Origin of the sequence: Actinomadura kijaniata NBRC 14229, assembly GCF_001552175.1 — a bacterium.
Classification (GTDB): domain Bacteria; phylum Actinomycetota; class Actinomycetes; order Streptosporangiales; family Streptosporangiaceae; genus Spirillospora; species Spirillospora kijaniata.
Genome location: NZ_BCQR01000047.1, coordinates 1 through 57671 on the forward strand (window position 1 = coordinate 1; position 57671 = coordinate 57671).

A 57671-nucleotide genomic window follows, 5' to 3' on the forward strand; every position below is an offset into this window, starting at 1 on the left:
GCCGGGCCGCAGCGGCCGGGCCGCCAAGAACGAACGCCGCCGCCTCGGCAAGCGGGGCGGCGGCGCGCGGCTCCGGTAGCGGCTCCAGCGGCTCCGGCGGCGGGGGTCAGCCCTCGCCCGGCAGCGCCGGCAGCTCGCCGGTCCGCTCGTACGCGCCGAGCATCTCGATGCGACGGGTGTGGCGCGGCTCCTCGGAGTAGGGCGTCTCCAGGAACAGCTCGACGAACCGGGTGGCGGTGTCCAGGTCGTGCTGGCGGGCGCCGATGCTGATCACGTTGGCGTCGTTGTGCTGGCGGGCGAGGGTGGCGGTGTCCTCGTTCCACACCAGCGCGGCGCGCACGCCCTTCACCTTGTTGGCGGCGATGGCCTCGCCGTTGCCGGAGCCGCCGAGCACGATGCCCAGCGAGCCCGGCTCGGCCGCGACCCTCTCGGCCGCCCGCAGCACGAACGGCGGGTAGTCGTCCACGGCGTCGTACTCGAACGCGCCGCAGTCCACGGCCTCGTGGCCGTTGGCCTTCAACCAGGCGACCAGGTGCTCTTTGAGCTCGTATCCGGCATGGTCACATCCAAGAAACACGCGCATGACCAGATTCTCGCAGGTGGCGCCGCCCCTTCCGCCCCCGGGTCAGACCACGGACACCGCCGGGAAGCGGAAGTCCGGGTCGACCTGCTGCTCCAGGTCGCGGCCGGTGGCGCGGTTGGCCCAGCTGCGGGCGTTCTTGACGTGGAACTCCACGGCCTGGCGCTGGAATTTACCCCAGTCCTTGGGGCGGGCGTCGAGCGCGGCGAGCATGGTGTCGAGCGCGGCGGTGTTGGCGTCCTCCAGCACGGCGCCCTGGCGGCCCTGCTCGAACGCACGCACCGCCGCCGACTGCCCGACCCACGTCAGCAGGTCGTCGCCGACGTGCTCGCGCAGGTAGGCGACGTCGTCGTCGCTCTGGACCTTGTTGCCGACCACGGCGATGGCCACGTCGTAGTCGCGGGCGTACTCGGTGTACTGGCGGTAGACGCCGACGCCCTTGCGGGTCGGCTCGGCCACCAGGAACATCAGGTCGAACCGCGTGAACAGCCCCGAGGCGAACGTGTCCGCGCCCGCGGTCATGTCCACCACGACGTACTCGCCGGGCCCGTCGACCAGGTGGTTGAGGTACAGCTCGACCGCGCCGGTCTTGGAGTGGTAGCAGGCCACGCCGAGGTCGTCGTCGTTGAACGGGCCGGTGGCCAGCAGCGTCACCCCGTCGACCTCTTGGCCGAGGGCGTGGATCGGGTCGTCGCCGCGCAGCCGCAGCAGCCGCGAGCCGGAGCCGGGCGGGGTGGTCTTGACCATGGCGTCGGCGGAGGGGACGCGGGGGTTGTCGCCGCGCAGCCAGTCCTTGATCTCGGGCAGGTGGTCGCCCATCGCGGGGATCTTGGCGCAGCGGTCCTCGTCGAGGCCGAGCGCGACCCCCATGTGCTGGTTGATGTCGGCGTCGATGGCCACCACCGGCAGCCCGCGCGCGGCGAGGTGCCGGGTGAACAGCGACGACAGGGTGGTCTTGCCGCTACCGCCCTTGCCGACGAACGCGACCTTCACGAAAGCCCCCATTCGGACATGAAAACCGTTGTCAGTTTCAGTCCGAGAGCCTGCCGGAACGCGGGGGCCGAAGCAAGCAGAATCCCCGAACCCGTCCCGGCGGATCGGTGTCACCTTCTGGGGACGTCCCCCAGACCCCCGCGTCCGATCCGGGCGTCGTCCTCCGCCGGACGTTCGGATCAGCGAAGACGGACCGCCGCGGCGGCCGGGTCGAACCCGAACGGCAGCTCCAGCCGGTGTTCCCGCAGCAGGTCCCCGTCCGCCAGCAGCTCCAGCGTCGGCGCGTCGGCCGCGATCACGCCGCCGGACAGGATCACCGAGCGCGGGCACAGCTCGGCCGCGTACGGCAGGTCGTGGGTGACCATCAGGACCGTCACGTCCAGCGACAGCAGGATCTCGGCCAGCTCGCGGCGGCCCGCCGGGTCGAGGTTGGACGACGGCTCGTCCAGCACGAGGATCTCCGGCTCCATCGCCAGCACGGTCGCGACGGCGACGCGGCGGCGCTGCCCGAAGCTGAGGTGCTGCGGCGGCCGGTCGGCGACGTCGAGCATCCCCACCCGCTCCAGCGCCCCGGTGACGCGGCGGTCCAGCTCCGCGCCGCGGACCCCCAGGTTGGCGGGGCCGAACGCGACGTCCTCGCGCACCGTCGGCATGAAGAGCTGGTCGTCGGGGTCCTGGAAGACGATCCCGACGCGGCGGCGGATCTCCCGCAGGCCCTTGCGGTCCCCGGGGTCGATCCGCAGGCCGCCGACGCTGACGGTGCCGAGGCCGCCGGCCAGGATGCCGTTGAGGTGCAGGACGAGGGTGGTCTTGCCCGCGCCGTTGGGGCCGAGGAGGGCGACGCGCTCGCCGCGTCCGATGGTGAGGTCCACGCCGAACAGCGCCTGCGTGCCGTCGGGGTAGGCGTAGGCGAGGTCCCGCACTTCCAGGGAGGGCGCCGTCTCCGGGGAGGGCGTCGTCGATGTCGTCACGGCGCCATCCAAGCAGCCGTCATCAGCAGCGCCGCCGCCAGCGGCAGGACGGCGGCGGCCGCCCACTGCGCGCGGGAGGCGGCGGTGTCGCGCAGGACCGGCATCCGGCCGTCGTAGCCGCGGCTGAGCATGGCGAGATGGACGCGTTCGCCGCGCTCGTAGGAGCGCAGGAACAGGGCGCTGAGCGAGCGCGCCAGCACCTTCGCGTCCCGCGCGTCGCGCGCGACGAACCCGCGCGAGGCGCGCGCCACCCGCATCCGCTGCGCCTCCCCCACGATCACGTCGGCGTAGCGCAGCATGAACGCGGCGATCTGGGTGAGCAGCGCGGGCATCCGCAGCCGTTCCAGCCCGAGCAGCAGCACGCGCGGCTCGGTGGTGGCGGCCAGCAGGATCGTGGCCGCCGCGCCGAGCGTCGCCTTGGCCAGGATGTTCCACCCGGCCCACAGGCCGTTCTGGCTGACGGCCACGCCCAGCACCTCCACGCGCGGGCCGTGCGCGACGAACGGCAGCAGCACCGCGAACAGCACGAACGGCACCTCGACCACCATCCGCCGCGCCACGAACCCCGGCGGGACGCGCGCGACGGCCGCCACGAGCGCCAGCAGCGCCGCGTAGCCGGCGAACGCCCACATCCGCTCGCGCGGCGTGGCGACCACCGCCAGCGTGAACGCCAGCACCGCGACCAGCTTGCACTGCGGCGGGAGCCGGTGGACGGGCGTGTCGCCGGGCCGGTGGAGCCGGTGGGTGTGACCCGCGCTCATCGCCGGCCGGCGGGGGCGCCCCGGCGGCGCAACACCCAGAACAGGCCGCCGCCGACCGCCAGGGTCAGCCCGACGCCGATCACCCCGGCCAGGCCGCCCGACAGGCGCTCGTCGCCCACGCCCCTGACGCCGTAGTCGCTCAGCGGGGAGTCCTTGAGGGTGTGCTCCTTCTCCTGGGAGATGAAGCCCTTGTCCTCGGCGACCTTGGTCAGGCCGTCGGGGTGGGAGCTGGCGTAGAAGCTGAGCAGGCCCGCCACGACCACGGCGACCAGCAGGAAGACGGCGAAGAAACGCTTGGTGCTCATCGGCTCAGGCTCCGGTGGTCTGGGGCTTGCGGATCTCCAGCGGCCGCCCGGCGTCGCGCAGCCCGTACACCAGGTCGGGCCGCACGGCCGCGACGCCGCCCACGGTCACGGCGGTGATCAGGCCCTCGCCCAGCCCGATCAGCAGGTGGACGCCGACCATCGCGGCGGCCACCGCGCCGAGCGACAGGTCCGTGGTGCCGCCGATCGCGAACAACCCGACGAACACCAGCGCCGAGGCGGGCACCGACAGCGCCGCGCCCAGGAACGAGGCGGCCGTCACCGTGGACCGCCGCGTCGGGAGGACGGCGGTGACCAGGCGGAACACGCCGTACCCGACCAGCACGCCGACCAGCGCCATCAGCGTGACGTTGATGCCGTAGGCGGTGATGCCGCCGTCGGCGAACAGGATCTGCACCAGCAGCACCACCGCGATGCACAGCACCCCGGTGTAGGGCCCGACCAGGACGGCCGCCAGCGCGCCGCCCATCAGATGGCCGCTGGTCCCCGCGCCGATCGGAAAGTTGATCATCTGGGCGGCGAACACGAACGCCGCCACCAGCCCGGCCAGCGGGGCGGTGCGGTCGTCGAGCTCGCGGCGCGCGCCGCGCAGGCACAGGCCGAGGCCCGCCGCGGCGACCACCCCCGCCCCGACCGAGACCGGCGCGTCGAAGAAACCGTCGGGTACATGCACGGGCGTCCACCGTCCTACCTGTTCGCACTGTCGCGACCAGTGTGCGGCGAACGCCCGTTACCTGCAATAGCGTCGCAATAACGCCTTTGTTGCCGTCAGTCGAAGATGGGGTCGCGGGTGCGGGTGCGCTTCAGCTCGAAGAAGCCGTCGGTCCCGGCGACCGCGACGACGCCGTCCCACAGTTTGGCGGCGGCCTCGCCGCGCGGGATCGGGGAGACGACCGGGCCGAAGAACGCGCTGCCCTCGACCTCGATCACCGGGGTGCCGACCTCCTGGCCGACCCGGTCGATGCCGTCCTGGTGCGAGGCGCGCACGGCCTCGTCGTACTCGGTGGACTCGGCGGCCGCGGCCAGCTCCGGGTCCAGCCCGGCGGCCTCCAGCGCCTCCCGGAACGTGGCCACGTCCAGGGGCTTCTTCTCGTGGTGGCGGCGCGTCCCGAGCTCGGTGTAGAGCCCGCCGAGCACCTCGGGGCCGTACTTCTGCTCGGCGGCGACGCACACGCGCACCGCGCCCCAGGCGTCGGCGAGCATGTCGCGGTACTCCTGCGGGATGTCCTTGTCCTCGTTGAGGACGGCGAGGCTCATCACGTGCCAGCGGACCTCGATCGGCCGCAGCTTCTCCACCTCCAGGATCCAGCGGGAGGTGATCCACGCCCAGGGGCATTTGGGGTCGAACCAGAAATCGACCGGAGTGCGGGCTTCATCGGCCACGGGGGTCTCCTCAAACCTGTCGTCGCTTAACAGCCGCAACCGTGGGCACCTCCGTCGGATTCCCGCCGATCCCGACCGACCCGAACGTCGCGCCGAGGGCACCGAAGTCGGCTCTGGTTGATAGACATTGGGGGGACACAGCTTTAGGCGACCAAGGAGTACATGTGGCAGGCAACCTCACGCGCGATGAAGCGCGGGAACGGGCCCGGCTGCTCACCGTCGACTCGTACACGGTGGAACTGGACCTGACCAAGGGCGCGGAGCGGTTCGGCTCCACCACCGTCGTCCGGTTCGGGTGCGCCGAGCCGGGAGCGTCGACCTTCGTCGACCTGCACGGGGGCGTCGTGCACGAGGTGACGCTGAACGGCGACGCGCTCGACCCCTCCTCCTACGACGCCGAGAAGGGACGTCTCCCGCTGCCCTCCCTGGCCGCCGAGAACGAGCTCAAGGTCGTCGCGGACGCCACCTACTCGCGTTCCGGCGAGGGCCTGCACCGGTTCGTGGACCCGGTCGACCAGAGCGTGTACCTGTACACGCAGTTCGAGACGGCTGACGCGCACCGGATGTACACGTGCTTCGACCAGCCGGACCTGAAGGCGACGTTCGAGCTGACCGTCAGGGCTCCCGAGGACTGGCAGGTCATCACGAATGAGCCCGCCGCCGGCGAGGGCGGGGGCGTCTGGCGCTTCGAGCCGACCCCGCGCGTCTCCACCTACATCACCGCGCTGGTCGCCGGTCCGTACCACGTCGTGCGCGACGAGTACCGGCGCGAGGACGGGTCGGTCATCCCGCTCGGCGTGTTCTGCCGGGCGTCGCTGGCCGAGCACCTGGACGCCGACGCGATCATCGACGTGACGCGGCAGGGCTTCGCGTTCTTCGAGAAGGTCTTCGACCAGCGCTACCCGTTCAGCAAGTACGACCAGCTGTTCGTGCCGGAGTTCAACGCGGGCGCGATGGAGAACGCGGGCTGCGTGACGTTCCTGGAGGACTACGTCTTCCGGTCGCGCGTCACCGACGCCGCCTACGAGCGCCGCGCCGAGACCATCCTGCACGAGATGGCGCACATGTGGTTCGGCGACCTGGTCACCATGCGCTGGTGGGACGACCTGTGGCTGAACGAGTCGTTCGCCACCTACATGAGCGTGCTGTGCCAGGCCGAGGCGACCAAGTGGAAGAACGCCTGGACGACGTTCGCCAACGTGGAGAAGGCGTGGGCCTACCGGCAGGACCAGCTGCCGTCCACGCACCCGATCGCCGCCGACATCCCCGACATCCGCGCGGTGGAGGTCAACTTCGACGGCATCACCTACGCCAAGGGCGCCAGCGTCCTCAAGCAGCTGGTCGCCTACGTCGGGCTGGAGAACTTCCTGGAGGGCGTGCGCCGGTACTTCCAGCGGCACGCGTGGGGCAACACGGTGCTGGGCGACCTGCTCGACGCGCTGGAGGAGACCTCCGGGCGCGGCGACCTGGCCCAGTGGTCCAAGGAGTGGCTGGAGACCGCCGAGGTCAACACGCTGCGGCCGGTGTACGAGGTGGACGGCGAGGGGAACTTCACCTCGTTCGTCGTGCAGCAGGAGGCCAAGCGGGACTACCCGACGCTGCGTTCGCACCGGGTGGCGATCGGCCTGTACGACCGGACCGCCGAGGGCGTCGTGCGGCGCCGCCGGGTCGAGCTGGACGTGCGCGGCGCCCGCACCGAGGTGCCCGAGCTGGTCGGCGAGAAGCGGCCGGACCTCGTCCTGGTCAACGACGACGACCTCACCTACGCCAAGATCCGCCTGGACGAGCACTCGCTGCGCACCCTCGTGGAGGGCATCGGCGACATCAGGGAGAGCCTGCCGCGCGCCCTGTGCTGGTCGGCGGCGTGGGACATGACCCGCGACGCCGAGATGGCGACCCGCGACTACGTGAAGCTGGTCATTTCCGGCATTCGCGGTGTCACTGACATCACGGTCACGCAGACGCTGCTCCGGCAGGCCCGCACCGCCGTCCAGCAGTACGCCGACCCCGCCTGGCGCGCCACGGGCCTCGGCCTGATGGCCGACGCGCTGTACGAGCTGGCGCAGGAGGCCCCGGCGGGCTCGGACTTCCAGCTGGCGTACGTGCAGGCGTTCACGGCGACGGCGACCTCCGACGAGCACCTGGGCTATGTCCGGGAGCTGCTGGACGGCGCCAGGGTCCTGGACGGGCTCAAGGTCGACACCGAGCTGCGCTGGGCGCTGCTGCGCCGCCTGGTCGCCACCGGCCGGGCGGGCCAGGCGGAGATCGACGCCGAGCTCCGGCGGGACCCGACCGCCGCGGGCGAGCGGCACGCCGCCGCCTGCTCCGCCGCGATCCCCACCGCCGAGGCCAAGGCCGCCGCCTGGGACCGGATCACCGGCGGCGAGCTGCCCAACGCGGTCTTCCGCGCCACGCTCGGCGGCTTCGTCGAGCCCGACCAGGCCGAGCTGCTGGTCCCCTACGTGGACCGGTACTTCGCGGAGGTCGGCCGGATCTGGAAGGAGTGGTCGAGCGACATGTCCCAGACGTTCGCCGAGGTCGCCTACCCCTTCCTGGTGATCGAGCAGTCCACGATCGACCGCACCGACGCCTACATCCGGGAGCAGGACCCGCCGGCGGCCCTGCGCCGCCTGCTGTCGGAGGGCCGCGACGGCGTGGCCCGGGCCCTGCGGGCCCGCGCCAAGGACACCGCCGCGTCCTGACCCGACACCCGCCCGTGGCCGCCTCCCGAGGGAGGCGGCCACGCCGCGTCCGGCCCGCCCCTCGCGGGCATGCGGAACGTGAGGCACACTGAGAGTAGTCAGCTTTCACAAACGCAAAGCAATCAGTCGGTCACGCTGCGACACTGTCGGGCATGTCGGCTGAAGGCGGTGAGGGGCGGTGCGAACCGCGGTGGCAGCACAACCTGCCGTGTCCCTGTCGGACCGGGCTTACACGATCCACGACGTCATCGAACTCAACACGGGAGGCTGGCCCCGCTTCGAGGTGCTGGACGGAGCACTCCTCGTGAGCCCGGCACCCGGTCTGGACCACCAGAACATCTCCGACAACCTCCGGTACGTTCTAGGAAGGGTCGTTCCCCCGAAAACGGCCATCACCTCCGCCGCCAATCTTCGGCTGCACGACGATCTCACCGCGTTCATCCCGGATCTCGTCGTCACCCATCCTGAGGTCAAGGCACGGGACAGGGCCTTCTACGAGGCGGACGACGCCCTGCTCGTCATCGAGGTCGTGTCTCCGGGCAATCGTCGGCAGGATCGAGTCACCAAGCACGCCGTTTACGCCGAGGCGGGCATCCCCTTCTACTGGAGAGTGGAGACCGTCCCCTTCCGGTCCCAAGGCGACGCCCAACTTCCCGTGGTCCTCGTCCACGCTCTTTCCGGAGACGGTTACCGGGAGCTCGAACGGCTTCCCGCCGGGGAGCCCGGCCGGCTGACCCATCCCTTCACTGTCGAGTTCGACCCGCAGGACATGCTCGACCCGTACTGGTCCATCGAACGTTTCCGGGACTGACCCGGCCCGCCGTCCGGACTTCGCCGGAACGCCGCCGTCGCCGGGATCGTTGCCGGGACGATTGCACGATCATGGTGCGGCGGGTGGAAGGCTTGGTGCGTGGAGACGGCACGGGATGTTCTGACGGAGTTGGCGCGGCGGCACGCGTTCGGGGATCTGGAGGCGCTCGTCGGGGACGGGACGCTGCTCGGGAGGCGGACCGGGGAGGTCGCGGCGCTGTGCGCGTTCGGGCAGCGGGTGCTGGACCTGGACGCCGAGGACTTCGGGATGCCCGAGGCCGTCGGGGACGTGCCCAAGGACCTGCTGGACCGGGCGCGGGCCAGCCGGATGCCGCAGGCGCCCAAGGAGCGGCCCCGGGGCGCGCTGGCCAGCCTGCGGCCCGCCTACGCGCTGCTGCTGGAGGCCATCGCCATCCGGTGGGAGCGGCGGGAGATGGCCGCCCTCGTCGCCGCGCTGCACATCGCCAGCGAGTACCTGCCGATGCTGGCGTGGGAGCCGGTGCTCGGGCACTCGGGGGATCCTGCGCTGCTCGGCAGGGCGGTGACCGGGGCGGGCAGCCGGTTCGGGGTGCCGATCGAGCCGGGCGCCGAACGCATGTGCGACCACACCCGGCCCGAGCGGTCGGCGTGCGAGCGGGCGCTGCGGGTCGCGAACGAGCCCCCGCCCGGCTGGCGCGCCTACCTGGACCGCCAGCACAGCCAGGTCGCCTCCGCCCTCGGGGACTGCGCGGCGCGGTGCCGGACGCCCTGCTCGGTGATGTCGCGGATCCCCGAGCCGGTGCGGCGGGACCTCGTCGACCGGTGCAAGCTCGCCGCCGACTTCACCGACAGCGCGATCGTGCGGCTGCGGCACGCGGCCCCGGTCGGGCACGGGTTCGGGGTGCCGTCGCCGGAGGAGGTGCAGGCGGCGTGGGCGCGGGCCTGCAAGTCGCTGCGGCACCACCCGCTGGGCGACGCCGCGCTGGCGCACGCCGACGACGACCCCTACCCGCTGCCGGGGCTGCCCGCGCTGATCTCCGCGATCGCCGCCACCGAGATCGCGCCGGACGGCCTGCTCAACGAGGTGACCGTCCGGCTCACCAGGGCGCTCGGCTGACCGGGTCCAGGGCGTCCCGCACGCGGGGATCGGTGAACAGGTCGTCCAGCGGCAGCGGCCGCCCCCGCGCGTCGGCCAGCGGGATCCGCCAGTTGGGGTACTCGTCGACGGTGCCGGGCTGGTTCTGGGTGCGGCGCTCCCCCGCCGCGTCGGCCAGGGACACGCCGACCAGGCGGGCGGGCGTGCGCAGCAGGAACGCGTGCAGCGCGGCCGTCACCTCGGCGTCGTGGTCGGTCTGGCCGCGCCGCAGCGCCGCCAGCACCGTCTTCGGCGGGGTCGCCAGCAGCCCCTCCTCGTGCAGGAGGTCCAGCCATTCGCCGAGCTGGCGGCGGTGGTCGGCCAGTTCCTCGTCCAGCGTGCGGGTGTAGAGGCCGAGGCGGTCGCGCAGCTCGATGTGGTCGCCGTGCAGGAACCCGGTGATCGGCGGCATGTCGTGGGTGCCGACCGTCGCCAGCGACAGTTCGCGCCACCGCGACGGGGGTTTCGGACGGCCCTCGCCGTCGCGTTCGAACCACAGCAGCGAGGTGCCGAGGACGCCGCGGGCGGCCAGGTCCTCGCGGACCTCCGCCTCGACGGTCCCCAGGTCCTCCCCCACCACGACCGCGCCGGTGCGGGCCGCCTCCCAGGTGAGACAGGAAAGGAGGACGTCCCGGTCATAACGCACGTAGGTGCCCTCGGCCGGGGAGCCGCCCTCGGGGATCCACCACAGCCGCGACACCTGCATGGCGTGGTCCAGCCGCAGGCCGCCGCCGTGCCGCAGCGCCGCGTTCAGCATCTCCCGGTACGGCAGGTACGCGGCCTCGGCGAGACGGCCGGGGTGCCAGGGCGGCTGCCCCCAGTCCTGGCCCAGCTGGTTGAACTCGTCGGGCGGCGCGCCCACGCTGATGCCCTCGGCGAACAGGGGCCGGTTCATCCACACGTCGGCGCTGCCGTGCGCGACGCCCACCGCCAGGTCGTGCATGATCCCGATGTGCATCCCCGCGGCGCGGGCGGCCGACTGGGCGGCGGTGAGCTGCTCGTCCAGCTGCCACTGGAGCCAGGCGTGGAAGTCGACGCGCTCGGCCAGGCGCTTGGCGGCGGCCGCCACGGCGGGGCCGCGCGCGTCCCGCAGCTCCTCGGGCCAGCGCCGCCAGTCGGGGCCCTGCTCCTCGCTGATCGCGCACCAGGTCGCGAACGCCGTCAGCGCCTCCCCCTCGTGCTCGCGGAACCGCTCGAACGCCCGCTGCCGCGCCGTGCCGCGCGGCCGCCGGTACAGCAGCTCCAGGGCGTGCCGCTTGGCCGTCCACACCGCGTCCCGGTCCAGCACGTCCAGGGTCTCGTCCCGGCCGCGCAGCGGGTTCGCCAGCAGGTCGACGCGTTCGCGGTCCTCGGGCGGCAGCGCCGCGTACTCGGGGACGTCCTCCACCCGCAGGTACAGCGGCGCGCCGAAGCGGCGGCTCGCCGGCGAGTACGGCGACGGCGTGATCGGCGGGGACGGCTCGGCCGCGTGCAGCGGGTTGACCAGCACGAAGCCCGCGCCCATCGCGCGCCCGCCCCAGGTCGCCAGGTCCGCCAGGTCCCGCAGGTCGCCGATCCCCCACGACGCCCGCGACCGCACCGAGTACAGCTGGGTCGTCAGGCCCCAGGCGCGCGGGACGGGCGCCAGCCGCGCCGGGGCCACCAGCAGCGGCGCGCTCTGCTCCAGCGGCCCCTGGCGGACCACCAGGCGGTGCCAGCCGAGCGGGACCCCCTCCGGCAGCGCGCAGGGCAGGACCCCGTCCGCGGGCGGGCCCGGCGCGGGCGTCAGGACCCGCCCGTCGGCCAGCTCGACCGCCACCTCCGTCCTCCCGGCGGCCCGCACCGGGACGCGCAGCGGCTCGGCCCGCGCGCCCATCCGGTGGGTCACGACCGGGGGCAGCAGCCGGACGCGTTCGGTCTCGGCCAGCCGGGCCAGCTCGTCGCGCACGGCGGCCGGGGTCGCCACGTCGGCGCCGAGGGAGGTCAGCACGGCGCGGAGGGTGTCGGCGGGCACCGTCGCCTCCCGCCCCCGCCAGTCGGTGTAGCGCGTCGCGACCCGGTGCGCGCGCGCCAGCCTGTTCAGCTCGTCGTCCAACACGACTGCCCCATGCCCCCGAAAACCGTGTTCAAAGGTGGGGTGGCCGCCGACGGCCACCCCGAAACCGGCAATTCAGGCGTTCCAGACCTCGGGTTTGCGGTCGGCCCAGGGACGGGCCTCCTCCAGCTGAGCCGACAGCGAGATCAGCACGCCCTCGCCGCCGAGCCGCCCGGCCAGCATCACGCCGATCGGCAGGCCCGCGTCCGTCCAGTGCAGTGGAACGCTCACCGCGGGCTGCCCCGAGACGTTGTAGACCGAGGTGAACGGCGTGAACATCTTCTGCCGCCGGAAGTTCTCCGCCGGCTCCTGCCCGTGGAAGTACCCGACGGGCACCGGGGGCTGGGCCAGCGTCGGGTGCAGGATCGCGTCGAACTCGTTGGTCACCGGCAGCGCCCGGCGCAGCGCCGCCTGGAGCGCCGCGTGCGCCTTGAAGATCTCCGGCGCGGAGGTGGCGTGGCCGCGCTCGCGCAGCCAGCGGGTGAGCGGCTGGAGCAGGTGCTCGCGCTCGGGGGGCACCGGGTTCAGCGTCGCCATCACGCCCCACAGCGCCTCGAAGTGCGGCACCAGGTCCGGCTCGAACGTCGGCGGCAGCTCCACCACCTCGTGGCCCAGCTCCTCCAGCAGCGCCGACGCTTCCTCGTAGGCCGCCAGGCAGTCGGGGTGGACCTCGGCGCCGGGGACGGACGGGACGGCGCTGCGGGCGATCCGGAGCCGTCCGGGCGGGCGTTCGGCGTAACCGAGGAAGGTGCGTTCGACGGGCGGGGCCAGGTACAGGTCGCCGGGCTCGTTCCCGGCCATCACGTCCAGCAGCAGCGCCGCGTCCCGCACGGTGCGGGCCAGCGGGCCGCTGGTGGCCAGCCCGAACAGGTCCGGGTTGACCGGGCCCTGGGAGATCCGACCCCGGCTCGGCTTGATCCCGAACAGCCCGCACGCGCTGGCGGGGATGCGGATCGAGCCGCCGCCGTCGCTGGCCTGCGCGGCCGGGGCCAGCCCGGCGGCGACGGCCGCCGCCGCGCCGCCGCTGGAGCCGCCCGCCGACCGGGTCAGGTCCCAGGGGGTGCGGGCGGGCGGGGCCACGTCGTTCTCGGTGTAGCAGGGCAGCCCGAACTCGGGGGTGTTGGTCTTGCCGGTGAGGACCGACCCGGCCTCCCGCAGCCGCACCACCACGGTGTCGTCGGCGAACCCGGTCAGGTCGTGGTAGGCCGCCGAGCCGAAGGTCACCGGCACCCCGGTCACCAGGTTCAGGTCCTTGATCGGGATCGGCACGCCCAGCAGCGGGGGCAGGTCGGCCGGGTCGGCCGTGTCCACCACCAGCTTCGCGGCCTGCCGTGCCTGGTCGCGGGCCTGCTCGGCGGTCACCGTGACGAACGCGCCCACCTGCGGATCGACCCGCTCGATGCGCTCCAGGTAGTGATCGACGATGTCGACGGGGGAAAGCTCGCGGGAGCGGACGGCCTGCGTCAGACGCATCACGGACAGGTCATGGATATGGGGCATAACGTCGAACGCTAGACGGCGGAGACCGGAGCATCAAAGATGGCGGCAAGGGGCCGACGCCGAAAGAGGGGGTGAATACCGCCCTACCCGCGTGAGGCATGGACGAACCCCCAGACACGGCGACAAAACTATTAACCCGGCATGTCTAGTAGTCATCTCTGGAAATGATTACTCTGCGCACGGAGGATCATGCTTCCGAGCCGACAGGAACACGGAGCGTCACTTATGGCCATCATGGAGCGGGGCAACGCACACGGAGAGGCCCGCGGGCAGCCTTCCGCCACGTCGGCCGGGGCGTCGGCCGCCACGTCGCCGGTCACCGACCAGGCCGACGACCGGGAGACCAGACCCGGGGGCGGCCGGACCTACGGGGACCTGCTGGGCGATCCGCAGATACGCCGCTGGCTCGAACGGGCCCTGCTGGGCGTCGCGGTGGGCGCGTTCGTCGCGTTCTTCTTCGGCCTCCAGCTCGGCGTCACGGCGGCGCTGCTGGTCGTGGTCGCGGACGTGGTCCGCCGCGCCCGCACCTCCTCCAGCATCGCGGCCTGGCAGAAGTCCTCGGCGGCCGAGCGGCGCACCGAGAAGCAGCTGAAGGGCCTGGAGCGCAACGGCTACCGCGTGCTGCACGCCCGCGCCGTCCCGATGGACGACGAGGGGGTCAGCGACGGCCGGATCGACCACCTGGTCATCGGGCCGAGCGGGGTCTACGCGATCGACTCGGAGAAGTGGGACAAGCGGCTCCCGGTGCGGACCCTGTCGCACCGCAAGCTGTTCCACGGGCCGTTCAACAAGAAGGACCGGCTGGACGAGGCGCGCTGGGAGGCCGAGCAGGCGAGCAGGATCATCGGCGCGCAGGTCGGCTTCGAGGTGCCGGTCCAGGCGTCGGTGGCGATCTACGGTCCCGCCATCCCCTGGAAGGTGATGCGGGTCCGCGACGTGGACGTCTACGCCGGCAACCGGGCGCGCGGCTACCTGCGCCGTCGGCCGAAGATCCTCACCGCCACCGACGTGGAGCGGATCTACCAGGCGGCCGAGAAGTCGCTGCCGCCCAACTACCCCGACTAGGGGGCGCTCCGCAGGACGCACCGGGCGGCGCGGGACGACGGCACGCCGGGCCGCCCTCTCCTCCCCCTCCCCTTCCCTGGAGGGACTCCGAACGCCGGGCAGCGTCGCCCGGCGTTTTTGCATGCGGTTGGTAGCATCGCTGGACACGGCCCGGCCCCGTCACGACCTCTGCTCGGCCGGTGGCAGCGACGCGATCCGCCGCCGCCCCGCCGTGTCCGCAACCACACACCACCAGCTTGGAGAGGTCTTCGATGCCCCCGCTCAGGTCACGCACGGTCACCCACGGCAGGAACATGGCGGGCGCCCGCGCGCTCATGCGCGCCAGCGGCGTGGCGCGGGAGGACTTCGGCAAGCCGATCGTCGCGGTGGCCAACAGCTTCACCCAGTTCGTGCCCGGCCACGTCCACCTGCGCGAGGTCGGCGACGTGGTCGCCGGCGCCGTCAAGCAGGCCGGGGGCGTCCCCCGCGAGTTCAACACGATCGCCGTCGACGACGGCATCGCCATGGGCCACGAGGGGATGCTGTACTCGCTGCCCTCCCGCGAACTGATCGCCGACGCCGTCGAGTACATGGTCAACGCGCACCAGGCCGACGCGCTGGTCTGCGTCTCCAACTGCGACAAGATCACCCCGGGGATGCTGCTGGCCGCGCTGCGGCTGAACATCCCGACCGTGTTCGTCTCCGGCGGCCCCATGGAGGCGGGCAAGCCCGTCGAGGGCGTCATGGGCGGCCACAAGCTCGACCTGATCGACCCGATGATCGCCTCAGCCGACGAGTCGATCAGCGACGCCAAGCTGCTGGAGCTGGAGGAGAGCGCCTGCCCGACCTGCGGGTCCTGCTCGGGCATGTTCACCGCCAACTCCATGAACTGCCTCACCGAGGCGCTCGGGCTGGCGCTGCCCGGCAACGGCACCGTCCTCGCCACCCACACCGCCCGCCGTGGGCTGTACGAGGACGCGGGCCGCACCGTCGTGGAGATCGCCAAGCGGTACTACGAGGGCGACGACGAGTCCGTCCTGCCGCTGAACATCGCGACCCGGGAGGCGTTCGAGAACGCCATGGTCCTGGACATCGCGATGGGTGGCTCCACCAACACGATCCTGCACCTGCTGGCGGCGGCCGTGGAGGGCGGCGTCGACTTCGGCCTGGACGAGATCGACGCGCTGTCGCGGCGCGTCCCGTGCGTCTGCAAGCTCGCCCCCGCCACCGCCAGGTACCACGTGGAGGACTGCCACCGCGCGGGCGGCATCCCGGCCCTGCTGGGCGAGCTGAACCGCGCCGGGCTGCTGAACTCCTCGGCCCACTCGATCCACTCGGCGTCGGTGGACGAGCTGGTCGACAGGTGGGACCCGACCTCCCCCAACGTGCTGCCCGAGGCCCTGGAGCTGTGGCACGCCGCGCCCGGCGGGGTCCGGTCCACCTCGGCGTTCAGCCAGTCCGCCCGCTGGGAGGAGCTGGACCTGGACCGGGAGAACGGCTGCATCCGCTCGGTCGAGCACGCCTACACCACCGACGGCGGCCTGGCGGTGCTGCGCGGCAACATCGCCCCCGACGGCGCGATCGTCAAGACCGCGGGCGTCGAGGAGGAGCTGTGGACCTTCACCGGCCCGGCCGTGGTCTTCGAGAGCCAGGACGACGCCGTCGAGGGCATCCTCGGCGGGAAGGTCGAGGAGGGCGACGTCGTCGTCATCCGCTACGAGGGCCCCAAGGGCGGCCCCGGCATGCAGGAGATGCTGTACCCGACGAGCTTCCTGAAGGGCCGCGGCCTCGGCAAGAAGTGCGCGCTGATCACCGACGGGCGGTTCTCCGGCGGCACCTCGGGCCTGTCCATCGGGCACGCCTCCCCCGAGGCGGCGGGCGGCGGGACCATCGCCCTGGTCGAGGACGGCGACGAGATCGTCATCGACATCCCGAACCGGAGGCTGGAGCTGAACGTCCCGGCCGACGAGCTGGAGATCCGCCGCGAGAAGCTGCTGGCCGACCTCGGCGGCTACCGCCCCCGCGACCGGCAGCGCCCGGTCAGCGCGGCGCTGCGCGCCTACGCGGCCATGGCGACGTCGGCGTCCACGGGCGCGGCCCGCGACGTGTCCCAGCTCGACCGTCTCTGAGGTGACGGGCGGGCGGTTACCCGCGGGGTAATCGCCCGCGTTCCCTCCGGGCGGCAGACTCGGTCATGTCAGGCAGAACGCCCCGACCGCCCGGAGGAAACGATGACCGCCTACGTGATGGCCCATCTGCGTCCCACCGAGATGCCCAACGACGAGGTGCTGGAGTACATCGAGCGGATCCAGGCGACGATGGCCCCCTTCGGCGGCCGGTTCCTGGTGCACGGCAGCGAGGTCGAGGTCGTCGAGGGGACGTTCGAGGGCGCCATCGTGATGCTCGGGTTCCCCGACCGGGACGCGATCCACGCCTGGTACGCCTCGGAGCCCTACCAGGAGATCCTTCCGCTGCGCACCCGGAACATCCCCGGCGACCTGTGGATCGCCGAGGGCGTTCCGGAGGACTACGACGCGAGGGAGACCACCGCGAAGCTGCGCGCGGCGCGCGACGGCTAACCGCAGCAGCCGCCCCCGCAGCAGCCCCCGCCGCTCGGCGGGGGCGCGGAGCCGCCCTTGGCGGTGCCGGTGACGGTGACCGTCGACAGCAGCTTGACCGTGTCGTCGTGCCCCTCGGGGCAGGGGGCGGGCGCGGACGCCTCGCTCATCGGGCGGGACATCTCGAACGTGGACCCGCAGGCGCGGCAACGGTAGTCATAGCGTGGCACGCGCCCAGGATACGTTCTCCCGCGCTACGCGGCGGGCTCCCGGACGTAGGGGGCCCACTGGGGGTCGTTGTCGCCGTTGAGGCCGATCAGCCGCCAGTGGGCGCCGCGCGGCACCGACGGCGTGATCGGGAGCGACCAGCCCAGCTCCTCCAGCAGCCGGTCCGCCTTGCGGTGGTTGCAGGTGGTGCAGGAGGCGACGCAGTTCTCCCAGACGTGCTTGCCGCCGCGGCTGCGCGGCAGGACGTGGTCGATGGTCTCGGCGCGGCGGCCGCAGTAGACGCAGCGGTGGTTGTCACGCCGCATCAGGGCGCTGCGGGTGAGCGGGACCCGGCTCCGGAACGGGATCTTCACGTACCGGCGGAGCCGGATCACCGAGGGGACCTCGACCGCCATGGTCGCCGAGTGCAGGACCGCACCCGTGGAGTCGTGGTGGACGATCTCCGCCTTCTCGCGGAGCACCAGGCAGACGGCCCGGCGGAGGGAGAGCGTGGTGAGGGGTTCGTACGTCGCGTTCAGCAGGAGGACCTGTCTCATCGGACGGCCCCCCGCGCGGAGCGCTGCTGCTTTTCGGCCTCGGCGGGCGCGCTCCCACGCGCCCCATACCGAGGCCCGATTATTGTCTCCGGCACCTGAGCACCCGCCATGAGGACCTCCCCAGGGGCGAACCGACCCGAAATCAGTGTGACGGCTGAGGGAGGCCGTCCGCTACCCCATTAATCCCCATAAGCGCGCCGGATCGAACGTGAAAAAGGCCCCACGGCCGCGAAAACGCGCCGCCGCCGGGCCCCTTCCGGTCACGGAGCGTCAGTCGCCCGCGCTCCCCTCGGCCGGGGCCTCGGCCTTCCCGGTGTCGGTGGCCGCGGGCGAGGCGGAGGGCGAGGGGGCGGGCGCGGCGCCCCGCTGCTGCCAGGTCACCCGGCCGTTGATCTGCACGTTGCCCGCGGCGGTCGCCGGGACCTCGGCGACGATGACGCCGCTCCTCGCCTCCCTGGCCTTCAGGGAGCCGTACTCGCAGCGGATGGCGTCCTTCAGCACCCGGCACCGCGCGCTGACCGACCGCACCTTCATGACCGGCCTGAACCGGTGGGTCAGCACGACCTTCTCGACGGGCTCGCCGCCGTTGTTGCGGATGCTCCACCCCCAGGTGACGCTGTCGCCCGCCCGGGAGACCTCCGGGGCCGTGTACACGAACTCGACCCTGCCGGGCGCGGCGGCCTGGACCGGCGGCGCGGCCAGCAGGCAGCCGCCCAGCGCGAGCGCCCCGGCGACGGCGCGGGCCGCCGTCCGGTGCGCGGTGACGATGCTCCTCATGTTCAACCCCCGTGTGGAAGAGCGCGGTGACCAGGCCACTTCTACCGAAGATGACCGGCGCGTTCACCTCGCCACACGTGGCGCCGGCGGGTCGGTCCCCAAGAGTGATCATCGTTGCGGGCGGGACGGTGGAGATGACCCGCTCCGGCCGGGAGGGGGGCTCCACCGCCGTGGCGTTGCCGTCCTGCGGGGCGAGGGCCGAATAGGGTTCTGACCCATGAGCCGACCGCCCTACCCGCCCGCCCCGCGTCAGGACATCGTCGACGAGCTGCACGGTCATCCCGTCGCCGACCCCTACCGCTGGCTGGAGGACCGTGACGACCCGGACACGCGCGCGTGGCTGGACGCCCAGGACGCGCTGTTCCACCGGGTGGTGGACGACCTGCCGGGACGCGACCGGCTGCGCAAGCGGCTCGGGGAACTGCTGGCCGCGGGCAGCGTCGGATCGCCCGTCTGGCGCGGCGAGCGCCGCTTCTTCACCCGCCGCGCCGCCGACCAGGAGCACCCGGTGCTCTACACCGTGGACCCGGGCGGCACCGAACGCGTCCTGATCGACCCCGTCGCCCTCGACCCCGAGGGCACCACCACGCTCGACATGTGGCAGCCCGACAAGGAGGGGCGGCGGCTGGCCTACAAGGTGTCGCACGGCGGTGACGAGGAGGCCCTGCTCTACGTCATCGACGTGGAGACCGGCGAACGGGTCGAGGGCCCCATCGACCGCAGCCGCGAGTCGTCGGTGGCGTGGCTGCCCGGCGGCGAGGCGTACTACTACGCGCGCCGCCTGCCCCCCGACCGGGTGCCCGAGGGCGAGGCCCAGTACCACCGCCGCGTCTACCTGCACCGCGTCGGCACCGACCCCGACGCCGACGACGTGCTGGTGTTCGGCGAGGGCCGCGACAAGACCGACTACTACGGCGCTGGCGTCAGCCGCGACGGGCGCTGGCTCACCGTCACCGCGTCGCAGGGCACCGCGCCGCGCAACGACCTGTTCGTCGCCGACCTCGCGGCGTCCTCCCCCGAACGCCCCGACCTGCGCCCCGTGCAGGTCGGCGTGGACGCCTCGACCGGGCTGTACGTGGGCCGCGACGGGCGCGCCTACATCTTCACCGACCTGGACGCGCCGCGTTCCCGGCTGTGCGTCGCCGACCCGGCCGACCCCGCGCCCGGGAACTGGCGGACGCTGATCCCGCAGGACGACGAGGCGGTGCTCACCGACTTCGCGATCCTGGACGACCTGGACCGGCCGGTGCTGCTGGCGGGCTGGACCCGGCACGCCCTCAGCGAGATCACCGTGCACGACCTGGCGACCGGCGAGCGGATCGGCGAGGTCCCGGTGCCGGGCCTCGGCTCGATCGGCGGCATCGTGGAACGCCCCGAGGGCGGGCACGAGGCGTGGTTCGGCTACACCGACAACGTCACCCCCTCGTCGGTGCTGCGCTACGACGCCCGCACCGGCGAGACGAGCCTGTGGGCGTCGGCGCCCGGCTCGGTCGAGGTGCCCGACCTCGACGCCCGGCAGGTCGCCTACACCTCCCGGGACGGCACCACCGTCCGGATGCTCGTCATCTCCCGGCCCGGCTCGACCGGCCCGCGCCCGGCGATCCTGTACGGGTACGGCGGCTTCAACATCTCCCTCACCCCCGCCTACTCGGCCAGCATCCTCGCCTGGGTCGAGGCGGGCGGCGTGTACGCCGTCGCGAACCTGCGCGGCGGCTCGGAGGAGGGCGAGGAGTGGCACCGCGCCGGGATGCGCGACCGCAAGCAGAACGTCTTCGACGACTTCCACGCCGCCGCCGAACGCCTCATCGCCGACGGCCTCACCACCGCCGACCGGCTGGCGATCTCCGGCGGCTCCAACGGCGGCCTGCTGGTCGGCGCGGCCCTCACCCAGCGTCCCGACCTGTACCGGGCGGTCGTGTGCTCGGCCCCGCTGCTGGACATGATCCGTTACGAGCGGTTCGGCCTCGGCCAGGTGTGGACCGACGAGTACGGGACGGTGGCCGACCCCGAGGAGTTCGGCTGGCTGCGCGCCTACTCCCCGTACCACCACGTGGCGGAGGGGACGGCGTACCCGGCGACGCTGTTCACCGTCTTCGACAGCGACTCGCGGGTGGACCCGCTGCACGCCCGCAAGATGTGCGCGGCGCTCCAGCACGCCACCTCCTCTGACGCGCCGATCCTGCTGCGCAACGAGACGGAGGTGGGGCACTCGTCGCGTTCGGTGTCGCGGTCGGTGAACCTGATGACGGACACCCTGTCGTTCCTGGCGTCCCAGACGGGCCTGGACCTGACCTGACCGGGGACCGCTCGGGGCCCGGGCAGGGCGCGTGGGGTCGGTCACATCGGGCCGTGCGGGCGGACAGCGGCAATTGACAGATGGTCGAATAAAGGGGTGAGCCCTTCGATGGCACGGACCTCGGTCCACGACCGGATCCTGCGGCTGCTGTCCGCCCCGCCCGCCGAACCCGACCTGTCGGCGGGCTACCTCGACCTGCTCGGCCCCGGCGCCGCGCCCGCCCCGACGGTCGCCCAGCGGGTGATGCGGTCGACGTTCCTGCCGCAGATCTACGAACGCCTGTGGCGGCCGGTCGGCTTCAACCTCGCCAAGGGCTGGCCGTTCGGCCCCGGCACCGCCGCCGAACAGGCCCTGGCCCGCGACTGGCTCGGCCTGGGCCGGCCCGGCGACGCCCGGAGACCGGCCGCGACCGTCCTGGACGTCGCCTGCGGCCCCGGCAACGTCACCCGCGCCCTGGCGGCGGGCGTCGCCGGGGACGGCCTGGTCGTCGGACTGGACGCGGCCCCCGCGATGCTGGACCGCGCGGTGGCCGACACCGCCGACACCGCCGGCGCCACCGGCGGCGGCGCGATCGGCTATGTGCGCGGTGACGCGGTGGAGCTGCCGTTCGGGGACGCGACGTTCGACGCGGTGTGCTGCTTCGGCGCGCTGTACCTGTTCGACGAGCCGTGGACCGCGCTGGAGTCCATGCTGCGCGTGCTGAGGCCCGGCGGCCGGATCGTCATCCTGACCTCCCGCCGTCCGGTCCTGCCGGTGGGACGGCTGGGCGCCGAGGCGTTCGGCCGGGTCGCGGGGCTGACGGTGTTCGGCGACCGCGAGGTGACGGGCTTCCTCCGGGAGCACGGGCTGACCGACGTCCGGCAGCGCCGCTTCCCGCTGATGCAGCTGGCGGGAGCCCGCAGGCCCTGAACGGGCCCGGGCCGTGGCGGTCGGCGTGCCGCGTCACACCGTCCGCCACGGCCCCGGGGTCCGCTGCTCCCCTCAGCGGAGTCCCGCTCCGCCGAGCGCTCGCTCAGCGCAGCCGTTTCTCGATGTAGATGTTCTCGATGCCGCCGATCTTCTCGCGGCGGGTCTCCTTCCACCCGAACGAGCGGTACAGGGTCAGGGCCGCCTGCTGGTACGCCGTGGTGTCGCCTTTCAGGAGGCGGTAGCCGAGCTCGACGGCGCGTTCCTCCAGGGCCCGGACCACGGCCGCGCCGTAGCCCCGGCGCTGGCGGTCCGGGCGGACGCGCAGCCGCACCATCTCCGCCACGTCGAGGGTCGGGTTCCCCAGGGCGTAGCCGCCGAACGCGCGGGACGAGCCGCCGGGGACCAGGTCGGCGCGGCGCAAACCGCCCATCGCGACGATCTCACCGTCGGACTCGCCGACGAGGAACTCGCCGTCGTTGCGCAGATAGATCTCCTCCATCCGGAAGAAGTCGTGGTCGTAGTAGACGCCGTCGCCGGGGCGCAGGCCCACCTGGGCCAGGCCCTCACGGTGCAGGTCGAGCACCGTGGCGTGGTCGGTCGCGCGGTAGCGGCGCAGGCGCAGGCCGCCGACCGGCCCGCCCAGCCGCCACACCGGGGGCTCCGCCTGGAGCCGGACGAGGGTCCGGGCACCGGCGGGGCCGTCGCCCCCGTCGCTGCGCGCGGAGGCACGTCGCACCTCCCCTGCGGCCTGATCATGCTGCCGAGGGGTTCTGTCCGGGGATTCCATCGCCCGTCAGACCTGCTCTGAGGGCGGGACGGAAGGCGGCGCGGGGGATGGCGCCTTGGTCGGGCTCGTCACCGAGGGACCGCTCAACGCCTCGTAGAAGTCGCGCAGCATCGGGCTGTCGCCGTACTTGGCGCGCACCGCCGCGCCGATCTGCCTGGCCCGGTGGACCAGGATGTCGCTGCGGTGCTCGGTCGGCAGCTCCTCGATCGCCTCGCGGGCCGTGGCCAGCGCGGCGTCGATGTGCCCGGCGTGCAGCCGGCAGGCCGCCCGGTCGAGGCGGACCAACGTCAGGTCGACCCGGTCGGTCGGCGCGTAGAGGGTGAGCGCGCGGCTCAGCGCCTCGTCGCCCGCCCGGTGGTCACCGAGGTTGGTGAAGGTGTCACCCTCATAGAAGGTCATCTGCCGGTCGGTGAAGCCGAACGCCAGGTCTCCGGTGTCGTCCCTGGAGAGCTGGTCGAAGACCGCGCGGCCCCGCACCAGCGCGCGGCGCGCGCTCGGGGCGGCGTCGCCACGGCCGCGCAACGCGAGCATGCCGAGGGCGCGCGCCTCCACGGCGGGCGCCATCGCGGCTGCCACGCTGGGGGTGCGCCCCGCCAGGTCCTGCGCCTTGCGGGCCAGGTGCAACGCCTCGCGCGGATCGCCGTAGTACATCGGGACCAGCGCCTCGCGCACCGTCACCCAGGCGCGCAGCTTGCGGTCGGCGGTCTCGTCGGCGGCCGTGCGGGCGGTCCGGAAGAACGAACGGGCCAGCCGGTGGTCACCGAGATTGATCATGATCAGCCCGGACAGCCCGGACAGCTGGGCGGCGATGCGGCACAGCCGTTCCTGCAACTCCACCGGCTGCCGCTTGTCGCACATGCGCCGCACCTCGCTGAAGTCCAGCAGCACGTCGCACAGCATCCGCAGCGACGGCGTCGCCTGGTACTGCTGACCGTAACCGAGGGTCGTCTCCTCCCACTGGTCGAGCATGGTCGGCGACACCGTGGCATTGACCAGGGTGTCGTCCATCTTGCGACGAAGATTGTCCACTGCGCCCAGGAACTGACCGTCGAGCGCCACGCCCGCCCCGGCCAGTAGTTGCAGAAGGGTCCTACGAAGCACGATGTCCTCCTCTCCCACATCGATGGAAAGGGGGCCTTCGGCGCGGTCAGGGCCCCGTTGCGGTTCGATGACCGTCATCCGGTGACGGTCGCCAGGGACGAGGACGGCGCCCTCCAGGGCGTCGGGTTCCTCCGGTCCTCGCCGGTCCGGCCCCTCCGGCAGGGGCGCGGTGGCGTCGACCAGGCGGACCGCGTGCCCGCGGCCGCAGATGCAGGGACTCTGGTACCCGAGCTTGTCGGGCTCCACCCGGTAGACGGCGCAGAGATAGTGCAGGTACTCCGGACCCGGTCGTTTGTAGCCGCTCTCGTAGGCCGACAACAGCGTCTCCCCCAGCTTGGGGGCGGGCTTGCCGTCCACCTCGAACAGCGCTCTGACCTGGGCGACGATGTCGGACAGCGCGACACCGTGGGCCAGCCGGTGTGCCTTGACCATGCTGGTCCCGAACAGCGGCCCGCACTGGTCGTGGATCTCGTGGGCGATCTCCACGGGGGAGCGTCCACGCGCCAGACCGTACGCACGGATGCGCCGAGCGATGTCCGTCTCTTTACGAGGGGGGTCCGACATCGTTTTCCGGCCTCCTCACCGCCGGCCCGCCGGACCCCTCCCTTGGGAGCGGGGCCCCGCGACCGCGGCGACCGGTGTCCAGATGGCCACGACTGATAATCTCTCGCGCACGCAGCGTAACGCCGTCAACAGGGCAGGCCAAGCCTTCCCTGAGAAACCCGGGCGGTCTGGGCGCAACCTTCAACACCAGGGTAGAGATTTATCCTCCGCAGAGGACCAGAACACCTCTGAGGAGGCAAAATCGCGTCCTTCGCGGGACAGCGGCACCCTTGACCCTCCACCGTGTGAGTTGCAATTCTCACCCCGAGCGACCAACCGGTCCCGCAGAGTTCGATCAACGGCCCGCCCCCGGGCCGCGCACCACGGGGTCGATCCGGCGCTCAGGGAGCGATCACGTGCGGGCGGCGCAGGCCGCCGCGCGGGAGGCACGACACACGGGAACGTCGGAGCAGACCTCGCAGCACGAACGACGGAGGGGGTGCGCAGGTGGTCAGCGACAGACGCGTCGACTACCTAGAGGAGCTGGAGCAGGAACTCGACACGCGCGGGCTCGTCGCCCGGGTCGTGCGGACCCGTTCCGGGCCCGCCTTCCTGCGGGTGGTCAACCCGGAGGCGGCCAGCCTCGCCGAGGACGTGACCTGCGCCCCGGCGCCCGAGTCACACGATCATTACTACTGGTGGTCCTGGGGGGAGCGCATGCACCGGGTGGACGATCCGGGCGGCGCCGCGGTGAAACTGGCGCACGTCCTGCAGCCGCTCCGGCGGGAGCTGCGCGGCGAGACGGGCGGCACCGCGACGCGGGATCCCGGGGCGCAGGGCCTCGGATCCCACCTGCCCGGACCGGCACCGACCGAGTGGCCGTCCGGCCACTCCTGAAAGCCGGGCGCGTCCCGTGGTCCCGCGGCCGGTACGGCGCGGCGGCCGCGGCGTACCGCGGGACGCGCTCGCCCCATCCCGGTGCGTGCACGGGCGGTGCGGTGCGTGCGCGGGCGGTCAGCCGCTCGCGCACGCGCCACATCGAAGGAACCGCCACCGAAGGAAACGACGGGGCGGACATCCGACCGGAGGAGCCGATGAACCGGACCGACCGACCGGAACGGCGGGCCATGGGCACGGCGCGGCGTCGCGGGGGCGCGGCGCGACGTCTCCGGTCCTCCGCCCCCCGGCCCTTCGCCCTCCGGCCACCGGCTCTCCGGAGCGGCAGGCTTCCGAGCCGGACCGGCAGGACTTGCTGCCCCACATGGGACATTTTGGGAAATTTTCGAAATCTATCCCCACGGAGACCCCCTCCGGCGATTGGTCCGATGGAAGCGCCCCGGGCGTACATCTCGACAAGACCATAGGTAGAGGATTTTCCACCGCGGAGATCGCCCCGGCGGCCTCCGCGAGGGTCGGCCCGTCCGACCGCTCCGGGCACCGAGAGGGAGAACGCAGACCTTCCCGGAGTGCCGCGGACCCGGCGCACCCACGCCCGCACACCGGGTCCGCGGCACGCGAGCCACCCTCCCCGGCCGGGTGACGCCACCCGCCCGGCGTCGTACGAACCGGTCGTCACCGTCCCCTACGATCGGGCTCGTGCCGCCGCAGGTCCACGGCGACGTGACGTGAAACCCACAACCGGCCGGGGAGGGTCCGCCCGATGTCAGCGACGATGAACGCCCTTGCCGCCCAGGCGGTGACGGCCGCCGAGCCGCTGCTGCCCTGGGCCCAGAACGGCGGCTCGGCCGAGAAGGCGTGCGCGCCCGGCGAGCCCAGCATCGCCTGCCGGATCGTCTGGAACGTCTCCAACGACGACTTCACCCGTTTCTACCGGACCTGGCTGGACGGCCCGCTCAACACGACCGTCACGGTCGTCATCACGCTCGCCATCGCGCTGCTCCTGCGCAACATCGCCCACCGCATGATCACCAGGGTGACGCTGCGGATGGCCGAGAGCACCATGTCGGAGAAGGTGCGCGAGCGCAGCCGCACGGCGTTCGAGGGCTCCCCCGCGCTGCTGTCGCAGCGGCGGGCGCAGCGTGCCAGGACGCTGGGCTCGGTGCTGCGCAGCATCTCCTCCATCGTGATCATGGGCACGGCGGCGTTCAGCTGCCTCGGGGTGATCGGCCTGAACCTGACCCCGGTGCTGGCCAGCGCCACCGTGATCGGCATGGCGGTCGGCTTCGGCGCGCAGAACATCGTCAAGGACTTCCTGGCCGGGCTGTTCATGCTGCTGGAGGACCAGTACGGCGTCGGCGACTTCATCGACGTCGGCACCGCCAAGGGCACCGTCGAGGCCGTCACCCTGCGGGTCACCCGGATGCGCGACGTCAACGGCGTCGTCTGGTACGTCCCCAACGGCGAGATCAAGAAGGTCGGCAACGAGTCCCAGAACTGGGGCCGCACCGTCCTGGACATCCCGGTGGACATCACCGAGGACATCGAGAAGGTCAAGGAGATCCTCCAGAACACCGCCGACGCGCTGGCCTCCGACCCGCACTGGGACGACCTGGTCCTGGAGGAGCCCTCGGTGTGGGGCGTCCAGGAACTGGCGGGCAACGCTCTGGTGATCCGCGTGGTGCTCAAGACCGCGCCCGGCAAGCAGGGGGACGTGGCCCGCGAGCTGCGCGAACGCGTCAAGGTCGCGTTCGACGAGGCGGGCGTGACGGTCGCCACCCCGACCGCCCCGGCCTGATCGTCGCCGGTTCTCCCCCCGGAATAAGCGACCGCTCGCGTAGGCTGGAGATCGTTATGACGCAACAGGTCACCTTTTACGAGGCGGTCGGCGGCGAGGAGACCTTCCGTCGCCTGGTCCACCGCTTCTACCAGGGCGTCGCGGACGACCCCCTGCTCCGCCCGCTCTACCCCGAAGAGGAGCTCGGCCCGGCCGAGGACCGGCTGCGGCTGTTCCTCATCCAGTACTGGGGCGGGCCCAACACCTACAGCCAGCAGCGCGGCCACCCCCGGCTGCGGATGCGGCACAACCCGTTCGTGATCGGCGAGGCCGAGCGGGACGCGTGGCTGCGGCACATGCGGGACGCCATGGACGAACTGGCGCTGCCCGAGCAGCTCGACCGCATGATGTGGGACTACTTCACCATGGCCGCCAACAGCATGATGAACGCGCCCATCAACGGGTGACCCCGCCCCCGCGGCGGGGTAGATCGCCGGGTATGACACCATCCCCCCGGAACTTTCCGGGCGACGGCGTTCCCTGGTGGCGGAACGCCGTCGTCTACGAGGTCTACGTCCGCAGCTTCGCCGACTCCGACGGGGACGGCGACGGCGATCTGGCGGGTGTCCGCTCCCGACTGGGCCACCTGCGCGACCTGGGCGTGGACGCGCTATGGCTCACCCCGTTCTACGTCTCGCCGCTGGCCGACGGCGGCTACGACGTCGCCGACTACCGGGACGTCGACCCCCGGTTCGGCTCGCTGCGCGACTTCGACGACCTGGTCGCCGCCGCCCACGACCACGGGCTGCGAGTGATCGTCGACATCGTGCCCAACCACACCTCCGACCGGCACCCCTGGTTCCGGGAGGCGGCCAAGTCCCCGCCCGGCTCCCCCGCCCGCGACCGGTACATCTTCCGCCCCGGCAAACCCGACGGCTCCCCGCCCAACGACTGGCCCTCGACGTTCGGCGGCCCCGCCTGGACGCGGCTGGACCCCTCCGACGACGCGAGCGAGTGGTACCTGCACCTGTACGCGCCCGAGCAGCCCGACCTCAACTGGCGCAACCCCGAGGTCCGCGCCGAGTTCGAGACCATCCTGCGGTTCTGGCTGGACCGGGGCGTGGACGGGTTCCGCATCGACGTGGCGGCGGGCCTGTTCAAGGACGCGAACCTCGCCGACCTGGGCGAACGCCGCCGCCATGTGGTGGACGGCCCCATCTACAGCCGCCCGGAGGTGCACGAGGTGTACCGGGACTGGCGGCGCGTCCTGGACGCCTACCCCGGCGAGCGGATGGCGATCGGCGAGGTGTGGACCGACAGCGCCGCCGAACTGGCCCGCTACCTGCGGCCGGACGAGCTGCACCAGGTGTTCCAGTTCGACCTCCAGCTCGCGCCGTGGTCGGCCCCGGCGTTCCACAAGGTGGTGACGGCGGCGCTGCGCGAGATCGAGCCGACGGGCTCGGCGCCGACCTGGGTGCTGTCCAGCCACGACGCGGTGCGGCACCTGACCCGGTACGAGCAGCGCGGCGGCGTTCCGGGGATCGGGTACGCGCGGGCGCGGGCGGCGCTACTGTTCCTGCTGGCCCTGCCGGGCTCGGCCTACCTGTACCAGGGCGAGGAGCTGGGGCTCCCGCAGGCCGACGTGCCCGACGACGCCCGCCAGGACCCCGTCTTCCTGCGCACGGGCGGGGTGGAGAAGGGCCGCGACGGCTGCCGCGTGCCGATCCCCTGGTCGGGCCGGACCTCCCCCTACGGCTTCGGACCGGAGGGGACGCGCCCCTGGCTGCCGATGCCGGAGGGCTGGGCGTCCCTGACGGTCGAGGCGCAGCGGCAGGACCCGGGGTCGATGCTGTCGTTCTACCGGCAGGCCCTGCGGCTGCGGCGCGAGCTCACACCGGGCCTGCCCGGGACGCTGGAGTGGACGGAGGTCACCGAGACGACGCTGGCCTTCCGGCGCGATCACCTGGTCTGCGTGGTCAACTTCGACGAGAACCCGGTCCGCCTGCCCGAGGGCCGGCCGGTCCTGACCACGATCCCGCTCTACGGCGACCTGCTCCCCGGCAACGCCGCCGCCTGGTTGACCACCTGAGATCCACGCCGAAACGCACGCGGCACCCGTCCCAGGGGACGGGTGCCGCGCACCGTTCCAACCGAAACCACCGGTGTCCGGAACCGGGGGGTGTGGGGGTCGCCCCCCCACACGGGACTGCTTACAGCGGGGGGCGACGGCCTTCCAGCTTCAGGGGGTCGTCGGCCTGGTTCAGGACCGAGGCGGAACGGACGCCCGGCTGGACGGCCGCCCAGCGCAGCAGGTCCGCGGTGGCCTTGGCGCGCTGCGCGTCCGGCAGCGTGCCGATCAGGCGGCCGCTGTGGTTCTGGCCCGGGGAGGTGTAGACGTAGGAGTCACGGCTGCCCCGGCCCAGCCGGAACGGCTCGGCCTTCCACGGGTCGTTGCCGCCGTAGACGAACATCAGCTGGCGGCCGTGGTTGCGGACCCAGGAGTCGATGTCGCGCATCGCCTTGCCGCCGTCCCAGCGCACCTTGATCGAGCGCGGCAGGTAGGCGCGGGCGTTGTTGTAGGTGTGCTCGTACCGCAGGTAGGGGCGCAGGTGCTTGAACTTGGGGTTCGGAGCGCCGAGCTGGTAGCCCGCCTGGTAGTAGTACGGCAGGTACGGGTCCAGGCCCTGGTCGGTGTAGAACGACAGGCCCGCGATGGCGTCGAGGCTCTTGTAGAGGGTGTCGTCGTCGGCCTTGGGCGACGGCACGATCTTGCAGTCGGACTGCAGGTGGTACTGCCAGAAGCCCCACTCGTAGTCCATGACCGAGTTCTCGAACGCCCGGTCCATGGTCCGCAGGTACTTGAACGTCCAGCCGTTCTTGGCGGCGTCGGCCTTGAAGCGCTTCAGCATCGCCGGGCGGCGCTTGAGGAGCTCGCGGGCCACGCTCTTGAGCTGGGCGCGACACTGCGGGTCGGTGCCGACGGTGGCGAAGAAGCGGTCGTAGGCGCTGTCCTCGCGGTCGTTGACGTTGTTGGGGGCCACGTAGGCGACGGTGCCGTCCACGTCGCGCGGGTAGAAGCGCTTGTGGTAGACGGCGGTCATGCCGCCCTTGCTCGCACCGGTGGAGATCCACTTCTTGCCGTAGATCTTCTTGAGCCGCGTGATCAGGCGGTGCTCGTCGGTGGCGGCCTGCCAGATGGTGTCCTTGGTCCAGTCGGTGGGGACCGGGCGGGACGGGGTGAAGTAGCGGTACTCGACCGAGACCTGGTTGGCGTCCAGCAGCGTGGTCGGCTCGGACCGGAACATCACCTCGGGGGTGTGGTAGCCGCTGGTGTAGAGCACCATCGGCTTGCCCGCGTCCTTGTGCTGGAGCATGACCCGCTGCTCGAACCACTGGCCCTTGGGCTTGCGGTGGTCCACCGGCTGCTTGTAGGTCAGCCAGAACCAGCGGTAGCCGGGAAGGGTGGAGGGTTTCTCCTCCACCTTCATTCCGGGGATCGCCTTGAGCTGGGCCGTGATGTCGGCCGGAGCCGCCTGGGCGGGAACGGCGGTGAGGGCACCGCCCGCCAGCCCGGCGGCCAGCAGCAGGGCGGCCGTTCCTTGTGAGAAGCGCGGCATGGCGCCCCTTTCACGTGGGGAGATCGTGAATCAGCAGGGGCACCATAAAGGGAAAATCGTGGCTAAAACGGATTCATGTCGCGCTTGTTATGCACCCGTGACGGCCCGGTTGTCAGCCTTCCGTGACCAGGCGTAGCGTCGAGAGGACACGCGAAGGGGGGCGTGATGTTCGTTCAGATCATTCAGGGCCGGATCACCGACGCGGCGGCGCTGCGCGCCGCGATCGACCGCTGGGTCGCCGAGCTGGCCCCGGGCGCGCCCGGCTGGCTCGGCGCGACCGTCGGGGTCACCGAGGACGGGTCGCTGTTCAACCTCGCCCGGTTCGCCACTCCGGAGGACGCCCGCCGCAACAGCGACCGTCCCGAGCAGGGCCGCTGGTGGGAGGAGGTCTCCCGGCTGTTCGACGGTGAGCCGGTCTTCCACGACTGCGAGCGCGCCGAGACATGGCTGGACGGCGGGTCCGACGGGGCCGGGTTCGTCCAGGTGATCCAGAGCCGGGTCCGCGACTTCGACGGGCTGGTCGCCCGCATGCGGGAGCAGGCCGTCCCGCAACTACGCGCGCTGAGGCCGGACGTGATCGGCGGGCTGATGTGCCCGCACGGCGACGGCGGCCTGACCGAGGTCGTCTACTTCGCCTCCGAGAAGGAGGCCCGCGAGGGCGAGGGCCGGACACCGCCGCCGGAGGCGCAGGCGGAGATCGAGGCGCTGACGCGCTTCTACGAGGGCGACCTCACCTACCTCGATCTGCGCGACCCCTGGCTGTACTCGCCCTGAGCGTCAGTCCGCCGGGGGCAGGTAGCGGCCGATGAACTCCCGTTCGTAGGGAGTGAACCGGCGCAGCCGGTTGCCCTCCACGTCGAACGCCACGATCGTCGAGGTCGCCTCCGCGTAGACGTGGTCGTCGTCGCACACGCGGTAGGCCAGCCTGCACGAGGCCGCGCGGGCCTCGGTCACCCACGTCTCCACCCGGATCGGCCACACGGTCGGCAGCAGCGGCGTCCGGTAGTCGATCTCGTGCCGCGAGATCACCATCCCGCGCACCGGCTCCTCGCCCTTGCGCACCGGGTCGCCGTGGAACATCTCCAGCCGGGCGTCCTCCAGGTAGCCGAGGAACTTCACGTTGTTCACGTGCCCCTGGGAGTCGATGTCACCGAACCGGATCTTGAACTCGTACACGTGCCGGAACTCGGCCGGGGGCACCTCGCTGCGCTGCATGTCCTCGCCTGGGGGGTCGGTGGAGTCGCTCCTGGTCGGGCCCGATGCTACCCGGCGGCGAACGCGGCGGAGCGCCGCACCCGGCGTGGGTGCGGCGCTCCGGCCGTGCGTTCCGTCCCGCGGTGATCAGTCGCGGGTCAGGCGGCGGTGGGTGACGCGGTGCGGGCGGGCGGCGTCGGCGCCCAGCCGCTCGACCTTGTTCTTCTCGTAGTCGGCGAAGTTGCCCTCGAACCAGAACCAGTTCGAGCCCTCTTCCCACGCCAGGATGTGGGTGGCGATGCGGTCGAGGAACCACCGGTCGTGCGAGGTGATCACGGCGCAGCCGGGGAACTCCAGCAGCGCGTTCTCCAGGCTGGACAGGGTCTCGGTGTCCAGGTCGTTGGTGGGCTCGTCCAGCAGCAGCACGTTGCCGCCCTGCTTGAGGGTGAGCGCGAGGTTCAGGCGGTTGCGCTCACCGCCCGACAGCACGCCGGCGGGCTTCTGCTGGTCGGGGCCCTTGAAGCCGAACGCGGCCACGTAGGCGCGCGAGGGCATCTCGACCTGGCCGACCTTGATGTGGTCCAGGCCGTCGGAGACGACCTGCCAGACGTTCTTGTTCGGGTCGATGCCGCCGCGGCTCTGGTCCACGTAGGAGATCTGGACGGTGTCGCCCAGCTTGACCGCGCCGCCGGTCGGCTCCTCCTCGCCCACGATCATGCGGAAGAGGGTGGACTTGCCGACGCCGTTCGGGCCGATGATGCCGACGATGCCGTTCGGCGGCAGGTTGAACGACAGGTTCTCCATCAGGACCCGGTCGCCGAACGCCTTGGTCAGGTTGTCGGCGACGATCACCGTGTTGCCCAGGCGCGGGCCCGGCGGGATCTGGATCTCCTCGAAGTCCAGCTTGCGGGTCTTGGCCGCCTCGGACGCCATCTCCTCGTAGCGCTGGAGACGGGCCTTGGACTTGGTCTGGCGGGCCTTCGGGTTGGACCGGACCCACTCCAGTTCCTCCTGGAGGCGCTTCTTGCGCTTGGCGTCCTTGTTGCCCTCGACCTTCAGGCGCTCGGCCTTCTTCTCCAGGTAGGTGGAGTAGTTGCCCTCGTAGGGGAACAGGCGGCCGCGGTCGACCTCGCAGATCCAGCCCGCGACGTTGTCCAGGAAGTACCGGTCGTGGGTGACCGCGAGGACGGTGCCCTCGTACTTCTCCAGGAACTGCTCCAGCCACTGCACGGACTCGGCGTCCAGGTGGTTGGTGGGCTCGTCCAGCAGCAGCAGGTCGGGGTGCTCCAGCAGCAGCTTGCACAGCGCGACGCGGCGGCGCTCACCACCGGACAGGTTCTTCACCGGCAGGTCGCCGGGCGGGCAGCGCAGCGCGTCCATGGCCTGTTCGAGCTGGGAGTCCAGGTCCCAGGCGTTGCGATGGTCGAGCTGCTCCTGGAGCTTGCCCATCTCGTCCATCAGCTCGTCGGAGTAGTCGGTCGCCATCTTCTCGGCGATCTCGTTGAACCGGTCGAGCATCGCCTTGGTCTCGGCGACGCCTTCCTCGACGTTGCCGAGGACGGTCTTGTCCTCGTTCAACGGGGGCTCCTGCTGCAGCATGCCCACGGTGTAGCCGGGCATCAGGCGGGCCTCGCCGTTGGAGGGCTGCTCCAGGCCGGCCATCATCCGCAGCAGCGTGGACTTGCCCATGCCGTTCGGCCCCAGCACACCGATCTTGGCGCCGGGCAGGAAGCTCATGGTGACGTCGTCAAGGATGACCTTGTCACCGTGCGCCTTGCGCACACGCTGGAAAGTGAAGATGTAGTCGGCCATGGTTCCCAAGCCTAGAGGGTTTTCAACACCGTTCGTTGCAACGTCGTCAGGCCCGCCGGCATTCCGGCGGGCGCGGGGCGGACGGGCCGGTGGGGCGGGCCGCTGAGGGCGGAGACCCGCGATCAGCCCTCGGGTTCCCTGGAACCGTCGACCGCCGGGAGGCAGACGCGGTCGCGGCCGGACTGCTTGGCCCGGTACAGCGCCAGGTCGGCCGCCGCCAGCAGCTCGATCAGGTCCTCGCCGTGCATCCGGAACAGCGAGACCCCGACGGAGATCGTCACGGTGACGGTGCCGTCGTCGGTGGGGACGGCCAGGCGGCGGACGCGGCCGCGCAGGCGTTCGGCGACCCGGCACGCCTCGACGGTGTCGGCGCCGGGCAGCAGCACCACGAACTCCTCGCCGCCGAAGCGGCCCACCACGTCGTAGTCGCGCAGCTGGCCGCACAGGGTGCTGGCGACGCCGACCAGGACCTGGTCGCCGACCAGGTGGCCGTGGGTGTCGTTGACCTTCTTGAAGTGGTCGATGTCGATCAGCAGCAGGGCCAGCGGGTCGTGGGTGCGCACCGAGCGGGACAGCTCGGTGTCGGCCTCGCGCTGCCAGGCGGCGGCGTTCAGCAGGCCGGTCTTGGCGTCGGTACGGGCGGCGGCCTGGAGCTGCTGGTGCATCAGGCTGCGTTGCAGCAGCATCACCGGGGGCAGCGCCAGCAGCAGCATGCCCAGTGACAGGGTGCTGGTGACGGCCACCAGGACCCCGACGCACAGCTCGACCACGTCCAGCAGCAGGCTCTCGCGGTTCCACAGGACGTCGCGCCAGCGGCTCTCGGGCTCGGCGGCGTGCGCGGCGACGGCCACCAGCAGCGTGTTGACCACCGCGAACAGCGCGGCGCAGCCGATCGCCACGGGGATGCCGGGGTAGCCCTGGACCACCCAGTCGGGGGTGCCGGCCAGCGGCGCGGGCACCGCCCGGTGGAACACCACCGACGCCGCCGCCCCGGCCAGGCCCAGCGCCGAGGTCACCAGGATCCGCCGGTGCGGCAGCGTGCGGCGCACCCGGAACTGGAGCAGGATCTGCAACGGGATCGGCGTCAGCAGCGCGTACAGCGGGGGCAGCAGCAGCGCGGCGGGCAGCCACCACGCCGACAGCAGGTCGCGTGCCACCCCGGCGGGCATGCCGAGCCGGCGTGTCGCCTCGATGCAGACCGCGCCGCACGCCAACAGCGCGACAAACGTCAGTAGATCTTCCGGCCGGAACGCGGTGCCGAGCAGGGCGACGACGGTCAGCACCAGGTGCAGGCCGACGACGGCGGGCACGTACACGGCCAGGAAGGGCGGGCGGCCCGCAACCGCCCCCCGGCCGGGCTTCGGGGCCAGCTCACCGCCACGATCCTCGGCGGACGACTGCACTGCCGTCATCCTTCCCCCCTACGGCTCACGTTGTGTAACACGATAGTTGCAACGTGTGCGGAACGCGTTGGAAAACGGTACCTTCGATTACGCGGGCGGCCGGACGGCCGCCCGTCGCGGGGCCCGCGGGAGGCCGCGGCCCGCGACGCTTCCGGAGGGGGAGAGATCATGGGCGTTTCCTGGATCTGATCGGAAAGCGGCCGCAACCCCGACGGCACGGAGTGTCGGCCCGCCTCCGTCCCGTCCTCCGAGGATCCCGCACCCGGCGATCCGACACGCGAGGTTCGCGCGCATCGGGCGGATCAGGATCGCGAGGGTCGCTCCATCACCCTGATGGACGGCGCCGAGCCCTCCCGGTCAAGGGTCTCCGCCCGTTCCCCGATCTCCGCGAGCCGCGCGGTGATCTCGTCCCGCAGGGCGTCCAGCTGCCCGCACATCTCGGCGCGCAGCGACTCGGCGGCGTCGCCGACCTGGCCGCGCAGCCACTCCGACGAGGACTGGATCTGCTCGCGGTGGGCCTGGGCGTTGACGCCGATCTGCTCCCGCAGCACCTCGGTGGCGCCCTGGACGTGCCCTCGCAGCGCCGCCACGTCCGCCTGCACCTGCCCGCGCAACCGGTCCACATGCCCCTGCGTCTCCCTGCGCTGCCCCTCGGCCTCGGCCTGCATCTCCCGGCGCAACCCGTCGGTGCTGGCGTTCAGCTCGGCCCGCAGCCCGCCGAGCCCGGCCCTCATCTCGGCCCGCAGCCCCTCGCAGGCGGCGCCCGTCCCGGCGCGCAGCCCCTCCACCGAGGCGGCCGTCTCCCCGCGCAGTCCCGCCACCTCCGCCTTGATCATCCGAACGGCGAAGGTCACGGTCACGAGGATCGCGGCCGAGAAGAGCGTGATGGTAACCCAGCCTTGATTCATAATTACCGAGCGTACATCAACTTTTACTCTCCGCATAGTCGGTCGGGAAGCGACGTCCCCCTTCCCCCTGTCGCGTTCACCCCTTGAGCCCGGAACTCCAGGACTTCCACCCATTCCCAGCAAACGCCGCGACCACACAGCAAGTCCCCGATCCCTATCGCTCCCCATCGGGCGACGCCCGCAAGCCCCTCAAGGTCCGCCGGCCGACCAGGCGACGCCGTCCACCGCCAGCCACGGCTGGCCGACCACGGTCGCCGGGGTCATCGCGGTGAACGCCTGGATCTCGCGGTGCAGGCGGGACTGGCCGGAACGAACAGCTATCCGCGCACCTGGGCGAGGTCAAGCCGACCCAGCTAACCCCGGCCTCCGGGGCGGGTGCGGCCCTCGGAGGGCCCACCACGCCCGTTTCCGACCCCGTTGGCGCAGGCGAGCCGCCAGACGGACCAGGGCGGCAGGACCTTGGCGTCCGTCACTCCACCACCGCGGCCCCGGAACGGACGGCTATCCGCGCACCCGAGCGGGTGCGGCTCTGCCGGAGGGCCCGCCACGTCCGCTTCCCTGCCCGTTGGTGCGGGTGAGCCGTCAGGTGGGCTAGGCGGCGGGGCCTTAGCGTTCGCTGGTCCGCCGCCTTGGCACCGGAGCGGACGGTTCTCACGCACCTGAGCAGGATTGTCGGCCCGGTCGGAGGGTCTGCCTTGTCCGCTTTCCGGTCCGTTGGCTCGGGCGGGTCGGGGCGGCTCTGCGTGCAGCCGGGTGGGGTCAGGTCGTGGTGGTCTCCTCTGGGGTCACGGGAGCGGGTTCTTGGGGCTTGTGGGGGTCGGGGGCGGCCTGGTGGGGCGGGTGGAACGTCGCCGCTCCCCGGCTCAGGTCGTGGCCCACCGTCAGGGCCTCCACCTCGGCGGAGAAGCGCCACTGGCCGTCGCGTTCGTACTGGCGGATGCGCAGGCGGCCGGTCACCACGACCGGATGGCCCCGGCGGAACCGGGAGGCGCGGACGTTGTCGGCCAGGGTCCGCCAGCAGTTGACCGTCAGGAACAGGGACGGCTCGTCGTGCCACTGGGCCGTGCGGCGGTCGTAGCGGCGGGGCGTGCAGCCGATCCGTAACGCCAGGTACGGCGTGCCCGAGGCGGTCGTGCCGTGGCGGGGGTCGTCGGCCACCCAGCCGGTGACGGTGATCAGGGCCTCGTTCACGGGTCCTCCACGGGTGATGCCGGGCCCGGAGTCTCCGGGCCCGGCATCCACGGTGAAGGACGGGAGGGCGGCGACGGAAGGGCCGTCCCCAGGTTGTGGACAACCTCCGGTCAGGCGCTGCGGACCGCGTCCACGTCGTTCCGGAACGCCGCGTACGCCGCCAGCTCGGCGGCCACCGGGCGCAGCACCTTCTCCTCGGCGACGCCGCCGATGCGGTCGCGCATGTCGCGCTCCATCCGGTCGCCGTGCCGGGCCGACGACAGGGCGACCAGGTTGCGGCAGGCGGAGGAGGTGAGCCAGCCCATCCCCAGCGTGCAGACCACCAGGACCGCCACGTACGGGATCAGGCCCGCCTCGCCGAGCAGGCCGTCCATGTCGCCGAGGCCGAGCACCCCGTAGGCGATCAGCAGGCCGATCCACACCACGCCCAGCACGCTGGTCAGCGCCAGGAAGTACTGCCAGGTCTTCACCAGCCACCACCAGCGCGGCACCTGGTTGAACGCGGGCAGCGCGCCCTTCAGCGCCTCCCCCAGGTCCTCGGGCAGCTCGTGCGCGTGGGAACGGGCGGCGGCGCGGACCGCGCGGGCCCACGGCGCGGGCAGGCCGGCGGTGACGCCGTCGGTGGCGGCGGCCAGGGCCGCGTCCACGTCGCCCTGCTGCGCGCCGACGGGGCCGGTGAACGCCCCCCGCAGCTCCTCGCGCAGCTCCGACAGCTTCATCCGGCGCAGCGGGTCGCGGCGCAGCCGGTCGGCCAGGGCCGCCGCCGGCCAGCCCACGAAGTCGGCGGCGCGCAGCTCGTAGGCGCTCTCCATCGTCTCGGCGACGGCGGGCGCCCCGGCGGCGTGGGTGAGGTTCTGGATCAGCTCCTCGCGGTGCGCCTCGTCCACGCCCGCGGGCGGCTCGGCCGCGCCCCGGTACTCGGCGAACCGGTCGGCCACGCCCGTCACGTCGGTGGCCAGGCGTTCGTTGCGGGCGCGGCGGGCGGCGACGGTGTCCACCAGCACCTCGCGGAACCCGGCCACGCCGTCGGACGTCACCGCCGACGTCGTGATGATGTTGGGGTTGCGCAGGCCCTCGGCCTCCAGCAGGCGGCGCAGGTCGGCGACGCACTCGTCGACCTCGGCGGCCTCCAGGCGGTCGATCTGGTTCAGCACGATCAGCGTGACCGACGCGTACCGGGCGAACGGCACGATGTAGTTGCGGTGCAGCGCCGCGTCGGCGTACTTCTGCGGGTCCACCACCCACACCAGCAGGTCCGCGACGCCGATGAACCGGTCCACCTCGGCGCGGTGCATCGCCTGGATGGAGTCGTGGTCGGGCAGGTCCAGCAGCACCAGGCCCTGCAACGAGGAGTCCGAGCGGGCGACGTCCAGGGCGCTGGCGCGGGCGTAGCGGTGGCGTTTGTCCACGTCGAGCCAGTCGAGCAGCGGCCCGGCGCCGTCCAGGCCCCACACGCAGGCGTGCGCCTTGGAGGTCATCGGGCGGCGCAGGCCGGTGGGCGACAGCTCCAGCCCGCAGACGGCGTTGAACAGGGACGACTTGCCGCTGCCGGTGCCGCCCGCGAGCGCGACGACGGTGTGCTCGGCCGACAGCCGCAGGCGCTGCCCGGCCCGGTCCAGCAGGGCCTCGGCGTCGTCGAGGAGCCGCTGGTCGAGCCGTCCGGTCGCGGCCCGGACGACGCGGTCCAGGGCCGCGAGGCGGTCGGGCAGGCCGGGCGGCTCGGGCACCGGGGCGGGGACGGGCGCCACCGGGACGTCCGGGGCCGGGGGATTCGCGGGCGAATCGTTGACCTGGGTGGTCATCGGGCGACCTCAAGGTTGTAGGTGGCCTGGTACAGCGAGACGGGAACGGTCTGGTCGGGGATGCCGGCCGCGTCGAGCGCCTGCCCGAACCGGATGGCCTCCTCGTCGAACAGCATCCCGATGCGGCTGCGCAGGTCGGCGCGGGCCTTGGCGCCCATGCCGCGCAGCGACTCGGCGCCGAACAGCGCCTTCAGCAGCCGCTGCGGCAGCGCGCTGGTGCCGCCCTCGACCTTGACGTCGGCGGTGCCGTAGCCGAGCAGCCCGACCATCAGCACCAGCGACAGCGCCTCGGGGTCGAACGACACCAGCTTGGCGACCGAGCGCTTGGTGACGCCCTCGGTGCGGACGAGCTCCTGGACGTGGTCCTGCCAGGAGCTGACGGCGCGGGTGACGCGGCGCGACAGCTCCGGCGAGACGCCCTCCAGCGGGGCGGGCCCGCCGAGGACCCGCTCGCCCGCCGGGTGCTCGCGCCACCCGGTCAGGACCTGCTCGGCGGCGTGCTCGGCCGACGACATGATCAGCGATTCGAGGCCGCCGCGCAGCGCCGCCTTCAGCGCGCGGACGCGGGCGGGGCTGCGGTGCCGCCGCGCCGAGCCCCGGCCCCGGCGGCGGCGCGCGTGCAGGGAGCGCAGCAGGTCGCCGGTCCCGGCGAAGTCCTGCCAGCGGGCCAGCACCTCGCCGCGCAGCAGCGAGCCGTTGCGGGTGGCCTCGTCCAGCTCGGCCAGCGCGGTCGCGTAGGCCGACTCGACCCGCTGGGCGAGCTCGGCGCGCTGCTCGACCTGCACCTCGACCTGCTTGGCCAGCTCGGGGACGCGGGTGCGGAAGCTGTCGAGCACCCCGGCCAGGGTGTCGCCGATCACGACCTCGCGGCCGTCGCCGTTCTCGGCGACCCCCACCAGCCAGGACCGGATGTCGGCGACGGCCTCCTCGGGCAGGCGGCTGTCCTCGATGCGGGTCTCGGGCACGGTGAAGCGGTGCGCGTCGCCGACGCCGTTCTCGGTCAGCATCTCGCCGAAGTGCTCGACGACCTCCTGGCCGGCGCCGTCGGGGACGCGCGACAGCACCACGCCGACGGTGGCGCCGTTCTCCTTGGCCCGCCGGAGCATCTGCCAGACCTGCGCGTCGGCGTACCGGGCGGCGGTGGTGACGCACAGCCACAGGTCGGCCGCCGCCATCAGCTTGGTCGCGAACTCGTAGTGGTCCTCGAAGACCGAGTCGAAGTCGGGACTGTCCAGCAGCGCCAGGCCGGGCGGCAGCGCCTCGCTGGCGATCACGACCAGCTGGTCGCCGGCGATGGCGTCGGGCGCGGGCCCGCGCACGCGGCCCATGCCGGGCAGCAGCGGCCCCTCCATGAACCAGTCCACGTGGTCGGGGTGGCACACCAGGATGGGGCTGGAGGTGGTGGGCCGCAGCACGCCGGTGGCGGACACGCGCGCGCCGACCAGCGTGTTGACCAGCGTGGACTTGCCCGCGCCGGTGGAGCCACCGAGCACCACCAGCATGGGCTTGCCGGAGGCCTGGACGCGCGGCAGCACGTAGTCCGCGAGCTGGTTGCGCAGCTCGTCGCGGGCCTCGCGGGCCTCCTCGACGCCGGGCACGTCCAGCACGAACTCGAACGCCCCGAGCTGCTCGCGCAGCGAGGTGAGCGCGGCGACCAGCTCGCCGCGGGTCATCTTCGCCGCGCCGGCCCCCGTGCCGGCCCCCGTGCCGGGCGGGGCGTCGGGCACGAGGTCGGGAACCGTCTCCGGTACGGGCTCGACGGCCGGGACGTCGGGCACGGTGTCGGGGACGGGCTCGACGGCGGCGTTCCCCTCGGGGGACGTGGCCAGCGCGTCGACGGCGGCCGCGACGTCCAGGCCGGGCGGCTCGGCGCCCTTCCCGGGCTCGGGGGACGCCTTCTCGTCGGCGGGCTCGGCGGGCTCGTCGGCCTCGGCGACCTCAGCAGGCTCGGCAGGCTCGCCGGGCGTGTCGGCCTCGGCCGGGACGTCGCCCGCCGCCTCCTCCCGGCCCTTTTCGGGCTCGTCGGCGGGCACCTCGGCCGCGCCCGCGACCTTCGTGTCGCCGGGGACCGCGTCGTCCGGCGTCGCCCCGTCGGCCGCCGGTTCCCCGGCCTTCACCGGGGGTTCCTCGGCCTTGGCGGGCGTGTCCTCGGGCTTCGGCGGGGTCTCGCGCTTGGCGTGCCTGCCCTTGGCGTGGCGGCCGCGAGGCTCCGGGAGCGGCACCCCGGCGGGGGCGCCCGCCGTGTTCCCGCCCTCCTCGGAACGCTCGGAGGCGGAACCGGTCCCGCCGGTCTCGTCGTGCAGCGCGCTTCGTTCTGCCGGGGGTGTCACGGATCCCGTCCCATGTCCGCTCGAATCATGTCGATCTCTCGTGCCACGGTGACCACGTCGCCCACCACCACGATCGCCGGAGGCCGGACGCCCGCCTCGGTCATGGCGTCGGCCACCGTGCCCAGGGTGGCCGTCAGCGCCCGCTGGCCCGGGAGCGTGCCGTCCTGCACCACCGCGACCGGCGTGTCGGACGACCGACCATAGCGTATGAGGGCCTCGGCGATGAGGGGCATGCGCTCCACCGCCATCATCAGCACCAGCGTGCCGTTGGAACGGGCCAGCGCCGACCAGTCCACCGTGGAGTCGGGGTGGCCGGGGGCGACGTGCGCCGAGACCACGTGGAACTCCTGGGAGACCCCCCGGTGCGTCACCGGGATGCCCGCGGCGGACGGCACCGCGACCGGGCTGGTGATGCCGGGGACGACCGTCACCGGGATCCCGTGCCGGGCGCAGTGGATCGCCTCCTCGCCGCCGCGCCCGAACACGAACGGGTCGCCGCCCTTGAGCCGCACCACGAACTTGCCCTGCTGGGCGTGTTCCACCAGGTAGTCGTTGATCCGCTCCTGGGTGACGGTGCGCCCGTAGGGGATCTTGGCGGCGTCGATGACCTCGACGTCGGGGGGCAGCTCGTCGAGCAGCTCGCGGGGGGCGAGCCGGTCGGTGACCACGACGTCGGCCATGGCCAGCAGCTGGCGTCCGCGCACGGTGATCAGGCCGGGGTCGCCGGGGCCGCCGCCGACCAGGGCGACGCCGACCGGCTTGCGGCGGGACTGACGGGACTCCAGCGCCCCGTCGCGCAGGCCCTCCACGATCGCGTCGCGGATGCCGGCCGCGCGGCGCGGGTCGCCGCCCGCCAGCACGCCGACGGTGGCCTCCCCGGCGTGGCCGGACGCGGGGGTCCAGCCCGGGGAGGCGTCGGCGTCGTCGGCGCGCACCGACCAGATGCGCCGCTCCTCGGCCTCGGCGACGACGGCGGCGTTGACCTTGCCGTCATCGGTGACGGCCTGGACGAGCCAGGCCCCTTCGCAGTCGCCGGGCCGGTAGGGGCGGGCGTGCCAGGTGACGCGTCCGTCGTTGATCAGGTCTTCGAGCGAGGGCGTGACCTCGGGCGAGACCAGCACGACGTCGGCTCCGGCGGCCAGCAGCGCCGGAACGCGGCGCTGGGCCACGCGTCCTCCGCCGACGACGAGGACGCGTCGGCCGCCGAGTCGCAGGCCGAGCAGGTACGGGGGCACGTCGGTGTTCTCTCGTTGCTGAGGGTCGGCGGTCTCGCCGGACGCGGGTGACGGACTTGTTCCTTTGTGGACCAAAGGTACTCGGCCGGGCCAGATCATGGAGAGGGTCCCCGGCCAGTTGACACCCGACGGTGACTTCTCCCGTGATCACGTTGTTACGTCCGGGACGGTTTGTCGCTCACCCCGGCCGAGTCGAAGGTGGCGACCTCGTGGAGGACCCGGACCGCGCCCTGGACCAGGGGCAGCGCCAGCAGTGCGCCGGTCCCCTCGCCGAGCCGCAGTTCCAGGTCCACCAGAGGATGGAGTCCCAGGTGGGACACGGTAGCGGAATGTCCCGGTTCGGCGGAACGGTGACCCGCCACGCACGCGCCGAGGGCGTCCGGGCACAGGGCGGCGGCGACCAGCGCGGCGGCTCCGGCTATCACGCCGTCGAGGACGACGGGCACGCGCAGCGCGGCGGCCCCGAGGATGAACCCGGCGAGCGCGGCGTGCTCCAGCCCGCCCACGGCGGCGAGGATCTCCAGGGGCGGGCGCCCGGCCGGGCGGTGCAGCTCCAGGGCGGCGGTGATCACGGAGATCTTGTGGGCGTGGGTGGCGTCGTCGATGCCGGTGCCGCGTCCGGTGACCTCCGCCACCGGCCGCCCGGTGAACGCCGCGACCAGCGCCGCCGAGGCGGTGGTGTTGGCGATGCCCATGTCGCCGGTGAGCAGGCAGCGCGCGCCGCCCGACACCAGGTCGCGGGCGACCTCGATGCCGGTCTCGACGGCGCGGCGGGCCTGGTCGGCGGTCATCGCCGGGCCCCGCGTCAGGTCGGCGGTGCCCTTGGCGATCTTGCGCGGGAGCAGGCCGGGCGCGGGGTCCAGGTCGGCGGCCACGCCGACGTCCACGACGCTGACCTCGGCCCCGACCTGCCGCGCGAACGCGTTGACGACCGCGCCTCCGGCCAGGAAGTTGGCGACCATCTGGGCGGTCACCTCCTGCGGCCAGGGGGTGACGCCCCGGGCGTGCACGCCGTGGTCGGCCGCGAACACCGCGACGGCGGCGGGCTCGGGCAGCGGCGGCGGGCACTGTCCCGCCAGCCCGGCGAGCCGGACCGAGACCTCCTCCAGCACGCCGAGGGAGCCGGGCGGCTTGGTCAGGCGGTTCTGCAGGTCGCGGGCGTCGCGCATGGCGGCCTCGTCCAGCGGACGGATGGCGGCGATCGTCTCGTCGACGAGGTTCACGGTGTCCTCCCCGGGCAGGCCGCGTCGGCCGTAGGTCTCGTTGTGGACCGCCCACGACAGCGGGCGGCGGTGCGCCCAGCCGCTCAGCGCGAGCTGGGGGGCGGGCGGGAACGCCTCCACGTACCCCACGCACAGGTAGGCGACGACCTCCAGGTGCTCGGGGAGGCCGAGTTCGGCGTTCAGCTCGCGTTCGTCGAAGAAGCTGACCCAGCCGACGCCGACGTTCTCGGCGCGGGCGGCGAGCCAGAGGTTCTGGACGGCGCAGGCCACCGAGTAGGGGGCGGTCCGGGGCTGGCTGTGGCGGCCCAGGGGGTTGCGCCCGCCCCGGGTGGGGTCGCAGGTGACGGCGATGTTGACCGGGGCCTCGCGGATCGCCTCGATCTTCATGCCGTCGAAGCGGGCCGCGCGGGAGGGGACCAGCGAGCCGGCGTAGATCCGGCGCTGGCGTTCGGCGAGGGCGTGGACGCGGGCGCGGCGCTCCGGGTCCCGGATGATCACGAAGTCCCAGGGCTGGGTGAGGCCGACCGAGGGGGCTCGGTGGGCGGCCTCCAGGACGCGGGTGAGGGTCGCGTCGTCCACCGGGTCGGGCCGGAAGCCGTCGCGGAGGTCGCGGCGCTCCGCGATCACCCGCTGGACGGCGTCCGCGTGGACGGCGTCAGATTCCCAGCTCACCCAGCACCTCCAGCAGCCGGTCGTTGGTCTCCCGGTCGCGCACGGCGACGCGCAGCCAGTCCGGGCCGAGCCCGGGGAAGGTGTCGCCGCGGCGGACGGCGTAGCCGCGTTCGCGCAGCAGGGCGCGGATGCCGAGGGCGTCGGGGACGCGCAGGCACAGGAACGAGGCGCGCGGCTCGGGCACCACGTACAGGCCGCGCGTGGCCAGCTCGGCCGCGAGGCGGTCGCGTTCGGCGCCCATCTCGGCGGCCCAGGCATCGGCCTCGGCGACGGCCTCGGGCGCGCAGCACGCCTCGACCGCCACCAGGGCGGGGGTGGAGACCGCCCACAGCGGCTGCGTCTCGGCCAGCCGCGCGACCAGGTGCCGGTCGGCCAGGACGTAGCCCGCCCGCAGCCCGGCCAGGCCCCAGGTCTTGGTGAGGCTGCGCAGCACGACGACGCCGGACGGCAGCCGGCTCGCCAGGGACTCGGGCTCGCCGGGGACGCAGTCCATGAACGCCTCGTCCACCACGACGGTGCGGCCGGGCCGGGCCAGCGCGGCGATCATGGCGGCGGGGTGCAGCACCGAGGTCGGGTTGGTCGGGTTGCCGATCATGACGAGGTCGGCGTCGGCGGGGACCAGCGCGGGGTCCAGGGTGAAGTCCTTGCCGAGGATGACCCGTTCCACCGGGTGCCCGGCGGCGCGCAGCGCGGCCTCCGGCTCGGTGAACTGCGGGTGCACCACCACCGCCCGCTCCGGCCGCAGGGCCCGCGCCAGCAGCACGAACGCCTCGGCGGCCCCGGCGGTCAGCAGGACCTCCTCGGTGGCGCGGCCGTGGCGGCGGGCCACGGCGCGGCGGGCCCGCGCCGGGTCGGGGTAGGCGGCCAGGTCGGCGACCGCGTCGCGGAGGCGGGCGGCGAGCCAGGCGGGCGGGGTGCCGGTGCGGACGTTGACGGCGAAGTCGACCAGGCCGTCGCCGACCTCGGCGTCCCCGTGGTGCCGCAGGTCCGGTTCGTCGGCGGTCACGAAAGGTCCCCCTCGAAGTAGAGCAGCGCGTTGAGGGCCGCGGCGGCGACGGCCGAGCCGCCCTTCTCCGAGACGTTGCTGACCTGCGGCAGCCCGCTGTCGCGCAGCGCCCGCTTGGCCTCGGCCGCGCCGACGAACCCGACCGGCAGGCCGATGACCAGGGCGGGCCGGACGTCCCGCTCGATGATCTCGTGGATCGCCGAGGGGGCCGAGCCGACGACCCAGACCGCGCCGGGGCCGACCTCGGCGTAGGACAGCCGGACGGCGGCGGCCTCGCGGGTGATCCCGGCGGCGCGGGCCAGGCGGCCGGCGGCGGGCTCGTTGAGCTGGCAGACCGCCGGGCGTTCGGTGATCCCGGCGGCGACCATGCCCTCGTCGGCGACGATCGGGGCCCCGGCGCGCAGCGCGGCCAGGCCGCGTTCCAGGTCCTCCTCGCGGGTGACCAGGTCCACCGCGTACTCCAGGTCGGCGCTGGCGTGGATGACGCGCTCGGCGACCGCCCGCCACAGCGGCGGCATCGGGGACAGGTCGACGCGGGACCGCAGGATCTCGTACGACCGGACCTCGACGGGATGGGGCTGGCGGACCTGGTGGACCTCGGTCACCGTCTCCTCCTCAGGCGTCATCTCGTGGGGGCAGAACAGGGTCGCACGAATGCGGGGCAAAGCGCGCATCTCCTGTGATCCCGGGCACTTTTTCGAGGGTGAAGGCGTCGGTGGAGACGGCCGTCGCCCAGGAGCCGTCGCCCGGCCTGGCGAGCGCGACGGCCCGGCCGCGCATGGCCTCCTCGAGGGCGAGGTCGAGGGCCTCCTCCGGCAGGACGAGCGTGCCGGGGCGGACCAGGTCGGCGACCGGCGCGTCGGTGATCACCAGCGAGGCCCGCCGCAGCGCCGCCCGCGCGCGGGCCGTGATCAGGTCGCGGTCCCCGGGGCCGAGCCCGACGACGGTCAGCCGCCCCTTGGGGGCCAGCCGGGCGACGGCGGCGGTGACGTGCGCGGACTTGCGCTTCTCGGCGACCAGCGCGCCGTCCCGGCCCAGCGAGCGGGCCGTCCACAGCGCGGCGGCCTCGGCGACGCTGGGCGTCCCGACCCCGGCACGGGCCGCGTCGGTGGGGTTGGGCACGGTCACGCGGGCGAGCACGTCGGCCGGGTGGGCGATGACCCGCCAGCCGCGTTCCTCGGCGAACGCGCGGATGCCCGGTTCGTCGGCCTTGACCTCGACCGTCGCCAGGCACCGCACCGACTCGGGCGCGAGGGTGGCGCGGGAGAGCGTGGCGTTCACGAGCTCCGCGATCTCTCCGGCCCCGGCGCCCGCGCACGCGCCGACCCCGACGACCAGCGAGGGCGGCCGGTAGACCAGGCGGTTCCCGAACCATCCCTCGTGGCACATGCAGTCCAGCCCGGCGCGGTCGGTGACGAGGATGCCGGTGGCGGGGGCGTCGTGCGTTCCGACGTTGGGCGGCAGCGCGGGCAGCGGCCACCCGTCGGCCCCCTCCAGCCCGACCGGCTCCCCGGCCAGCACCGCGGCCTCGACGTGCGGGAGCAGGGCTGGATCGTGCACGGTGAAGCCGAGATCGGCCCCGTAGCCGGCGAGGGACACGGTGTCGTTCTCGGTCCCGGTCGCGGTGGAGACGGGCACGCACCCGAGCACCGGGTTCAGCCGGTGGGCCAGCCGGTACGCGCCCCGGTGCTCCCCGAGCAGCGCGAACGCGAACCGCATGCTCTCGTCCACGCACACCACGGGGACACCGGTGGGCGGATGCCCCACCAGCGCCTGCGCGACCGCGCCGACCGGCATGAACGCGACGACCGCCTCACATCGGGCGACAGCGTCCCGCAACGCGTCCGCGGCCCGCCCGGCCTCGACGAGCCGCGTCTCCTCCGGCCAGGCGGCGACCAGCGTCTCGGCGGCGGAACGCCCGCTCGCCGAGCCCGCGACAACCCCGATCATCCGCCCTGCTCCCCGGCCCCGCGCACCGGACGGCCGGGACGCCCCGCCGTCCGGGCGGCGGCCCCCGGGGACACGCCCGGACTCATGACACCTCGCCCCCCGGCCCGCCGCCCCCCGAGGCACGGCGTCCTCGACCGTGCCCCGGGTCCGCGGAGTCCCGCGCCGCCCCGGGGCGTTCACCCTCTCGCACGGGCTCCGGACCAGCGGCGTTCCCCACCTCGCCCGACGACCCCCGGCCTCGCACCGCGTCCGGGTGCATGGCATCGCGCGCCGCCTCGGAGCCTTCACCCTCTCGGACGGACCCCGGACCAGCGGCGTTCCCCACCTCGCCCGACGACCCCCGGCCTCGCACCGCGTCCGGGTGCATGGCATCGCGCGCCGCCTCGGGGCGTTCACCGCCTCGCGCGGGCCCCGGACGTGTGGCGTCCTCCGCTGCGCGCGATGACCCGCGACCCCGCGCCATGTCCGAACGCACGGCGTCGCGCGGCGGCTCGGGGTGTTCGGCACCTCGCACGGGCTCCGGACCAGCGGCGTTCCTCGTGTCGTCCGACGGTCCTCGGTTTCGTGGCGGGCGTGGGGTCTCCGGTGGCTCGGGGTCGCCGGGGACCTCCGGGAGCGGGGTGATCGTTTGGGGGCGGCGTTCGCGGCGGGCGCGGGGTGGTTCCGATGTCGAGGGGCCGCGTTCGCCCCACACGACGAAGGTCGAGCGCGCCGGGCCCGGCGCCGGTGTCGCGGTCAGGTGGAGCGTGTGGGCCTTCATGCCCTCCGCGCGAAGGATCTCCAGGGCAGGGCGCACCTCGTTCTCGTCGCGGATCAGGGCCACCACCGCGCGCAGGGCGCGGATGGCGCTCGCCTGGAGGGTGTCGGGATCCGTGCCGCCCAGGAAGATCGCGTCGGGGTCGGGGAGGTGGGTGAAGACCTCGGGGGGCTCGCCCCGGGAGACCGCCACCCGCACGCCGTGGGCGCGCACGTCGGCCTTGGTCCGCTCCCACGCCGCGCGTTCGCGGGCGACCGCCACGGCCGCCGCGCCCAGGCGGGCGCACCCGATCGCCACCGCGCCGCCGCCGTCCACGTCCCACACCAGGTCACCGATGCGCGGCCCCAGCTTCGCCAGCGCGAACGCGCGCACCTCCGCGCCCGGCACCTCCCCCTCGAACGCCTCCTCCCCCAGCGCCCATCCGGCCGGCCCCGACCGCGAGCCCCGCACCCACGACACGTCCTCCGACTCCGGGTGCGCGTCGGTGGCCGCGCCGGTGTGCGACGCCAGCACCAGTACCACCGACGGGTCGCGCCACGGGCGGGTGGTGGCCTCGGCGGGGCGCACGTGCACGATCCGCTCGCCCGGACCGCCCAGGTCCTCGCACACCACGAACGCGCGCGGCGACTGCGGGAACAGCGCCCGCGCCAGCTCGGCCGGCCCCGCGTCCGGCCCGGTCAGCACCGCGACCTTGGGGTGGGCGCGGCAGACGTTGACCGCGCGGCGCAGCCCCTCGTCGGGCACCGACACGACCAGCGCGCCGTCCCAGTCCAGGCCCGCCCGCGCGAACGCCGTCGCGACCAGCGTCAACGCGGGCGGCCCATGGCCGATCACCGTGATCATCGCTCACCCCGTGCGGGCCATCCGGCCGTACATGCCGACCATGCGCGTGCCACCGGAGTCCACCATCACGACCTGCGCCGCGACGCTCCCGTCCACGATCTCCTCCAGGCGCAGCGCGACGCGGCGGCACAGTTCGCGGCCGCACGGCCCGAGCAGCCCGGCGTCCTCCCACAGCCCGTAGACCCGGGCCGGGGAGGAGCCGGCGACGGCGGCGGCCGGTTCGGGCAGGCCGCCCATGTCGGCGGTGACCTCGGCGAGCGGGACGCCGTCCGCCAGCGCGTCGATCGTGCCGACCACGATGAGCTGGGCCAGGCCGTGCGCGGCCGCCGCGCGGACGGCGTCGTCGGCGCGATCGCCGGGGTCGGTGAAGCACACGTCGGGAAGGGCGGGCAGCATCCGGCGGGCGACCTCGCCGGTCAGGTCGCCCGTGTGCAGGACGAGGGTGCGCTCCCCGGCCGCCGCGATCGCCGCGACGTTCGCCGTGATGTCGTGGGTCATGGGCGTCGAGCCTGGCGAAGCCGCCGCCGGAACGGGCGCCGACCCGCCGACCGCGACCGAGTCGAGATCCACGTCGAGGTCCGGCTTGATCAGGCCGAACACGTACCGGTCGACGTTGCGGTCCGCGACCCGCTCGGCCCCGCGCGCCACCCCTTCCAGCCGGAACCCGGACTTCTCGGCCACCCGGACCGACGCGGCGTTGGTGGTCAGCGTCCGCAGCTCGATCCGGTGCAGCCCGCAGCCGGCCAGCGCCCACCGGGCGACCAGCCGCAACGCCTGCGACGCGTACCCCCGGCCGCGCGCCGCCGGACGCACCCCGTACCAGACCTTGCAGGTCAGCTGGGTCCAGTCCACCCGGTACAGCCCGATCGTCCCGGCCATCCGCCCCGACTCCCGCTCGGCGACGACCAGGTGGACGCCCACGCCGAAGCGGTGCGGCTGGTGCACGCCCTCGGTGAGCCACCACGCGAGCGGCTCGGCCGCCAGCCCGGTCGGGAAGTTCGGCGGCAGCCAGTCCTCGCCCGCCCGGACCACCTCGGCGTAGTCGGCGGCGTCGTCCAGGGCGAACGGCCGGACCTCCACGTCCGCGCCGACCAGGCGGACCGGCCCGCCGAACGTCCTCTCGCCGCTCACCGGCACGCCTCCACCAGCCGCCGCGCGAACAGCGGCGTCGCGGCCCAGTGCAGGTGCAGGTACGACGCCACGCACCGCCTCCGGACGAACCCCGCCGGTCCCTCCGCCGACCACTGCCACGCGGGCGTCGCGCCGTGCGGGGGGTCGGTGGCGGTGCGGTGGAACTCGTGCCCGCGCACGCGTTCCCCGGCGCGCGCCACCACCGAGTCGGCGACGGCGACGGCCGCGCGGTACCCGAGCGTGAGGCGCGGCGTCATCGTGGCCGTGACCTCGTCCAGCACGCCGCACATGGGGGTGCCGTCGAGTTCGCGGGCCAGGTACAGCAGCCCGGCGCACTCGGCGTAGACCGCGCCGTCGAACGCGGCCACGGCCTTGCGCAGCGGCTCGTTGGCCGCCAGGTCCGCCGCGTACACCTCGGGGAACCCGCCGCCGATCACCAGCGCCCGCGCGCCCTCCGGCAGCGCCTCGTCCCGCAGCGGGTCGAACCGCACGACCTCGGCCCCGGCGGCGCGCAGCAGCTCCTCGTTCTCGGCGTACCCGAAGGTGAACGCCGCTCCCCCGGCCACCGCGACGACCGGCCGTCCCGGCACCGGCTCGCCGGTCGCCGGCTCCCAGGCGGGCGCGTCCAGCGGCGGGGCGCCGCGGGCCAGCGCCACCAGCGCGTCCAGGTCGCAGGACTCCGCCACCAGCTCGCCGAGGCGGCGCACCGTCTCCACCGCGTCGGCGTGCCGTTCGGCGGCCGGGACCAGGCCCAGGTGCCGCGACGGCTTGGCGATCTCGGGCCGGCGGCGCAGCGCGCCCAGCACCGGCAGGCCCAGCGCTTCCACGGCCTCCCGGCACATCGCCTCGTGCCCGGCGGAGCCGAGCCGGTTGAGGATCACTCCGGCCAGCCGGACGTTCCCGTAGGACCGGAACCCGTGGACCAGCGCCGCCACCGACCGCCCGGCCGCCGCCGACGCGTCCACCACCAGCACGACCGGCGCCTCCAGCAGCGCCGCGACATGCGCGGTCGAGGCGAAGTCCCCGCCGGACCGGCCGCCCTCGCCATGCCCGCCGGCGCCGTCGAACAGGCCCATCACGCCCTCGACGACCGCGATGTCCGCCCCGGCCGCGCCGTGCCGCAGCAGCGGGACGACCAGCTCCTCCGAGGTCAGCCACGGGTCGAGGTTGCGGCCCGGACGGCCGGTCGCCAGCGCGTGGTAGCCGGGGTCGATGTAGTCGGGGCCGACCTTGTGCGGCGAGACGGCCGTCCCGCGCGCCGTGAGCGCCGCCATCAGCCCGGTGGCCACGGTCGTCTTGCCGCTCCCGGACGCGGGAGCGGCGATCACGATCCGCGGGACGGCTACCACTCGATGCCCTTCTGCCCCTTCTGCCCCTGGTCCATCGGGTGCTTGACCTTGCCCATCTCCGTCACCAGGTCGGCGAACCCCACCAGCCGCGGGTCGGCGTCCCGGCCGGTGATCACCACGTGCTGGTTGCCCGGCCGGTCCCGCAGCGCGGCGATGACGTCCTCCACGTCCACCCAACCCCACTTCATCGGATAGGTGAACTCGTCCAGCACGTACAGCCGGTAGGTCTCGGCGGCCAGGTCCCGCTTGATCTGCTCCCAGCCCTCACGGGCGTCGGCGGCGTGGTCGGCCTCGCTGCCCGGCCGCTGGATCCACGACCAGCCCTCGCCCATCTTGTTCCAGGTCACGGTGCCGCCCTCGGCGCTGTCGCCCAGCACCCGCAACGCGGTCTCCTCGCCGATCCGCCACTTGGCGGACTTGACGAACTGGAACACCCCGATCGGCCAGCCCTGGTTCCAGGCGCGCAGCGCCAGCCCGAACGCGGCGGTCGACTTGCCCTTGCCCGGCCCCGTGTGCACGATCACCAGCGGCCGGTTGCGGCGCTGCCGGGTGGTCAGCCCGTCGTCGGGAACGTACTCCGGCTTGCCCTGCGGCATCACGCACTCCTCTTCACGGGCTTCCGCGCCTCGCGCACCACTCCGGCCAGCCCGTCGGCGGCCAGCTCGTCCAACCTCACGACCTCGCCGCCCAGGCGGGCCCCCAGCGCGGCGGCCAGCCCGAGCCGCACCGGCCCGCCCTCGCAGTCCACCACGACGGCGGCCACCCCCGACAGCAGCGGCAGCACCGCGGCCGGGTCCGGTCCGTGCGTGGCGCGGCCGTCGGTCACCAGCACCAGCAGCGGACGCCGCGCCGGGTCCCGCAGCCGTTCGACGCGCAGCACCTCGGCGGCCCGCAGCAGCCCGGCCGCCAGCGGGGTGCGGCCGCCGGTCGGCAGCCGCTCCAGCCGCCGCGCCCCGGCCTCCACCGAGGAGGTCGGCGGCAGCGCCAGCTCCGCGTCGCGGCCCCGGAACGTGACCAGCCCGACCTTGTCGCGCCGCTGGTAGGCGTCGCGCAGCAGGCTCAGCACGGCCCCCTTGACGGCCCGCATCCGCCGGCGCGCGGCCATCGACCCGCTGGCGTCCACCACGAACAGCACCAGGTTGCCCTCGCGGCCGTCGCGCACCGGCTCGCGCAGGTCCCCGGGCGCGATCAGCAGCCCCGGGCCGGTCCGGCCCCGCGACCGCTGGTGCGGGGCCGCCGCCCGGAGCGTGGCGCTCAGGTGGACGCCGCCGTCGCCGGGCCGCGAGCCCGACACCCGCCCGTGCGGGCTGCGCGCCTTGGAGCGCCGCCCCGGCGCGCCCTGCCCCAGGCCCGGAACGGTGAACAGGCGCGGCTTGTAGGCGTCGTCGGCGGGAACGGCCTCCTGCTCCCCGGCCGGGGACGTGCCGCCCTCGGGCCGCTCCGGCTGCTCGGGCCGCTCGGGCTGTGCGGTCTGCCCGTTCGGCGACGGAGGGACGGCCCCGTCCGGCGCGTCGCCGGGCGGGGCGCCGCCGCCACCGCCGTCCGGCCCCGGGTCGTCGGGGTCGTCCTCGGGCCACTCGGGCTCGGCGGGCGGCGGGGGCTCCTCCTCGCGGTGGCGCTCCAGGATCTCGTCGAGCCGGTCGGCGTCCAGGCCCGGCGCGTCGAACGGGTCGCGCCGCCGCCGGTGCGGCAGCGCCAGCCGCGCCGCCGTCCGCACGTCGTCGTCGGTGACGCGGGTCCGCCGGTTCCAGGCGGCCAGCGCCATGGCGGCGCGCGCGGTCACCAGGTCGGCTCGCAACCCGTCCACCTCGAACTCCGCGCACACCGCCGTGATCTGCCGCAGCGCCGCGTCGGTCAGTTCGACCTCCGCCAGCCGGGCCTGCGCGGCCTGGATGCGGGCGGCGAGCTCGGCCTCGGCGACGGCCCAGCGGGCGGCGAACCCGCGCGGGTCCTCCTCGAACCGCAGCCGCCGCCGCACCACCTCGGCGCGCTCGGCCGGGTCGCGGGTCGCGGCGACCTCCACGGTCAGCCCGAACCGGTCCAGCAGCTGCGGCCGCAGCTCGCCCTCCTCCGGGTTCATCGTGCCGACCAGCAGGAACCGCGCCGCGTGCCGCACCGACACGCCCTCGCGCTCCACGTGCGACTCGCCCATGGCGGCGGCGTCGAGCAGCAGGTCCACCAGGTGGTCGTGCAGCAGGTTGACCTCGTCGACGTACAGCACGCCCCGGTGCGCGGCGGCCAGCAGGCCCGGCTCGAACGCCTTGACGCCCTCGGTGAGCGCCCGTTCGATGTCCAGCGACCCGGTCAGCCGGTCCTCCGACGCGCCGACCGGCAGCTCGACCAGCCGCGCGGGACGCTCGACGGCGTCCTCGCCGTCGGCGTGCGGGCCGTCGGGGCAGGCCGGGTCGGGGTCGCGCGGGTCGCACGAGAACCGGCAGCCCGCCACCACCCGCACGCCCGGCAGCAGGTCGGCCAGCGCCCGCACGATCGTCGACTTGGCGGTGCCCTTCTCGCCGCGCACCAGCACGCCGCCGACGGCGGGCGACACGGCGTTCACGATCAGCGCGAGCTTCAGGTCCTCCATGCCGACCACGGCCGAGAACGGGTAGCGGGGCGTGCGCGCGGCGTTCGGCTCGGGGCCGCGCGTCACGGTGGGGGCGGTCCCGGGGAGCCCGAGGGTGTCGGGTCCGTCGTCCCCGGTGCGAGCCGAGTCCGGCTCGACGGCGTTGTCCTGCCCGGCAGGGGGCATGCGTCACGTTCCTTCCGTCGGGTGTCCACGCCCATCGGATGTCCACAGCGGTCGCGTCCGACGGCCGGAGTCTCCTGGCTCCCGGATCGCGGTTCCCCCTCGGCCTTCCAGCGTCGCCGCCGTGGCCCGCGCTGAGGCGGAACTCCCCGGTCACAGTTGCGGGACAGCCCCGGATTCGCACCGGAGTTCCTCCGTGTCCGTCGCCGCCCAGGATGGCATACCGCCGGAAACGGCCCAAGTCGCGGCATAGGCTGGGCGGGTGCCTCGCTACCGGCGGTTGTCGCCCGACGAGCGCCGCGACCAGATCCTGCGGGTGGCGCGGCGGCTGTTCACCGAGCTGCCCTACGCGGAGGTCTCCACCACCGCGATCGCCGAGGAGGCCGGGGTGCGCCGCGGCCTGCTGCACTACTACTTCGGGACCAAGCGCGAGCTGTTCCTGGAGGTCGTGCGGGAGCTGGCCGCCGACGCCGCCGTGCAGGCCCCGCCGCCGGACGTGGGCCTGCCGCTGCCGGAGGCCGTCGACCTGTGCGTGGCGCGCTACCTGGACACCGCCGAGGCCAACGCGACCACCTGGTTCGCGGCGATCGACGCCGAGGGCTTCGGCCGCGACCCCGAGCTGCTGCGGATCGTCAACCGGTTCCGCGACCTGACGGTCGGGCACCTGCTGTCGGTGCTGGGCCACCCCGACCCGGACGCGACGCTGCGGGCGGTGGGCTGCGCCTACTCGGGCCTGGCGGAGGCGGCGACCCGGCAGTGGCTCCAGGAGAGGACCCTGACCCGCCCGCAGGTGCACACGCTGCTGACGCGTTCGCTGCTGACGATGCTCACCGACATCGCGCCCGCGCTGGGGGAACGGCCGGACCCGGCGGTGACCGGACCCGGCGGTGGCTAGGACCTGTTTCAAAGTGGGCCTCAACCGCGCACACGAGCGCGTTACCTGACCTGCGGGCCCGACGCCGGAGGCGAGGGCCCGCAGGTCGGATCGCGAAGCGATGTCGCGCTCGCCGAGACCTGGTGAGGTGCGACCCCCAGGGCGAGCGCCGTAGGCCAGGGCTTTTGAAGACCGCCTAGACCGAGCGCGGCTCCTCGTCGCCGAACGAGATCCGCTCGGTCACCCGGATCGCGAACCACACCGCCTTGCCCCGCACCGGCGGGCCCAGCCGCGACAGCGTCCGCAGCACCCCCCAGCGGCCCTCCGCCAGCTCCCGGACGATGCTCAGGCCGCGCCCGCAGTCGCCGGACGTCCATGAGTAGCCGGGCAGCCGGGCGTCGGCGTGGCCGTCGAACACCGCGCAGCGGATCTCCGCCGTCGGGCGGGCGCCCGGTGGCGTCCACGGCAGGTCCGGGACGGCGGGCGGGTCGCCCAGGTAGAGCCACAGCTCGTGCGGGCCGTGGTCCCCGGCGTGCTGGTAGGCGTTGGTGGCCAGCTCGCTGACCATGAGCTGGGCGTCGGAGACGGTGTCGCGCGGGACGCCGAGCCCGGTGAGGGCCTCCCCGAGCACCCGGCGGGCGTGGGAGGCGCAGGCCGGGCCGCTGGGCAGCGCCCAGACCCGTCCGGGCCGCCCTCCCCCCGGGTCCGGCCGCCGGCCGTCGTCGTCGCGGACGTGGCCGTCCCGGACGTCGCCGTCCCAGGTCCCCCCGTTCCAGGCCTCGTCCCAGGTGTCGTCGCCTCCGGCCGGGTCTCCGGCCGGGTCCGTTCCGGTGCTGCTGTCCGCCGAGATCCTCACGGGTTCCTCCCGCGTTGCGTGCCCTCGCCTGCCCCTGCGACACGGCGCGCGACCCACGTGACCGGCGGCGCGGGGCGGCCGCGCGTCCGGCACGCCCGCGCCACCCCGGACCGCTTCGTCACTTTCGGTCCCCGAGTCGTCACGATTCAGCGTCTCGTGGGATTCTCATCCCCGCAACCACCTCCGGCATATTGTTCTGGCCCGGCGTGACGGTTGGGAGCGTTCCGCACCCCCGTGACCGGTGACGACCCCCGATGGCCGCGTCCGGCCGACCGTTTTCGTCGTTTCCGTTGCCGGTCGGCCGCGGAGCGTGGACACTGCCCGCCATGACCTGTCCATTGCCGCACCTCCGGCACGGCGGGTCCCGGCGCTCGGACGCCGGGTCTTCCCTCGTCGCTTACAAGGTCGCTCGCAAGCTCCCGATCTTGACACTCCTCAGTCCAGGCCAGGCGGCGCCATGACCTACCGGCCAACCGTGCGCGGTCGGCGGCTCGCCCGCGAGTTGCGGAACCTGCGCGAGGACCGCGGACTGACCCTGCAGGAGGTGGCCGACCGGCTCGAATGGTCGCGGGCCACCGTCTCCCGGGTGGAGACCGGGCAGACCCGGCCCAAGGTCGAGGACGTCGCCGGGCTGCTCGACCTGTACGGCGTGCCCAGCCCCGAGCGCGACGCGCTGCTGACCCTGACCCGCGAGGCCGGGCAGCGCGGCTGGTGGACCGCCTACGCCGACGTGTTCTCCGGCAGCTACGCGGCGCTGGAGGACGGGGCGTCGCAGATCCGCAACTGGGACCCGCAGCTCATCCACGGCCTGTTGCAGACCGACGACTACGCGCGCGCCGTGATCACGGCGGGACGGCTGCTGCCGCGCCCCGAGGACATCGAGCGGCGGCTGGCGGCCCGCAAGATCCGGCAGCGGGTGCTGGGCCGCGCGAACGCCCCCGAGCTCCACCTGATCATCGACGAGTCGGTGCTGCTGCGCCCGATCGGCGGCCGCCGGGTGCTGTCGAGCCAGCTGACGTCACTGGCCGAGGCGGCGGAGCGACCGAACGTCACGGTGCAGGTGGTCCCCTTCGAGGCGAACGAACACGCCGGTCTGGACGGGCGTTTCACGATCCTTTCGTTCCCGGACCGCGCCGACCCCGATATCGCCTACGTGGAGGGCACCATGGGTGACGTTTATCTCGAAAGCGCGGAGGCAATAGCCAAACACAGAGACCGCTTCGAGCGGATCGAGGCGGTGGCCCTGTCCCCCGAGGAGTCCGCGCGGTACATCCGCGAGGCAGCAGGGAGCAGCCAGTGAACGACCTCCAGCGCCAACTCACCACGGCCATCTGGCGCACGTCGTCGCACAGCGGTAGCGGCGACCAGTGCGTCGAGGTGGCCCCCCTCACGGGCGACCGGCACGCCGTGCGCGACTCCAAGGACCGCGGCGGTCCGGCCCTGATCCTGTCCCCCGCCGACTGGCGCGCGTTTCTGGCGACCGCCCGCGCGCACTGATCCACCCCACCCGAACGCACCCTCACGACGGGTCGTGGCGGCATGCCCGCCGCGGCCCGTCCGGGGCCGCCCCTTCCGCCGAACTAGAACACGTTCTACTATCGCCCTCGTCGACTACCGGAGGGTGATCCATGACGGCGGAACTGAGACTCGGCATCAACGTCGGCTACTGGCAGCGCCACCCCGAGGACCAGACCGAGACGGTGCTGGCCGCCGAACGGCTCGGCTACGACGCGGTGTTCACCGCCGAGGCGTACGGGTCGGACGCGTTCACCCCGCTCACCTGGTACGCCGCCCGCACGTCCCGGATCCTGCTGGGGACGGCGGTGGCGCAGATGTCGGCGCGGACCCCGGCGGCGACGGCGATGCACGCGCTGACCCTGGACGCGCTGTCGGGCGGCCGGGTGATCCTCGGGCTGGGCGCGTCGGGGCCGCAGGTGGTGGAGGGGTGGTACGGGCAGCCGTTCCCCAAGCCGCTGGCCCGCACCCGCGAGTACCTGGACATCGTCCGGCAGGTGTGGCGGCGCGAGGCGCCGGTGACCAACGACGGCCCGCACTACCCGCTCCCCCACCCGGGCGGCGCGGGCCTGGGCAAGCCGCTGAAGTCGATC

Annotated in this window: 50 protein-coding genes and 1 riboswitch (1 of these 51 running past the window's edge); of the genes, 17 read left to right on the forward strand and 33 right to left on the reverse strand. The window is 73.5% G+C overall.

From position 1 onward, the window contains the following. Positions 1-106 precede the first annotated feature (106 nt). The 7 genes from AKI01S_RS16715 to AKI01S_RS16745 form a co-directional block, all read right to left on the reverse strand. Positions 107-583, reverse strand: coding sequence for a ribose-5-phosphate isomerase (locus AKI01S_RS16715; RefSeq protein ID WP_067817857.1), 477 nt, complete (start codon positions 581-583; stop codon positions 107-109). Between the two features lie 42 nt (positions 584-625). Then, positions 626-1573 (reverse strand): ATP-binding protein, encoded by a 948-nt coding sequence (locus tag AKI01S_RS16720; protein WP_174567389.1) that lies wholly within the window; start codon positions 1571-1573, stop codon positions 626-628. A gap of 179 nt (positions 1574-1752) precedes the next feature. Continuing rightward, a complete protein-coding gene (locus AKI01S_RS16725; RefSeq protein WP_067817863.1) occupies positions 1753-2544 on the reverse strand; it encodes an energy-coupling factor ABC transporter ATP-binding protein in 792 nt (263 codons plus the stop codon). Next, a complete protein-coding gene (gene cbiQ, locus AKI01S_RS16730) occupies positions 2541-3305 on the reverse strand; it encodes a cobalt ECF transporter T component CbiQ (protein WP_067817866.1) in 765 nt (254 codons plus the stop codon). Before cbiQ ends, AKI01S_RS16725 begins: the two co-directional genes overlap by 4 nt. Further along, positions 3302-3610 carry a PDGLE domain-containing protein gene (locus AKI01S_RS51715; protein WP_067817869.1) on the reverse strand — a complete coding sequence of 103 codons (309 nt, stop codon included), beginning with the start codon at positions 3608-3610 and terminating at the stop codon, positions 3302-3304. Before AKI01S_RS51715 ends, cbiQ begins: the two co-directional genes overlap by 4 nt. A gap of 4 nt (positions 3611-3614) precedes the next feature. Then, positions 3615-4301: an energy-coupling factor ABC transporter permease gene (locus AKI01S_RS16740; RefSeq protein WP_067817872.1), complete on the reverse strand. Its 687-nt coding sequence runs from the start codon at positions 4299-4301 to the stop codon at positions 3615-3617. Positions 4302-4396: 95 nt separating this feature from the next. Then, on the reverse strand, positions 4397-5011 hold the full coding sequence (locus AKI01S_RS16745; RefSeq protein WP_067817875.1) for a mycothiol-dependent nitroreductase Rv2466c family protein: 615 nt from the start codon (positions 5009-5011) through the stop codon (positions 4397-4399). A gap of 164 nt (positions 5012-5175) precedes the next feature. Here AKI01S_RS16745 and pepN point away from each other — a divergent pair, with 164 nt between their 5' ends. The 3 genes from pepN (at position 5176) to AKI01S_RS16760 (ending at position 9619) form a co-directional block, all read left to right on the forward strand. Continuing rightward, a complete protein-coding gene (gene pepN, locus AKI01S_RS16750; RefSeq protein WP_067817878.1) occupies positions 5176-7713 on the forward strand; it encodes an aminopeptidase N in 2538 nt (845 codons plus the stop codon). Between the two features lie 208 nt (positions 7714-7921). Further along, on the forward strand, positions 7922-8524 hold the full coding sequence (locus AKI01S_RS16755; protein WP_218009704.1) for a Uma2 family endonuclease: 603 nt from the start codon (positions 7922-7924) through the stop codon (positions 8522-8524). 99 nt (positions 8525-8623) lie between these two features. Then, a complete protein-coding gene (locus tag AKI01S_RS16760; RefSeq protein WP_067817881.1) occupies positions 8624-9619 on the forward strand; it encodes a hypothetical protein in 996 nt (331 codons plus the stop codon). Here the strand turns inward: AKI01S_RS16760 and malQ are convergent. After that, positions 9600-11714, reverse strand: coding sequence for a 4-alpha-glucanotransferase (gene malQ / locus AKI01S_RS16765; RefSeq protein WP_067817885.1), 2115 nt, complete (start codon positions 11712-11714; stop codon positions 9600-9602). The two genes, AKI01S_RS16760 and malQ, sit on opposite strands and share 20 nt — an antisense overlap. Positions 11715-11786: 72 nt before the next feature. Then, positions 11787-13211, reverse strand: a complete 1425-nt coding sequence (locus tag AKI01S_RS16770; protein ID WP_067817887.1) for an amidase — start codon at positions 13209-13211, stop codon at positions 11787-11789. A gap of 225 nt (positions 13212-13436) precedes the next feature. Here AKI01S_RS16770 and AKI01S_RS16775 point away from each other — a divergent pair, with 225 nt between their 5' ends. The 3 genes from AKI01S_RS16775 (at position 13437) to AKI01S_RS16785 (ending at position 16834) form a co-directional block, all read left to right on the forward strand. Continuing rightward, positions 13437-14276, forward strand: a complete 840-nt coding sequence (locus AKI01S_RS16775; protein WP_083999697.1) for a nuclease-related domain-containing protein — start codon at positions 13437-13439, stop codon at positions 14274-14276. 251 nt (positions 14277-14527) lie between these two features. Then, the gene (gene ilvD / locus AKI01S_RS16780; RefSeq protein WP_067817890.1) at positions 14528-16384 is read left to right on the forward strand and encodes a dihydroxy-acid dehydratase; all 1857 of its coding nucleotides are present in this window, start codon (positions 14528-14530) and stop codon (positions 16382-16384) included. A 102-nt stretch (positions 16385-16486) separates the two neighbouring features. Continuing rightward, a complete protein-coding gene (locus AKI01S_RS16785; RefSeq protein WP_067817892.1) occupies positions 16487-16834 on the forward strand; it encodes a DUF1330 domain-containing protein in 348 nt (115 codons plus the stop codon). Here the strand turns inward: AKI01S_RS16785 and AKI01S_RS16790 are convergent. From AKI01S_RS16790 to AKI01S_RS16800, 3 genes are all read right to left on the reverse strand, one after another. Further along, positions 16831-17043: an FmdB family zinc ribbon protein gene (locus AKI01S_RS16790; protein WP_067817895.1), complete on the reverse strand. Its 213-nt coding sequence runs from the start codon at positions 17041-17043 to the stop codon at positions 16831-16833. The two genes, AKI01S_RS16785 and AKI01S_RS16790, sit on opposite strands and share 4 nt — an antisense overlap. A 24-nt stretch (positions 17044-17067) precedes the next feature. Beyond that, complete coding sequence (locus AKI01S_RS16795) at positions 17068-17577, reverse strand: HNH endonuclease (RefSeq protein WP_067817898.1); 510 nt, start codon at positions 17575-17577, stop codon at positions 17068-17070. A gap of 270 nt (positions 17578-17847) precedes the next feature. Then, positions 17848-18354 carry a hypothetical protein gene (locus AKI01S_RS16800; RefSeq protein ID WP_067817901.1) on the reverse strand — a complete coding sequence of 169 codons (507 nt, stop codon included), beginning with the start codon at positions 18352-18354 and terminating at the stop codon, positions 17848-17850. A gap of 217 nt (positions 18355-18571) precedes the next feature. Between AKI01S_RS16800 and AKI01S_RS16805 the strand changes: the two genes are divergently transcribed. Both AKI01S_RS16805 and AKI01S_RS16810 read left to right on the forward strand, forming a co-directional pair. Further along, complete coding sequence (locus tag AKI01S_RS16805) at positions 18572-20650, forward strand: prolyl oligopeptidase family serine peptidase (protein ID WP_067817904.1); 2079 nt, start codon at positions 18572-18574, stop codon at positions 20648-20650. Between the two features lie 108 nt (positions 20651-20758). Continuing rightward, positions 20759-21559 (forward strand): class I SAM-dependent methyltransferase, encoded by an 801-nt coding sequence (locus AKI01S_RS16810; protein WP_067817907.1) that lies wholly within the window; start codon positions 20759-20761, stop codon positions 21557-21559. A gap of 103 nt (positions 21560-21662) precedes the next feature. Here the strand turns inward: AKI01S_RS16810 and AKI01S_RS16815 are convergent, their stop codons facing one another. Further along, entirely contained in the window at positions 21663-22295 is a 633-nt protein-coding gene (locus AKI01S_RS16815; protein ID WP_245681652.1) for a GNAT family N-acetyltransferase, read from the reverse strand. A 57-nt stretch (positions 22296-22352) separates the two neighbouring features. Then, the gene (locus AKI01S_RS16820; protein WP_083999700.1) at positions 22353-23933 is read right to left on the reverse strand and encodes an NsdA family TPR-like regulatory protein; all 1581 of its coding nucleotides are present in this window, start codon (positions 23931-23933) and stop codon (positions 22353-22355) included. 564 nt (positions 23934-24497) lie between these two features. Here AKI01S_RS16820 and AKI01S_RS16825 point away from each other — a divergent pair. The 4 genes from AKI01S_RS16825 to AKI01S_RS16840 all read left to right on the forward strand — a co-directional run bounded on the left by AKI01S_RS16825 (position 24498) and on the right by AKI01S_RS16840 (position 28753). After that, positions 24498-24887, forward strand: a complete 390-nt coding sequence (locus AKI01S_RS16825) for a hypothetical protein (protein ID WP_245681653.1) — start codon at positions 24498-24500, stop codon at positions 24885-24887. 763 nt (positions 24888-25650) lie between these two features. Next, the gene (locus AKI01S_RS16830; RefSeq protein ID WP_245681654.1) at positions 25651-26685 is read left to right on the forward strand and encodes a mechanosensitive ion channel family protein; all 1035 of its coding nucleotides are present in this window, start codon (positions 25651-25653) and stop codon (positions 26683-26685) included. 56 nt (positions 26686-26741) lie between these two features. Further along, on the forward strand, positions 26742-27131 hold the full coding sequence (locus AKI01S_RS16835) for a globin (RefSeq protein ID WP_067817920.1): 390 nt from the start codon (positions 26742-26744) through the stop codon (positions 27129-27131). Positions 27132-27163: 32 nt separating this feature from the next. Further along, entirely contained in the window at positions 27164-28753 is a 1590-nt protein-coding gene (locus AKI01S_RS16840; RefSeq protein WP_067817924.1) for a glycoside hydrolase family 13 protein, read from the forward strand. Positions 28754-28874: 121 nt separating this feature from the next. Here AKI01S_RS16840 and AKI01S_RS16845 read toward each other — a convergent pair whose 3' ends face one another. Continuing rightward, a complete protein-coding gene (locus AKI01S_RS16845; protein WP_067817927.1) occupies positions 28875-30281 on the reverse strand; it encodes a S28 family serine protease in 1407 nt (468 codons plus the stop codon). Positions 30282-30446: 165 nt separating this feature from the next. Between AKI01S_RS16845 and AKI01S_RS16850 the strand changes: the two genes are divergently transcribed. Beyond that, the gene (locus AKI01S_RS16850; RefSeq protein WP_067818025.1) at positions 30447-31055 is read left to right on the forward strand and encodes a hypothetical protein; all 609 of its coding nucleotides are present in this window, start codon (positions 30447-30449) and stop codon (positions 31053-31055) included. A gap of 3 nt (positions 31056-31058) precedes the next feature. On the opposite strand, the gene AKI01S_RS16855 is transcribed toward AKI01S_RS16850, so the two are convergent. The 17 genes from AKI01S_RS16855 to AKI01S_RS16935 form a co-directional block, all read right to left on the reverse strand. Then, a complete protein-coding gene (locus AKI01S_RS16855) occupies positions 31059-31496 on the reverse strand; it encodes an acyl-CoA thioesterase (RefSeq protein ID WP_067817930.1) in 438 nt (145 codons plus the stop codon). A gap of 126 nt (positions 31497-31622) precedes the next feature. After that, positions 31623-33287, reverse strand: a complete 1665-nt coding sequence (gene ettA, locus AKI01S_RS16860) for an energy-dependent translational throttle protein EttA (RefSeq protein WP_067817932.1) — start codon at positions 33285-33287, stop codon at positions 31623-31625. Between the two features lie 122 nt (positions 33288-33409). Next, a complete protein-coding gene (locus tag AKI01S_RS16865; protein ID WP_067817935.1) occupies positions 33410-34699 on the reverse strand; it encodes a sensor domain-containing diguanylate cyclase in 1290 nt (429 codons plus the stop codon). 293 nt (positions 34700-34992) lie between these two features. Next, entirely contained in the window at positions 34993-35544 is a 552-nt protein-coding gene (locus AKI01S_RS16870; RefSeq protein ID WP_157419886.1) for a hypothetical protein, read from the reverse strand. Positions 35545-36357: 813 nt separating this feature from the next. Continuing rightward, the gene (locus AKI01S_RS16875) at positions 36358-36789 is read right to left on the reverse strand and encodes a single-stranded DNA-binding protein (protein WP_067817941.1); all 432 of its coding nucleotides are present in this window, start codon (positions 36787-36789) and stop codon (positions 36358-36360) included. A 110-nt stretch (positions 36790-36899) separates the two neighbouring features. Then, the gene (locus tag AKI01S_RS16880; RefSeq protein ID WP_245681655.1) at positions 36900-38591 is read right to left on the reverse strand and encodes a GTPase family protein; all 1692 of its coding nucleotides are present in this window, start codon (positions 38589-38591) and stop codon (positions 36900-36902) included. Beyond that, positions 38588-40921, reverse strand: a complete 2334-nt coding sequence (locus AKI01S_RS16885) for an AAA family ATPase (RefSeq protein WP_245681656.1) — start codon at positions 40919-40921, stop codon at positions 38588-38590. Before AKI01S_RS16885 ends, AKI01S_RS16880 begins: the two co-directional genes overlap by 4 nt. Then, positions 40918-42156: a uroporphyrinogen-III C-methyltransferase gene (cobA, locus tag AKI01S_RS16890; RefSeq protein ID WP_067817944.1), complete on the reverse strand. Its 1239-nt coding sequence runs from the start codon at positions 42154-42156 to the stop codon at positions 40918-40920. The genes AKI01S_RS16885 and cobA overlap by 4 nt, the downstream gene beginning before the upstream one ends. Before the next feature lie 155 nt (positions 42157-42311). After that, positions 42312-44051 carry a nicotinate-nucleotide--dimethylbenzimidazole phosphoribosyltransferase gene (cobT, locus tag AKI01S_RS16895; RefSeq protein WP_067817947.1) on the reverse strand — a complete coding sequence of 580 codons (1740 nt, stop codon included), beginning with the start codon at positions 44049-44051 and terminating at the stop codon, positions 42312-42314. Further along, positions 44035-45057 (reverse strand): Rv2231c family histidinol phosphate aminotransferase CobC, encoded by a 1023-nt coding sequence (gene cobC / locus AKI01S_RS53490; protein WP_067817950.1) that lies wholly within the window; start codon positions 45055-45057, stop codon positions 44035-44037. Before cobC ends, cobT begins: the two co-directional genes overlap by 17 nt. Then, positions 45054-45662 carry a precorrin-8X methylmutase gene (locus AKI01S_RS16905; protein ID WP_245681657.1) on the reverse strand — a complete coding sequence of 203 codons (609 nt, stop codon included), beginning with the start codon at positions 45660-45662 and terminating at the stop codon, positions 45054-45056. Before AKI01S_RS16905 ends, cobC begins: the two co-directional genes overlap by 4 nt. Positions 45663-45672: 10 nt before the next feature. Continuing rightward, the gene (locus tag AKI01S_RS16910; protein WP_067817956.1) at positions 45673-47007 is read right to left on the reverse strand and encodes a cobalamin biosynthesis protein; all 1335 of its coding nucleotides are present in this window, start codon (positions 47005-47007) and stop codon (positions 45673-45675) included. Between the two features lie 82 nt (positions 47008-47089). After that, positions 47090-48607 carry a hypothetical protein gene (locus AKI01S_RS51720; RefSeq protein WP_067817959.1) on the reverse strand — a complete coding sequence of 506 codons (1518 nt, stop codon included), beginning with the start codon at positions 48605-48607 and terminating at the stop codon, positions 47090-47092. A 3-nt stretch (positions 48608-48610) separates the two neighbouring features. Beyond that, on the reverse strand, positions 48611-49738 hold the full coding sequence (locus AKI01S_RS16920; protein WP_083999706.1) for a GNAT family N-acetyltransferase: 1128 nt from the start codon (positions 49736-49738) through the stop codon (positions 48611-48613). Next, a complete protein-coding gene (locus AKI01S_RS16925) occupies positions 49735-51069 on the reverse strand; it encodes a cobyrinic acid a,c-diamide synthase CobB (RefSeq protein WP_218009705.1) in 1335 nt (444 codons plus the stop codon). Before AKI01S_RS16925 ends, AKI01S_RS16920 begins: the two co-directional genes overlap by 4 nt. 11 nt (positions 51070-51080) lie before the next feature. Continuing rightward, a complete protein-coding gene (gene cobO, locus AKI01S_RS16930; RefSeq protein WP_067817969.1) occupies positions 51081-51683 on the reverse strand; it encodes a cob(I)yrinic acid a,c-diamide adenosyltransferase in 603 nt (200 codons plus the stop codon). Beyond that, positions 51683-53836, reverse strand: coding sequence for a putative cobaltochelatase (locus AKI01S_RS16935; RefSeq protein WP_083999704.1), 2154 nt, complete (start codon positions 53834-53836; stop codon positions 51683-51685). Before AKI01S_RS16935 ends, cobO begins: the two co-directional genes overlap by 1 nt. Before the next feature lie 45 nt (positions 53837-53881). Further along, positions 53882-54076: riboswitch (cobalamin riboswitch) on the reverse strand. A gap of 19 nt (positions 54077-54095) precedes the next feature. Here AKI01S_RS16935 and AKI01S_RS16940 point away from each other — a divergent pair. Next, positions 54096-54728: a TetR/AcrR family transcriptional regulator gene (locus AKI01S_RS16940; RefSeq protein WP_067817972.1), complete on the forward strand. Its 633-nt coding sequence runs from the start codon at positions 54096-54098 to the stop codon at positions 54726-54728. 175 nt (positions 54729-54903) lie between these two features. On the opposite strand, the gene AKI01S_RS16945 is transcribed toward AKI01S_RS16940, so the two are convergent. Beyond that, positions 54904-55563: an ATP-binding protein gene (locus tag AKI01S_RS16945; RefSeq protein ID WP_067817975.1), complete on the reverse strand. Its 660-nt coding sequence runs from the start codon at positions 55561-55563 to the stop codon at positions 54904-54906. A gap of 457 nt (positions 55564-56020) precedes the next feature. Here AKI01S_RS16945 and AKI01S_RS16950 point away from each other — a divergent pair, with 457 nt between their 5' ends. The 3 genes from AKI01S_RS16950 to AKI01S_RS16960 form a co-directional block, all read left to right on the forward strand. Continuing rightward, positions 56021-56863: a helix-turn-helix domain-containing protein gene (locus tag AKI01S_RS16950; protein WP_067817978.1), complete on the forward strand. Its 843-nt coding sequence runs from the start codon at positions 56021-56023 to the stop codon at positions 56861-56863. Continuing rightward, positions 56860-57060: a DUF397 domain-containing protein gene (locus AKI01S_RS16955; RefSeq protein ID WP_067817981.1), complete on the forward strand. Its 201-nt coding sequence runs from the start codon at positions 56860-56862 to the stop codon at positions 57058-57060. Before AKI01S_RS16950 ends, AKI01S_RS16955 begins: the two co-directional genes overlap by 4 nt. Positions 57061-57191: 131 nt before the next feature. Then, on the forward strand, positions 57192-57671 hold the beginning of the coding sequence (locus tag AKI01S_RS16960) for an LLM class F420-dependent oxidoreductase (RefSeq protein ID WP_067817984.1). Its footprint extends 540 nt past the window's final position; only the first 480 of its 1020 coding nucleotides appear in the window; its start codon is at positions 57192-57194; its stop codon lies off the right edge, out of view.

Coding starts and splice junctions, on each gene's coding strand:
- AKI01S_RS16830 (WP_245681654.1), top strand. CDS start 25,651: ATGTCAGCGACGATGAACGCCCTTGCCGCCCAGGCGGTGACGGCCGCC.
- AKI01S_RS16785 (WP_067817892.1), top strand. CDS start 16,487: ATGACCGCCTACGTGATGGCCCATCTGCGTCCCACCGAGATGCCCAAC.
- ilvD (WP_067817890.1), top strand. CDS start 14,528: ATGCCCCCGCTCAGGTCACGCACGGTCACCCACGGCAGGAACATGGCG.
- AKI01S_RS16850 (WP_067818025.1), top strand. CDS start 30,447: ATGTTCGTTCAGATCATTCAGGGCCGGATCACCGACGCGGCGGCGCTG.
- AKI01S_RS16865 (WP_067817935.1), bottom strand. CDS start 34,699: ATGACGGCAGTGCAGTCGTCCGCCGAGGATCGTGGCGGTGAGCTGGCC.
- AKI01S_RS16935 (WP_083999704.1), bottom strand. CDS start 53,836: ATGCCCCCTGCCGGGCAGGACAACGCCGTCGAGCCGGACTCGGCTCGC.
- AKI01S_RS16880 (WP_245681655.1), bottom strand. CDS start 38,591: ATGACCACCCAGGTCAACGATTCGCCCGCGAATCCCCCGGCCCCGGAC.
- AKI01S_RS16845 (WP_067817927.1), bottom strand. CDS start 30,281: ATGCCGCGCTTCTCACAAGGAACGGCCGCCCTGCTGCTGGCCGCCGGG.
- AKI01S_RS16855 (WP_067817930.1), bottom strand. CDS start 31,496: ATGCAGCGCAGCGAGGTGCCCCCGGCCGAGTTCCGGCACGTGTACGAG.
- AKI01S_RS16835 (WP_067817920.1), top strand. CDS start 26,742: ATGACGCAACAGGTCACCTTTTACGAGGCGGTCGGCGGCGAGGAGACC.
- AKI01S_RS16805 (WP_067817904.1), top strand. CDS start 18,572: ATGAGCCGACCGCCCTACCCGCCCGCCCCGCGTCAGGACATCGTCGAC.
- ettA (WP_067817932.1), bottom strand. CDS start 33,287: ATGGCCGACTACATCTTCACTTTCCAGCGTGTGCGCAAGGCGCACGGT.
- AKI01S_RS16950 (WP_067817978.1), top strand. CDS start 56,021: ATGACCTACCGGCCAACCGTGCGCGGTCGGCGGCTCGCCCGCGAGTTG.
- AKI01S_RS16810 (WP_067817907.1), top strand. CDS start 20,759: ATGGCACGGACCTCGGTCCACGACCGGATCCTGCGGCTGCTGTCCGCC.
- AKI01S_RS16715 (WP_067817857.1), bottom strand. CDS start 583: ATGCGCGTGTTTCTTGGATGTGACCATGCCGGATACGAGCTCAAAGAG.
- cbiQ (WP_067817866.1), bottom strand. CDS start 3,305: ATGAGCGCGGGTCACACCCACCGGCTCCACCGGCCCGGCGACACGCCC.
- AKI01S_RS16795 (WP_067817898.1), bottom strand. CDS start 17,577: ATGAGACAGGTCCTCCTGCTGAACGCGACGTACGAACCCCTCACCACG.
- cobO (WP_067817969.1), bottom strand. CDS start 51,683: ATGCCGCAGGGCAAGCCGGAGTACGTTCCCGACGACGGGCTGACCACC.
- AKI01S_RS16775 (WP_083999697.1), top strand. CDS start 13,437: ATGGCCATCATGGAGCGGGGCAACGCACACGGAGAGGCCCGCGGGCAG.
- AKI01S_RS51720 (WP_067817959.1), bottom strand. CDS start 48,607: ATGATCACGGTGATCGGCCATGGGCCGCCCGCGTTGACGCTGGTCGCG.
- AKI01S_RS16840 (WP_067817924.1), top strand. CDS start 27,164: ATGACACCATCCCCCCGGAACTTTCCGGGCGACGGCGTTCCCTGGTGG.
- AKI01S_RS16800 (WP_067817901.1), bottom strand. CDS start 18,354: ATGAGGAGCATCGTCACCGCGCACCGGACGGCGGCCCGCGCCGTCGCC.
- AKI01S_RS51715 (WP_067817869.1), bottom strand. CDS start 3,610: ATGAGCACCAAGCGTTTCTTCGCCGTCTTCCTGCTGGTCGCCGTGGTC.
- AKI01S_RS16910 (WP_067817956.1), bottom strand. CDS start 47,007: ATGATCGGGGTTGTCGCGGGCTCGGCGAGCGGGCGTTCCGCCGCCGAG.
- AKI01S_RS16770 (WP_067817887.1), bottom strand. CDS start 13,211: ATGCCCCATATCCATGACCTGTCCGTGATGCGTCTGACGCAGGCCGTC.